Annotated in this window: 42 protein-coding genes (1 of these 42 running past the window's edge); 21 read left to right on the top strand and 21 right to left on the bottom strand. The window is 41.9% G+C overall.

What is annotated here, in order from left to right; translation table 11 throughout:
* The first annotated feature begins 131 nt into the window (after positions 1-131).
* The 4 genes from HW120_RS11570 to mgtA all read left to right on the top strand — a co-directional run bounded on the left by HW120_RS11570 (position 132) and on the right by mgtA (position 6,336).
* Positions 132-2,516 carry an outer membrane beta-barrel family protein gene (locus HW120_RS11570; protein WP_177734262.1) on the top strand — a complete coding sequence of 795 codons (2,385 nt, stop codon included), beginning with the start codon at positions 132-134 and terminating at the stop codon, positions 2,514-2,516.
* Between the two features lie 191 nt (positions 2,517-2,707).
* Positions 2,708-2,929: a hypothetical protein gene (locus HW120_RS11565; RefSeq protein WP_177734261.1), complete on the top strand. Its 222-nt coding sequence runs from the start codon at positions 2,708-2,710 to the stop codon at positions 2,927-2,929.
* Positions 2,913-3,629 carry an MgtC/SapB family protein gene (locus HW120_RS11560; RefSeq protein WP_177734260.1) on the top strand — a complete coding sequence of 239 codons (717 nt, stop codon included), beginning with the start codon at positions 2,913-2,915 and terminating at the stop codon, positions 3,627-3,629. Before HW120_RS11565 ends, HW120_RS11560 begins: the two co-directional genes overlap by 17 nt.
* 19 nt (positions 3,630-3,648) lie before the next feature.
* Positions 3,649-6,336 (top strand): magnesium-translocating P-type ATPase, encoded by a 2,688-nt coding sequence (gene mgtA / locus HW120_RS11555; RefSeq protein WP_177734259.1) that lies wholly within the window; start codon positions 3,649-3,651, stop codon positions 6,334-6,336.
* Between the two features lie 101 nt (positions 6,337-6,437).
* Here mgtA and HW120_RS11550 read toward each other — a convergent pair whose 3' ends face one another.
* Together HW120_RS11550 and HW120_RS11545 are read right to left on the bottom strand one after the other, a co-directional pair.
* Positions 6,438-7,370: a DUF4421 family protein gene (locus HW120_RS11550; protein WP_177734258.1), complete on the bottom strand. Its 933-nt coding sequence runs from the start codon at positions 7,368-7,370 to the stop codon at positions 6,438-6,440.
* 53 nt (positions 7,371-7,423) lie between these two features.
* Positions 7,424-7,765 (bottom strand): winged helix-turn-helix transcriptional regulator, encoded by a 342-nt coding sequence (locus tag HW120_RS11545; RefSeq protein WP_177734257.1) that lies wholly within the window; start codon positions 7,763-7,765, stop codon positions 7,424-7,426.
* A 210-nt stretch (positions 7,766-7,975) separates the two neighbouring features.
* On the opposite strand from HW120_RS11545, the gene HW120_RS11540 reads away from it, so the two are divergent.
* The 4 genes from HW120_RS11540 (at position 7,976) to HW120_RS11525 (ending at position 11,367) form a co-directional block, all read left to right on the top strand.
* Entirely contained in the window at positions 7,976-8,614 is a 639-nt protein-coding gene (locus HW120_RS11540; protein ID WP_177734256.1) for a peroxiredoxin-like family protein, read from the top strand.
* Positions 8,611-9,405, top strand: a complete 795-nt coding sequence (locus tag HW120_RS11535; protein WP_177734255.1) for a DNA alkylation repair protein — start codon at positions 8,611-8,613, stop codon at positions 9,403-9,405. Before HW120_RS11540 ends, HW120_RS11535 begins: the two co-directional genes overlap by 4 nt.
* A 45-nt stretch (positions 9,406-9,450) precedes the next feature.
* Positions 9,451-10,356: a LysR family transcriptional regulator gene (locus HW120_RS11530; protein ID WP_177734254.1), complete on the top strand. Its 906-nt coding sequence runs from the start codon at positions 9,451-9,453 to the stop codon at positions 10,354-10,356.
* A gap of 66 nt (positions 10,357-10,422) precedes the next feature.
* Positions 10,423-11,367 (top strand): YeiH family protein, encoded by a 945-nt coding sequence (locus HW120_RS11525; protein WP_177734253.1) that lies wholly within the window; start codon positions 10,423-10,425, stop codon positions 11,365-11,367.
* A gap of 47 nt (positions 11,368-11,414) precedes the next feature.
* On the opposite strand, the gene HW120_RS11520 is transcribed toward HW120_RS11525, so the two are convergent.
* A complete protein-coding gene (locus HW120_RS11520) occupies positions 11,415-11,759 on the bottom strand; it encodes a tRNA-binding protein (RefSeq protein ID WP_177734252.1) in 345 nt (114 codons plus the stop codon).
* Between the two features lie 93 nt (positions 11,760-11,852).
* On the opposite strand from HW120_RS11520, the gene HW120_RS11515 reads away from it, so the two are divergent.
* The 3 genes from HW120_RS11515 (at position 11,853) to HW120_RS11505 (ending at position 14,650) form a co-directional block, all read left to right on the top strand.
* The gene (locus HW120_RS11515; RefSeq protein ID WP_177734251.1) at positions 11,853-12,410 is read left to right on the top strand and encodes a thioredoxin family protein; all 558 of its coding nucleotides are present in this window, start codon (positions 11,853-11,855) and stop codon (positions 12,408-12,410) included.
* A 272-nt stretch (positions 12,411-12,682) separates the two neighbouring features.
* Entirely contained in the window at positions 12,683-14,251 is a 1,569-nt protein-coding gene (locus HW120_RS11510) for an FMN-binding glutamate synthase family protein (protein WP_177734250.1), read from the top strand.
* A gap of 12 nt (positions 14,252-14,263) precedes the next feature.
* On the top strand, positions 14,264-14,650 hold the full coding sequence (locus HW120_RS11505) for a GreA/GreB family elongation factor (protein ID WP_177734249.1): 387 nt from the start codon (positions 14,264-14,266) through the stop codon (positions 14,648-14,650).
* A gap of 47 nt (positions 14,651-14,697) precedes the next feature.
* Here HW120_RS11505 and HW120_RS11500 read toward each other — a convergent pair whose 3' ends face one another.
* The 6 genes from HW120_RS11500 to HW120_RS11475 form a co-directional block, all read right to left on the bottom strand.
* A complete protein-coding gene (locus HW120_RS11500) occupies positions 14,698-15,246 on the bottom strand; it encodes a hypothetical protein (RefSeq protein ID WP_177734248.1) in 549 nt (182 codons plus the stop codon).
* Between the two features lie 101 nt (positions 15,247-15,347).
* Complete coding sequence (locus HW120_RS11495; protein WP_177734247.1) at positions 15,348-16,367, bottom strand: MvdC/MvdD family ATP grasp protein; 1,020 nt, start codon at positions 16,365-16,367, stop codon at positions 15,348-15,350.
* Between the two features lie 93 nt (positions 16,368-16,460).
* The gene (locus HW120_RS11490; RefSeq protein ID WP_177734246.1) at positions 16,461-17,432 is read right to left on the bottom strand and encodes an MvdC/MvdD family ATP grasp protein; all 972 of its coding nucleotides are present in this window, start codon (positions 17,430-17,432) and stop codon (positions 16,461-16,463) included.
* A 56-nt stretch (positions 17,433-17,488) separates the two neighbouring features.
* Positions 17,489-17,767 (bottom strand): microviridin/marinostatin family tricyclic proteinase inhibitor, encoded by a 279-nt coding sequence (locus HW120_RS11485; protein ID WP_177734245.1) that lies wholly within the window; start codon positions 17,765-17,767, stop codon positions 17,489-17,491.
* 339 nt (positions 17,768-18,106) lie between these two features.
* Entirely contained in the window at positions 18,107-19,039 is a 933-nt protein-coding gene (locus tag HW120_RS11480) for a peptidylprolyl isomerase (protein ID WP_177734244.1), read from the bottom strand.
* Between the two features lie 75 nt (positions 19,040-19,114).
* Positions 19,115-20,272 carry an MFS transporter gene (locus HW120_RS11475; RefSeq protein ID WP_177734243.1) on the bottom strand — a complete coding sequence of 386 codons (1,158 nt, stop codon included), beginning with the start codon at positions 20,270-20,272 and terminating at the stop codon, positions 19,115-19,117.
* A 183-nt stretch (positions 20,273-20,455) separates the two neighbouring features.
* Between HW120_RS11475 and HW120_RS11470 the strand changes: the two genes are divergently transcribed.
* From HW120_RS11470 to HW120_RS11445, 6 genes are all read left to right on the top strand, one after another.
* Complete coding sequence (locus tag HW120_RS11470; RefSeq protein ID WP_177734242.1) at positions 20,456-21,256, top strand: class I SAM-dependent methyltransferase; 801 nt, start codon at positions 20,456-20,458, stop codon at positions 21,254-21,256.
* A gap of 4 nt (positions 21,257-21,260) precedes the next feature.
* Positions 21,261-21,707, top strand: coding sequence for a DUF1569 domain-containing protein (locus tag HW120_RS11465; RefSeq protein WP_177734241.1), 447 nt, complete (start codon positions 21,261-21,263; stop codon positions 21,705-21,707).
* Between the two features lie 7 nt (positions 21,708-21,714).
* Complete coding sequence (locus HW120_RS11460) at positions 21,715-22,449, top strand: hypothetical protein (RefSeq protein ID WP_177734240.1); 735 nt, start codon at positions 21,715-21,717, stop codon at positions 22,447-22,449.
* A 45-nt stretch (positions 22,450-22,494) separates the two neighbouring features.
* A complete protein-coding gene (gene trmD, locus HW120_RS11455; RefSeq protein WP_177734239.1) occupies positions 22,495-23,172 on the top strand; it encodes a tRNA (guanosine(37)-N1)-methyltransferase TrmD in 678 nt (225 codons plus the stop codon).
* Between the two features lie 169 nt (positions 23,173-23,341).
* Positions 23,342-23,692 (top strand): 50S ribosomal protein L19, encoded by a 351-nt coding sequence (rplS, locus tag HW120_RS11450; protein WP_177734238.1) that lies wholly within the window; start codon positions 23,342-23,344, stop codon positions 23,690-23,692.
* Between the two features lie 252 nt (positions 23,693-23,944).
* Positions 23,945-26,167 (top strand): NADP-dependent isocitrate dehydrogenase, encoded by a 2,223-nt coding sequence (locus HW120_RS11445; protein ID WP_177734237.1) that lies wholly within the window; start codon positions 23,945-23,947, stop codon positions 26,165-26,167.
* 136 nt (positions 26,168-26,303) lie between these two features.
* Here HW120_RS11445 and HW120_RS11440 read toward each other — a convergent pair whose 3' ends face one another.
* The 8 genes from HW120_RS11440 to HW120_RS11405 form a co-directional block, all read right to left on the bottom strand.
* Positions 26,304-32,243 (bottom strand): T9SS type B sorting domain-containing protein, encoded by a 5,940-nt coding sequence (locus HW120_RS11440; RefSeq protein WP_177734236.1) that lies wholly within the window; start codon positions 32,241-32,243, stop codon positions 26,304-26,306.
* Between the two features lie 182 nt (positions 32,244-32,425).
* Complete coding sequence (locus tag HW120_RS11435) at positions 32,426-34,294, bottom strand: OmpA family protein (RefSeq protein ID WP_177734235.1); 1,869 nt, start codon at positions 34,292-34,294, stop codon at positions 32,426-32,428.
* 15 nt (positions 34,295-34,309) lie between these two features.
* Entirely contained in the window at positions 34,310-35,245 is a 936-nt protein-coding gene (locus tag HW120_RS11430) for a PorP/SprF family type IX secretion system membrane protein (protein WP_177734234.1), read from the bottom strand.
* Positions 35,246-35,315: 70 nt separating this feature from the next.
* On the bottom strand, positions 35,316-43,067 hold the full coding sequence (locus HW120_RS11425; protein WP_177734233.1) for a choice-of-anchor J domain-containing protein: 7,752 nt from the start codon (positions 43,065-43,067) through the stop codon (positions 35,316-35,318).
* Positions 43,068-43,339: 272 nt separating this feature from the next.
* Positions 43,340-44,485 (bottom strand): tetratricopeptide repeat protein, encoded by a 1,146-nt coding sequence (locus HW120_RS11420; RefSeq protein ID WP_177734232.1) that lies wholly within the window; start codon positions 44,483-44,485, stop codon positions 43,340-43,342.
* A 7-nt stretch (positions 44,486-44,492) separates the two neighbouring features.
* Positions 44,493-46,049, bottom strand: a complete 1,557-nt coding sequence (locus tag HW120_RS11415; protein ID WP_218618718.1) for a helix-turn-helix domain-containing protein — start codon at positions 46,047-46,049, stop codon at positions 44,493-44,495.
* Positions 46,050-46,326: 277 nt separating this feature from the next.
* On the bottom strand, positions 46,327-47,019 hold the full coding sequence (locus HW120_RS11410; RefSeq protein ID WP_177734230.1) for a LytR/AlgR family response regulator transcription factor: 693 nt from the start codon (positions 47,017-47,019) through the stop codon (positions 46,327-46,329).
* Positions 46,995-47,999: a sensor histidine kinase gene (locus HW120_RS11405; RefSeq protein ID WP_177734229.1), complete on the bottom strand. Its 1,005-nt coding sequence runs from the start codon at positions 47,997-47,999 to the stop codon at positions 46,995-46,997. Before HW120_RS11405 ends, HW120_RS11410 begins: the two co-directional genes overlap by 25 nt.
* 178 nt (positions 48,000-48,177) lie before the next feature.
* Between HW120_RS11405 and HW120_RS11400 the strand changes: the two genes are divergently transcribed.
* The 4 genes from HW120_RS11400 to HW120_RS11385 all read left to right on the top strand — a co-directional run bounded on the left by HW120_RS11400 (position 48,178) and on the right by HW120_RS11385 (position 53,291).
* On the top strand, positions 48,178-50,547 hold the full coding sequence (locus HW120_RS11400; RefSeq protein ID WP_177734228.1) for a TonB-dependent receptor: 2,370 nt from the start codon (positions 48,178-48,180) through the stop codon (positions 50,545-50,547).
* Between the two features lie 34 nt (positions 50,548-50,581).
* The gene (locus HW120_RS11395) at positions 50,582-51,406 is read left to right on the top strand and encodes a DUF4249 domain-containing protein (RefSeq protein ID WP_177734227.1); all 825 of its coding nucleotides are present in this window, start codon (positions 50,582-50,584) and stop codon (positions 51,404-51,406) included.
* 81 nt (positions 51,407-51,487) lie between these two features.
* Positions 51,488-52,150 (top strand): thiamine diphosphokinase, encoded by a 663-nt coding sequence (locus HW120_RS11390; protein WP_177734226.1) that lies wholly within the window; start codon positions 51,488-51,490, stop codon positions 52,148-52,150.
* A 121-nt stretch (positions 52,151-52,271) separates the two neighbouring features.
* Positions 52,272-53,291, top strand: coding sequence for a M28 family metallopeptidase (locus tag HW120_RS11385; protein ID WP_177734224.1), 1,020 nt, complete (start codon positions 52,272-52,274; stop codon positions 53,289-53,291).
* Positions 53,292-53,320: 29 nt separating this feature from the next.
* Here the strand turns inward: HW120_RS11385 and HW120_RS11380 are convergent, their stop codons facing one another.
* From HW120_RS11380 to HW120_RS11365, 4 genes are all read right to left on the bottom strand, one after another.
* On the bottom strand, positions 53,321-53,533 hold the full coding sequence (locus HW120_RS11380; protein WP_177734222.1) for a heavy-metal-associated domain-containing protein: 213 nt from the start codon (positions 53,531-53,533) through the stop codon (positions 53,321-53,323).
* Positions 53,534-53,564: 31 nt separating this feature from the next.
* Positions 53,565-55,769, bottom strand: coding sequence for a heavy metal translocating P-type ATPase (locus HW120_RS11375; protein ID WP_177734220.1), 2,205 nt, complete (start codon positions 55,767-55,769; stop codon positions 53,565-53,567).
* Between the two features lie 83 nt (positions 55,770-55,852).
* Positions 55,853-56,419 carry a helix-turn-helix domain-containing protein gene (locus HW120_RS11370; protein WP_177734218.1) on the bottom strand — a complete coding sequence of 189 codons (567 nt, stop codon included), beginning with the start codon at positions 56,417-56,419 and terminating at the stop codon, positions 55,853-55,855.
* A gap of 61 nt (positions 56,420-56,480) precedes the next feature.
* On the bottom strand, positions 56,481-57,671 hold the 3' portion of the coding sequence (locus HW120_RS11365) for a cation:proton antiporter (protein ID WP_177734216.1). It continues 1,080 nt past the right edge of the window; only the last 1,191 of its 2,271 coding nucleotides appear in the window; its start codon lies off the right edge, out of view — the gene reads right to left on this strand; it ends in the stop codon at positions 56,481-56,483.

Here is a 57,671-nt window from a genome sequence, read left to right as displayed (position 1 = left end):
ACGCCTCATTTAAGAAAGTCGAACCAATTTTATCTTCAAAAAATGGTTCGACTTTTTTTATCGGTCGCACAGGAACTTTCGCTACCGCAATTTTGCTTCAAATAATTAAAACCAACGCAAAAATTGAGATCATGAAAAAAGTAAACCTGTTTCTGTTATTACTATTTCCATTATGTTGTATGGCACAATCATTACAGTTAAAAGGAAAAGTAACCGATGCCGCAGCACCGTTAGCATGGGCAAATGTTGTTATCACCAGTCCCGAAGGAAAAATAATTACCGGTATGACCACCCTGGAAGACGGCTCGTTTGAAATGGAACTGAATAAAGGCACCTACAACCTTAAAATTAGCTTTTTAGGCTATAACGACTGGCAGAAAGAGATCACGATGGATACCCCTGTCGATTTGGGTACTATCGTTGTTAGCGAAAGTGCCAATACCCTGCAACAGGTCGTGATTAAAACCAACAAGAAAATGGTGGAACAAAAAATTGACCGCCTGGTATATACTGTAGATAACAATGCCGCCGCCGCTGGTGGTGATGCCATTAATGCCATGAGTACCGCTCCGGGTCTTGTGGTGCAAAACAATGCCATCAGTATGCTGGGCAAAGGTGCTTCCCGTGTGATGATCGACGGAAGAATTGTAGCTCTGTCCGGAGAGGAGCTAATCAGCTTCCTGAAATCAATATCGGCCAGCGACATTAAGAATATCGAAATCATTACCAATCCGCCGGCTAAATATGAAGCTGCAGGCGATGGCGGCCTGATTAACATCATCCTTAAAAAAGGTGCCTCAGATTCCTGGAAAAACAGCACTACGCTTACCTATGACCAGAATACTTACGGCTCCACTACGCTGCGCAATAATTTCCTGTACAACAAAGACAAATTAAAATTCACTGTAAGCGGTACCGGAAAATCAGGAAATACCCAGTCCAGACAGGATTTGGACACTTACTATCCCGGTGGATTATGGGAATTAAAATACAAAGGCAAACAAAAAACGGATCATGCTTCCGGACGCATCACTGCCGATTATGCTCTATCCGACCGTACCAGCATAGGCGCTCAGTACCTGGGGAATTTCAATAGCCCGGACAGCAAGGATAAAGCTGTGATCAATATCTTTAATACCGGAAAAACACTGGATTCTTTATTAATCAATAACGGCCGCAACAACCAGCATTCAAACAGCCAGACATACAATGCCCACATCATCTCAAAATTGGATACGCTGGGTAGAAACATTGCCGTAGATGTGGATTATTTCACTTTTGATGCTAAAATTGACAACCGTTTTACTGCCGAAACCTTTTCACCGGATGCCGCCTTCCTGAACGTTAACCAGGCCGCCAGGAATATTTCCAGCCAGAACATCAATAACTTTACTATAAAAGCCGATATGGAACATCCTTTGGCTTTTGCCAGCCTTTCTTATGGTGCCAAGGTAAGTTTCAGCAACAGTAAAGGTGCTATTCAATACTATAACACTATCAGCGGTAGCCCGGAACTGGATCCGAACCGTTCGAATACCTTTGAATACCGCGAACGCAATCAGGCCGTTTATATTAACGGAACTAAAAAAATAAACGACAAATTCAATGTACAATTAGGATTACGTCTTGAAAACACCCAAACGGAAGGATATTCCCAAACGTTAAACCAAAACAATACCAACAACTATTTCAAATTGTTCCCGACCGTTTATCTTTCTTATACCGAAAATGACAATCATAGTTTTCTTTTTAACTACGGAAAACGTATTAACAGACCTGGTTTCCGCGATTTGAACCCGTTCCGTGCTTACCTGAACAGCAACAGCTATTCCGAAGGAAATCCTTTTTTACAGCCTTCCTACAATGATAACTTCGATCTTACCTATACCTACAAAGGAAAATTGCGTACCAATGCCTTCTTTAATGTGATTACCAATGGTTATGGCGTGGTGTTCAGTTCCAATGCAGCAACAAACACTCAGATCATCAGTCGGGAAAACTACTTTAAAGAATACTATTACGGTATCGGGGAAAACTACACGGCAACGATCGCACCGTGGTGGCAAAGTCAGAACTTAATCTATCTATTGGGTTCCAAAACAGTATTTGCAACAAACATCCAGGCGGTTCCTATGAATAAAATGCAGGTGTATCTGGCCACAAACAATACTTTCTCCCTGAACAAGCAAACCAAATTACAGCTGGACTATCTGTATTGCTCTCCTTACAAAAGAGGATTGTATGAATACGGAACCGTTTCCGGGTTAAACCTGGCGGTAAAAAGAAGCTTCCTAAACGATAATATGCAGGTTGCCGTACTCTTCAATGATATCTTTAATACAACCTATTTAAAAGATTATACTTCAGTTGTAAATGGCATCAAACAAGTTTATAACGAAAACAACAGCAGCCGGTTTGTAAGAGTATCACTGACGTATAACTTCGGAAACAATAAAGTGAAAGTAGACCAGCGAAATTTCGGGAACGAAGAAGAGAAAAAAAGAACCGAAAACTAAACCTTCTCCCCGCTCTAATGATTTTCTAATATTTTTCTAAAACATCTCTAACAGCCCAATCCAATGGGCTGTTTTACTTTTGCATAGTTAATAAAACAAATTATGGACGATTATCCCAATTTAAGTACTAACGTTTCGCTGTAAAGAACATGACCGGTATTGTTCTTCAGGGAACAAAATCTTTATCAGTCATGAAATTTATATTTTTATTCGTAAAGCGTATAAAAAACAAGACGTTTTACAACAACAAGAAAACTCCTGTCACATCCGAATATTACGATATTCACCTCGGTATCGGGACTATGCCCTTTATCGCTATTGGTTCCGAAGAACAGACCATAAAGTCCGGTACGATTCCGAAACCGCAACAGTATCAACCGTCTAATCCTGCTGCCTATGCTTTCGGTAACTGAATTTGCAGTGCGGTTAACACTCGCCTTCGTTTTAGGAGCCGCTATAGGCATTGAGCGGCAATGGCGGCAAAAAAGTGCCGGATTGCGCACCAATACCCTCGTATCCATTGGAGCAGCCGCCTTTATACTGCTGTCGGTTTCGATTACCGGCCATTCCGGCGATCCCAGCAGAGTAGCCGCACAGATCGTATCCGGAATCGGTTTTCTGGGTGCCGGCGTGATCATGAAGGACGGCTTGAACGTACAGGGTTTAAATACAGCCGCTACTTTGTGGTGTGCTGCTGCTGTAGGCGCTTTGGTCGGAATAGGGTTATTCCCCCAGGCAATACTCACCACAGTTACCGTAATCATTACCCATTTGTTATTGCGTACTGTAGGCACAAAGCTTAGTGTATTGACATTTATTCCTAAAAATACCTCCCTGCCTGCCGACTATAAAATTATCATTAACTGTAAAAACAATGTGGAAAACCACATCCGGGTATTGTTAATACAGCAATTGGGGAACAATGAAAAAATAGTGCTCCGCTCCCTTGCCAGCAGCGATAATGAAAATCAGACCTCAACTTTAATCGTTGCAGAAATCACGGCAGCCGGCATACAGGATTATATCATGGAACAGATAGTAAGTCGGCTCACCATTGAACAGGAAGTAACCAAAGTGAGCTGGGAATTTACAGGACAACAAGCTGAAATATAAAAAGCAAAACCTTATCAAAATGTTGACAACAAAAATAAAAAACGGGAACAAAGCTTTTTCAAACTTTGAAGAAAGTGCCGCTACCCGGCTTAATGCTATTGCAAAAGCCGACGGTAATCTTATATATGCCTTACTGGAAACCAACGAAGCCGGATTGAGCCAGCAAACGGCGGAAGAAAAATTAAAAAAATTCGGTCCTAACGAAATCCAGCACGAAAAAGCGCCTTCCTGGTACAAACAGCTGTTCATGGCTTTTGTAAACCCGTTTATAGCCGTATTAATCGCTCTGGTGGTTATCTCTGCCGTAATGGATATTATTTTAGCCGCACCGGGCGAACAGGACTATAAAACGGTAATCGTTGTGAGTGTAATGATCATTCTCAGTTCCCTGCTGCGGTTCTGGCAGGAATACAGCAGCAACCAGGCTGCCGAAGCCTTAAAAAACATGGTCACCACAACAGCAACCGTATTGCGTAAAACCATCGGCAAACAGGAAATTTCGTTTAAAGATCTGGTACCGGGTGATATTCTCTATTTGAGTGCCGGCGACATGATCCCTGCCGATATCCGGATAATACAATCCAAAGATTTGTTTGTGAGCCAGGCAATACTCACCGGAGAATCCCTGCCTTTGGAAAAAAGAGAAGCTCCGGTAACGAATCCAACGGCAAAACCACCTTTGGAACTGGAAAACATCTGCTTTATGGGAACCAATGTGGTAAGCGGAACCGCAACGGCTATTGTGGTTGCCACGGGAAACCTGACCTATCTGGGGGCAATTGGCAAAGCCATTAGCGGCAAACGTTCGGAAACCAGTTTTGATAAAGGCGTCAATAAAGTCAGCTGGCTGCTAATTCGCTATATGCTGGTTATGGTACCTCTGGTTTTTATCGTTAACGGACTGACCAAAGGCGACTGGTTTGATGCCCTGCTGTTTGCTATTGCCATCGCAGTGGGATTAACCCCGGAAATGCTGCCAATGATCGTTACCGCCAACCTGGCCAAAGGGGCAAAAAACATGAGTAAGCGGAAAGTAATCGTAAAACGCCTGAATGCCATACAGAACATTGGCGCAATGGACATACTGTGTACCGATAAAACAGGTACGCTCACTATGGATAAGATCATTTTAGAACGGCATCTGAACGTTTTGGGCAATGAAGATGATGAGGTCCTCAAATGGGCATACTTTAACAGCTTCCACCAGACCGGCTTGAAAAACCTTTTGGATGTAGCCGTTTTAGAACATGTGGAACTGCACGATTACCTGAAAGTGGAAGAAGATTACAAAAAAGTAGATGAAATTCCTTTTGACTTTCAGCGCCGCCGCATGAGTGTTATCCTGGAACAGAAAAACGGCAAACACCTGCTGATCTGTAAAGGTGCCGTTGAGGAAATGCTCGATTTGTGTTCCCATTCTTTTTATCCCGGTGAAAATGCCCGCATACACATCGAAAAAGATGCCATTGTTCCGATTGATGCCGGCATGCGCGAAACGGTCTTAAATACCTCAAGAAAGCTGAACGAAGATGGTTTACGGGTATTGCTGGTGGCGATAAAAGAATACGATAACCGTTCGGCTAACTACAGCGTAGCCGATGAAAGCAAAATGGTCTTAACCGGTTTTATAGGCTTTTTGGATCCGGCAAAACCTTCTGCCAAACCGGCCATTGAAAGTTTACAGAAACTGGGCGTACAGGTAAAAGTACTAACCGGTGACAACGATATCGTGACCCGGAAAATCTGCCGCGATGTAGGCATTCCGTTCCATCACGTTCTATTGGGAAATGAAATTGAGAAAATGACCGATGATGAACTTTCTTCAAAACTGGAAGAAACCAGTGTTTTTGCAAAGCTGAATCCGGTTCAGAAATCCCGTATCGTGCAACTGTTCCAGGCACAGCAGCATACGGTTGGCTTTATGGGCGACGGTATCAACGATGCTCCGGCACTGCGAAATGCCGACGTAGGGATTTCGGTGGATACCGCTGTGGATATTGCTAAAGAAAGTGCCGATATTATCCTTTTGGAAAAAGACCTGATGGTATTGCGAAAAGGGGTTATTTACGGCCGCCGGACATTCGGGAACATTATCAAATACATCAAGATGACTGCCAGCAGTAACTTCGGAAACATGTTCAGCATGCTCGGTGCGAGTATCCTGCTGCCGTTTTTGCCCATGCTGCCCATCCATTTACTGATCCAGAACCTGTTATACGATATTTCACAAATATCCATTCCCTGGGACAGAATGGACGAAGATTTCCTGGAAAAACCGCAAAAATGGGATGCTGCCGGAATCAGTCGTTTTATGCTGTGTATCGGTCCGATAAGTTCCATCTTTGATTATGCCACATTTGCCGTACTGTTTTTTGTATTCAAAGCGAATGCTCCCGAACATCAGAGCCTGTTCCAGACCGGCTGGTTTGTAGAAGGATTGTTATCGCAAACATTAATCGTACACATGATCCGCACGCGAAAAATACCGTTTGTACAAAGCTGGGCAACGGCTCCGGTTGTCGCCCTAACTTCTTTCGTAATGCTGGTCGGTCTGGCAATACCGTTTACTCCTTTTGCCAAAACGGTAAACCTGCAGGCTTTACCACTTGCTTATTTTCCATGGCTGATAGGCATACTAACCGGCTATTGCCTGCTGACCCAATTGGTAAAGACACAGTTTCTCAAAAAGTTCGGACAATGGTTGTAGGATACTGTAATCTGCCGGTATTATTTTGGTTTCATTGCCCAAAATAATACCGGCAGATTCGTTCTGTTTAACCGATCCTATACATCCGGCTTTTGAAACATTTAAAATCTTGGTATTTTTTTAAGTATCCGCGAATTACTGTCAAAACGTTTGATAAAAGTAAACTGGAAATTTCCGGAATTAAGGCTGATGTGGTTATCATCCTTATAACTCACATAAAGCTTGTTAAGCAAAAAGGATGCGTTAAGCGACCAGCTGTCGGCATTATAACCGAATGCGGATCTGAAAAAGACACTCGGATTCCAGATTAACGTATCGTTTATATTTTTAAACCCTACCGTCAAACCGGGAGTTACAGAGCCCGTCAGAAAAAAATGACGGTTAATAACCCATGTATAGGCATAGCCGATACTGGGTCCAACCTGGTAAAGGTCTTTATAGAATGCTAAAGAGGTTTCGGCGCGAACCCGTGTATAATAAATACCACCGCCCAGTAACAAACTTCCTGCCGACTTTAACTGCCGTTCCGTCTGGTCAAATGCCGATCGATAGGAAAACTTATTACCATTGAAAACATATTGTCCGAACAGCCCTACTTTGGTTAACTGCATGTCGGGATACATCCCGATGATGTTTTCCTTATTCGTATCTTCCAGATAGAACCCTTTATAATCCTGTCCGAAGAAATCCAGTACTATTTTCTTCCCGTAATAATGATATTGTAAATCCAGCGAACGGGTTTTTCCCTTTTCCGGATCGGCCAGGAAATTAAAGCCGTGGCTAAAACTGAATGACGAACCGCCCCAGCTAAAGCCTGCACCAATATCAAAAGGATTATTAGGCATGTATTCATCCGTTTTATCGTTACCTGTTTCATGGGACAGCGAAGTGTATTTTCTGGCAATAAAAACCCTTCCGGAATATTCCTGGCTGAACGTACCGATATAGGTACTATCGGTCTGGGCAATGGCATTTTGCTCAAACGCCAATAAAATTAAAAAAAAGAGTATGTGTAATCGTCTGTTTGGCGACATCTGTAGGGCCTGGATTAAAATATACTGAAAGTAACGGGGAATATGCTTTTATATTATATTTTCTCCCGGTTTGCCACCAGTGTTTTCCCCCAATCGTTCAGGCTCCACAGTACTTTTACCAATTCGTCGCCCAAAGCCGTTAAAGTATATTCAACCCTTGGCGGCAATTCGTTAAATGATTCCTTCCGGATCAACCCGCATTCTTCCATTTCCTTCAGCTGCTGGTTTAAAACCCTTCGGTCCACAACGGCAATACCCCTCAGAAATTCACTGGGACGTTTCATTCCTTCATTCATTTGCCATAAAATCGGGATTTTCCATTTGCCGCTAATGGTATTGACAGCTTCTTCCAACGGGCATATTTTATTTTCGGTAATGCGGATTTTTGTTTTCATAACAATCGGTATCGGAGAATCACAAAAATACAAACAGGAATTACCGAAACAAAATGTAGCGGAAACATCCCGTGAAAAATATGCCGTTATTTTTTTACAGCTACTACGCTGATACTCTTAAAAGTTGACTTTTTCCACCCTATGGGGTAAAAAAGTGCGGTATTGTGAGTTTCACTGAAACAGCTGATTTTTACACAAAAAACAAATCTTATGGAACATTTACAGGAGCAAATCGAAGCCCTCAACAAGCAATTGGCCATTCAGCTGCCGCCGGAAGTAATCGCCGCATTTAATGAAGCCATTGCCGGTTTAAAATCCCGGAATATTACCCAAAATGCTCTTAAAACCGGAGCGTCTTTTCCCGATGGAGCCCTGCTCGATTATAAAGGAGAAACTGTTTGGCTAAGCGGGCTGCAGCAACGCAAAAAACTGATTATTGCCTTTTTCAGAGGTTCCTGGTGTCCTTACTGCAACCTGGAATTAAAAGCATTACAGGACGCCTATCCGCTTATACTGGAAAAAGAAGCCGAACTGATTGCCGTTTCACCCCAAATGCCTGTTTATAATGCGGCACTGCTGGAAGAGCATCCATTCGGTTTTAAGATTTTTACCGATAAAGACAACGACCTTGCCAAACAATCCGGCATTGCCTTTACACTACCCGATTTTGTTATTCCGTATTATGAAAGCCTCGGAATTAAATTGCAGGATTTCAACAATACCGCTGCTGCTGTTTTGCCTATTCCTGCTATATTTGTGATAAACGAAGATAACAGCATTGCCTACCGTTTTATCGATGCTGATTATCGGAACCGTATCGTTATTTCAGAACTAATAGCCGCGTTATGACAACAAGAAAAGGAGCCCGGACCATTGCCGCAATACCGCCATCAATTTTAGACCAGCTCAACAAGGGCGAAATTGAATCGGCCAACCTTAACGAATGGCTGGCCATCAACCAGAAGCAGCTGTTGGAAACCGTTTTAACACAGTACAACCGGAAGACCTATTTACAGGATATCCTGACGGACATTTCAAATTTAAAAAAGCAAACGGTCACAACCATCAATGAGGCTATTGGTGTAGGGCTGTTAACGCAAAGCTATATCCATAATGATACGGCACTTTTTGATCTGCTGTCGCAACATCCGTCGGACACTGTGCGCTGCTGGGCAGTATTCTTTGTCGGTAAAGACGAGGCTACAGTAGCGGAAAAACTGGAACGGATGAAAGTCTTTGCCTCCGACCGTCATTTTGGGGTACGGGAACTCAGCTGGCTGGCGATACGTCCGGACATTACTGACAATCTGGAAACAACCATCACACTGCTAACGCCCTGGACCCGGTCTGAAAACGAATATATCCGGCGTTTTGCCAGTGAGTCCATCAGGCCGAGAGGCGTGTGGTGCAAACATATCGAAGCGTTAAAGGAAACTCCGGAATTAGCCTTACCCATATTGGAACCTTTAAAAGCCGATACTTCCAAATATGTGCGCGACAGTGTTGGTAACTGGCTTAACGATGCTTCCAAAACAAGACCGGAATTTGTGGTCAGCCTCTGTAAAAAATGGGAAAAGGAAAACAATTCTAAAGAAACAGCCTATATCCTGAAAAAAGCAAGGCGAAGTATTCTGAAATAAAAAACTATAAGTCGTATCTTTGAATAGTTACTCCAAATTGAAGTCATGTCGGATACCCGCTTAAAAATCTTTCATACAGTCGCCAGGCATCTGAGCTTTACAAAAGCTTCCGAAGAGTTATGCATTACCCAGCCTGCCGTTACCAAAAACATCAAAGAGCTGGAATCTGAATTTGACATCCGTTTGTTTGAAAGAAAAGGCAATAAGATCGAATTAACCGAAGCCGGGCAGCTGCTTTTCAATCACTCGGAAGATATTTTTGAAATTTACAAAAGGATCCATTTCGATTTAAGTCTTTTAAAAGAACGCCATTCCGGTGAACTGCAGCTGGGCGCCAGTACCACGCTAAGCCAGTATATCCTTCCTCCCGTTCTGGCTAATTTTTACAGACATTTTCCGGATATCCGGATTTCGCTTATCAATGCCAATACCGAAAAAATTGAAAAAGCCGTTATCCAGAAAAAAGTAGCTTTGGGAATTGTGGAAGGAAAATCAAAAAATGTAGCCTTAAAATACACGCCTTTTTTAAAGGATGAAATTGTAGCCGTTGTGCACACTTCTCAAAAACTGGCTGACAAAGACAACCTCAGCATGGCGGAATTTTTAAAAACACCGCTGGTATTAAGAGAAGCCGGTTCCGGCAGTCTTGATATTATTTTACACGAACTGGGCAAGCATTCCGTTCACCTGAAAGACCTGAATGTTATTATGCATTTGGGCAGTACCGAAAGTATAAAATCCTTTCTGGCAAATTCCAATTGTATTGCCTTTGTGTCCATTACGGCCGTTAGCAAAGAAATTGTCAACGGCGAATTTAAAGTTATTGACATTGAAGACCTCGACATCAAGCGCATTTTTTATTTCGCTCATTTACAAGGAAAAACGGAGCGCATCCCGGAAATCTTTATGCGGTTTACCCAAAACAGTATAACCGGAAGTTATAGCTTATAACTATTTATCATTGGTCTGGTGCTGTATATATTCCGAATTTTGTGCTTACAAACAACAAAACAAATCATGGAATCAACCAGCCCAGAAAACAAAATCAAAATACTGTTTTTCAGCATTTTTATCATTTTATGTCTTTTCCCTTTCTTTTCACCGCCAATAGCTTTATTGTCGGGTTTCCTGCTCACTTTGTTCCTGGGCAATCCTTTTCAGAAATTCAGCCACAGTGCCACCAGGATATTATTGCAGTTTTCGGTGGTGGGTCTGGGTTTCGGAATGAACATTACCGAAGCGGTCAAAACCGGAAAGGAAGGTTTTCTCTTCACCATAGTATCCATCACTACAACATTGATCGTCGGATTGCTTGTCGGGAAGCTGTTTGCGATTAACCGGAAAACCAGTTTTTTAATTTCCTCCGGAACCGCTATTTGCGGCGGAAGCGCCATTGCTGCCCTGAGTCCGGTTGTTAAAGCCGGAGAAGAAGAAATATCCGTTTCTCTGGCAACGATCTTTATCCTTAATTCAATAGCATTATTCGTCTTTCCGCTGTTGGGACATGTCTTTCATTTAAGTCAGCCGCAATTTGGGATGTGGTGTGCCATTGCCATTCACGATACCAGTTCTGTGGTTGGAGCCGCCCAGCGGTTTGGCGACGAAGCCTTACAGATAGCCACTACTGTAAAACTGCAACGTGCCTTATGGATCATACCGGTTTCGGTTGTAACAGCACTGGTTTTTAAAAATAAGGAAAGTAAGGTAGCCGTTCCGTATTTTATCTTCCTGTTTATTGCGGCCATGCTTTTCAACAGCTATTTTCCCGCTTTCCAGCCAATAAACGAAGTCATTGTCATGCTGGCAAAAAAAGGACTGACAATAACCCTGTTCCTGATCGGAGCCGGATTAACAAAAGAATCACTGAAAAAAGCCGGTATAAAACCTTTGGCTCAGGGTGTCCTGTTATGGCTTTTTATATCCGTAGTATCGCTTGTGGTTATTGTGAATACCATTGCTTAGTGAAGACTATAAAAAATTAAAGGGAGCCTAAACTACTCCCTTTTATATTACGCTATTCTGGAACCGTTTTCAACTTTAAAATCCGGAGCCAGTAAAATAACATCTCCCTCTTCGGGAACCGCGCCTAAAACGAGGCACTCGCTCATGAATTTTCCAATTTGTTTTTTAGGGAAATTAACCACAGCTACAATTTGTCTTCCTATTAAAACGTCTTTTGTATATCGTTTGGTAATTTGTGCAGACGATTTGCGGATACCTATTACTGCTCCGAAATCGATCGTTAACTGAAAGGCCGGTTTTCGGGCTTCCGGAAAATCATTGACTTCCAGTATGGTACCCACTCTCATTTCTACTTTTTCAAAATCACCCCAGCTTATTGTTTCTTGTTCCATAATTAATTTTAAACTATTCGTTTTCCAAAATTAGCAAATCATTTTACATTTATTTATCTTTAACTCTTTTAATAATTATACTACATTTTACAAATGGCACGTACTCCGTCAAACATGTTACCGCTTGGAACCATAGCACCTGAATTTTATTTAAAAGATACCAATTCGGCAGCGGCTTATTATTCCTTCTCCGATTTAAAAGGAGAAAAGGGCACCGTAGTCATGTTTATCTGTAACCACTGCCCTTTTGTACATCATGTTATCGACGAAGTTGTCCGCATTGCTAATGACTATCGCGTTCAGGGTATCGGTTTTATTGCCATATCCAGTAATGATGTGGTGAATTATCCGCAGGATGCTCCGGAGCTGATGACGGAATTTGCTTTTGAGAATAAGTTTGAGTTTCCATACCTGTATGATGAGAACCAGCTTGCTGCCAGAAATTATGATGCTGCCTGTACGCCGGATTTTTATCTATTTGACAACCTGGACAGATTGGTGTACCGCGGACAGCTGGACGACAGCAGACCGGCCAACGGAATTCCGCTAAGTGGCAGCGATTTAAGAGGCGCAATAGACGGTGTTATTTACAACCGGGTTATCAATCCGGAACAAAAACCCAGTTTGGGCTGCAATATTAAATGGAAATGATGCTTATCTAAAAAAATTAGCTACCTTTGCGCTGTGTAAATATACCAGCTATGTTGAGCAATCAGACTTTAACGGTAATCAGGCCACTGTTTTCTGCAAGGAAACGCAGTGTGGCTGTCCTATTTTCACACAACAAAGCCTTCATTAATTAGACCCCGTATATAACAGTTTTTTCTTTTTTATATATACGCGGGTACATTCCTTTCAAACTTTATACAGTAAATTAATTTAATTCGATAGAAAGATCTGTCGGACGCTTTTGCTTATTTATCATGACATCTAAAAAGTTTTTTGCAACGTTGGTTGCACGCCAAATTATCTGGTTCGTCACTATTTTGTTACTTTTAACAGGATTGTATCTTGTTCAATTCCACAATATCGCCTGGGAAGTCCTTTTAATTCCTATTGCTATTCTTGCGGTTATTGCAGTTGATACCTTTCAGTCCAAGCATTCTATTCGCCGTAACTACCCGCTGGTAGGACGGATGCGTTATCTTTTTGAATCCGTTCGCCCGGAATTCAGACAGTATTTCTTTGAAGGAGAACTGGACGGAAAACCATTTAACCGCAGGCAGCGTTCCATTGTGTACCAGCGTGCTAAAAACGAAAAGCAAACCATTTCTTTTGGAATGCAGGATGATCCGAACCGCATTGGCTATGAGTGGGCAGCCCATTCGATATATCCCAAAAAAGCAAACGAAAAAGATTTCAGGGTTACCATTGGTAATACCCAGTGCCTGCAACCGTATAGTGCCAGCATTTTAAACATCAGCGCCATGAGTTACGGGGCATTGAGCAAAACTGCCGTTACCTCGTTGAACAAAGGAGCCAAAATGGGGAATTTTGCCCATAATACCGGCGAAGGTGGTATCAGTGATTACCATTTACAGGGTGGTGATCTGATCTGGCAGATCGGAACCGGATATTTCGGCTGCCGTAATCTGGATGGCAGTTTTTCAAATGAATTGTTTGCCGAAAGAGCTACCTATCCGGAAGTTAAAATGGTGGAATTAAAACTGTCACAAGGGGCAAAACCGGGACATGGCGGTTTACTGCCGGCTGAGAAAAACACTCCAGAAATTGCAAAGATCAGAAGTATCGAACCGTACACTACGGTACACTCGCCATCGGCACATACCGCTTTTAGCAATGCTATTGAACTGATGTATTTTATAAACCAGCTGCGTCAGCTTTCCAATGGGAAACCGGTAGGATTCAAGATCTGTATCGGACGTCAGGATGAGTTTATCAATATCGTGGAAGCCATGATGGAAACCCGCATTTTCCCTGACTTTATTACCGTTGACGGAGCAGAAGGCGGAACCGGGGCAGCACCTTTGGAGTTTATCGATTATATGGGTATGGCCCTTTCTGATGCTTTGGTGTTTGTGAGTTCCACTCTAAAAACCTACGGTATTCGCGAACAGGTTAAAATTCTGGCAGCCGGGAAAATCATTTCGGCATTCGACCTTGCAAAAGCGTTTGCTTTGGGTGCCGATGCCTGTTATAGCGCCCGCGGAATGATGTTCTCATTAGGCTGTATTCAGGCATTGCAATGCGACAGCGGTAAATGTCCGGTAGGGATTGCCACGCAGGATAAAGCGTTATACAAGGGAATTGATATTACCGACAAGAGCGTACGTGTTGCCAATTTCCATAAAAATACCATGAAAGCCCTGAGTGAATTTATCGGTGCCTGCGGATTTGAAAAACCGAAAGAGATTACGCCAGCCGTATTTTTCAGAAGAACGGAAGGCAGTGCCAACCGCAGTTTTGCAGACCTTTATTTTAAAGGAAAGCTGCAGGATCACAACAGCAAAAAAGAAATGTCAAATTTTTAAAAGATAAAAGTTATGAAACCAATACCCGTTTTATCATTGACCGACTATCAACTACTTCGTGAGTTGACAAAAAATAGCGGCGACAATAAAAGTGCAAAAGAAATCATGCAGCTGTCAAATGAATTGGATCGTGCTATCGTGAACAAAGATGATATTGTAGCCGATAATATTGTCAGAATCAACTCTTTTGTAGAAATTGAAGACACTAAGGCAAAACAACGCATGAAAATTCAGATTGTACTGCCGCAATTATCAAACATTAAGGAAGGGAAAGTTTCTGTAATCGCTCCGTTAAGTATCGCACTGATAGGATTTAAAGAGAATGACGAAGTAGATTGGGAAATGCCTGCCGGAATAAAATCACTGCGCATCATATCGGTAACCAATCCTGTCGTTTAATGCTTCTTTACAAAACACCTTCTTTTGGGAACGGTGTTTTTTTTATGCTACTCCCGTTCTAAAATAATTTCCACCGGCCGGTTCGTTCTGGGTCCGAATTGCTGCGCCTGACGTTCGTTTTGTGCCGAACATAAAACATACATATTGAAGCTGTTTAGCTGCAAAGACTGTGTTTTAAAACGTCCGCCGTTAGCTTCCCCGTCTGTATCCTCTACTTTAATAAAAAAATTATCCGCCGGAAACGTGTTCGCTACAGACAACAGGTAATTGTCTTTTGCAAAGGGAAAAAACCATCTTGTTTTCTGATCCTTTACTTCTTCGGTTACCCGGTTGCCGTTTTCGTCAATTTTATAGTTGGATGAAAAAACCAATGGCTTGTTGCTGTTTGTCCAGCTATAGATATTGTTGACATTGATGATTTCCTTTCCGGATTCGTCAGCAATAGTGATCTTTAAATTTTTAATGTTTTCTTTTTTCCCGTTTTCATGCACATTCAGCACCAGGTAAGACGTAAAATCATATCCGCAATGCTGGGCAGGCAATTGGGCTTTCGCCGTAAAAAAGGTAAACAGAAGAAGAAAACTTAAATAACGCATGTTCATAAATTATGGGCGTAAAAATACGAAAGCAAATGATAATTCAATAAAAAAAGCCCTCATTTTGAGGGCTTTTCTTTTTATCTGTATGAGAGCTGTAATTAAGCTAAACTTTCTTCAAAAACCGGTGTGTATCTGCGTTTGGCTTTGCCTAAAAGCACTTTCGCGATCTGGTCTGAAATCTGGTTGTCCGGCAACAATCGGTCTAACCAGAAAAATTCTCCTGCCGAGTTTATTTCCAGGAAATAATATTCATCATCCGGAGTTACAATAATATCAATGGCGCCATAATTCACATCATACATGTCCATCATCTGTAATAATTTCACTCTCAGATCGGCCGGTAATTCATACGGTTTCCAGTCTTCCAGCAATTCAATACCTTCCCTTCTCCAGTCCAGTTTGGCATTATCCATTTTTTGAGAATCGATTTCAAAAGCATAAATTTCCTCACCAACTATCGTGATACGCAATTCTACTTTCTTATCTAATTTTTCCTGAAACTGCATCGGGCAATATTGCAGCGTCTCGATATTATCCAGGTCTTCTTCTTTTATTAAGTTGGTAAAAACAACATTTTCAACACCGTTTCTTTCAATGGCAAAAGAACTCTGCATTTTTGTGATAACGCCTCCCGGATGGTCTTTTACAAAACGTTTTGCTTCTTCCGGGCTATTGGTAATACAGCTTTCCGGAACTTTCATCCCCAGATAGGCTGCGATTTTCATTTGCTCTTCCTTACTGTCCAGACGTCTGTATTTGCTGTATTTCCCTAACTGGAAACAGTTCATGCTTTCCAGCATTCCGAAAAAAGTAGCGCGGATTTCGCCATAAACACTGCCCAGATATTCTCTTTCCAGAACAGTATCCAAACGGCCACCCAAATTATGGCTGCGTCGGTACCATAACGATGCAATATCATGAATGGATACCCGTTCTCCTTCATAATCAAGATATGTTTTCCACTCGCCGTTTTCATAGCAGGTGCTCAAACCGTATTTCAGAGGATATTCGTCTACATTAAAACGAATCGGCTCACCGCCGTGTTCTCTAATTTTTCTTGAAACAATATCAATACATTCATTATCCAGAGTATGCGTAATAATCAATACTTTTTCCATAAATATTTTTTTATGTTATGCCTCGTTTGCCAATAAGGTTCACTATATAACAGTTATTAATAATTTCCTGATTTAAAAAAGCAATTCTATAAACTATATTCTTGCTATGAGTTTTTCAGCGATGGTTTCTCCGATCGGATATCCCAGATCACGCTGAATCATCCCCCATTCTCCTTGTGGGTTAACTTCTAAAAAAACATAATCGCCATCTTTCCGGCGGATTATATCGATTGCTCCAAAATACAGACCGATGTTTTTCATCATCGTATCCAGAGCGGTACAAACGGTATCCGGCAGCACATAAGGCTCCCAGGACGGCTTGATATCATTGGCCGCGCGCCAATCGGTTTTACCGGCTTCCGATGCTTCAGCATTAATTTTTCCGGTATAAAAAGTACCGTCAATATAAATGACCCGCAATTCATACAGCTTCGCAATATTGCGCTGAAAAATCATCGGACAATAGGGCAAAGTGTCTAATCGTTCCAGATCGGATTCCTGAATGAGCGTTGTTGGAAAAAAAGGAGTGTTTCCTTTCATACTGCGCGATAACGAGCCATGTAATTTGGCTATCATATTCCCCTGACAAACCGAATAAAAGAAATCTTTTACTTTATCCGGGTCATTGGTAAAAAGACTTTCCGGAATGATTAATCCTGCCTCACGGGCAAAGGATAATTGTTCCAGTTTGTTCTCTCCTATTCTGTGATCGAGTTCCATCGGGTTCATCCAGGGAACATCTTTGAGTGATGCAAAGAACAGGTTACGCATTGTGGTATATTCCTGAAAATAAATATTTTTAAACGAATCATCCAGATCATCGGGAAGTGCAATCCTCCATAACTTCCTGTAATAAACCGCTTCAATATCTTTTACTGTAAAAGAATGGTCTCCCTGCTGTATGCTCACTGAAACTTCCTGTGAATCACAGGAATAATCAAATTGCAGCTGATGGGAAAATTCATCAGAATTTAACCTGAAAACTTCTTTACCTAATTCTTTTAATCGCTTAATTACTATGTCAATAGTATAAAAATCATTACTGTGGCTTATACATAATATCATCTAAAAACAGAAAAAGCAATGACTTGTCAAACAAGCCATTGCTATTAAACTTATAATTACAACTCTGTAAACGGTCCTCCAGGCTCAAGGATTGGCCCTCCGGTTTCATCGTTATCAGATGGATATTTCATAGTTTGTAATAAATCGTATCTTGGTACAGTTACCGGTCCAGGTCCGTCTTCGTTGTCAGATGGGTATTTTAATGTTTGTAAAGTATCAGTAGCTTTTAAAGTTATGATATCTCCACCTTGAACAGAATTCTTCTCTTCGTTTGTCAATTGGTTCTCTAAGAAATTAGCAAAGAAAGGCTTTTTAAGGTCTTTATTGTTTTTCATAATTATTAAATTTTTAAAGTTAATTGAATTGTCTGATCTTATTTGCAAATAATTGACATTCCAAAATACTATTTTTTTACGCTTTTCAGCAAAAAAAATAATTTTATATGAAAAATAAAATCAAGTTACTGGTTTAAAGAATTTTACAACTCTTAACAAAAGTTTTAATTTAATAAATAAATGTTAAATTTAACACTTTTTTACTATGCATACACAGCAAAAAAATGTTAAATAAGTATAAAATGAAAAATACAGGCATTAAAAAACACACAAAATGTATAAAAACGGCATAAAAAAAACTGCCATATAAGGCAGTTTTTACTATAAATGTAATAAGGACTATTTTACATCCATTAATTCTACATCAAAAATCAACGTAGCATCCGGCGGAATAACACCACCTGCACCACGGGAACCGTATCCTAAATAGGACGGAATTACAAAACGGGCTTTATCGCCTACCTGTAATAAAGCAATACCTTCATCCCATCCTTCAATAACCTGTCCTCTTCCTAATGGAAACTCAATAGGCTGTTTTCTTTTGTATGAACTGTCGAAGATCGCTCCGTTCTCTAATGAACCGGAATAGTGTACAGAAACGATTTTACCTTTTTCTGCTTTTTTCCCGCTTCCTTTCTGAATCATTTTATAACGCAGTCCGCTTTCTGTTTTTTCAAAACCGGCTGCTAATTTTTCCAAAGCCTCTTCAGCCTGACGTTTTTGCTCTGCTAAACGTTTTTCTCTTGAACCTTCAAAAGTACGGAACGCTTCAATGGCATTCCATTTCTGAGCTTCTTCCCCTACTCTGATGATTTCCAGGCTATCGATAAGATCACCCTGAGCAACAGCATCAACAATATCCTGTCCTTCGATTACGTGACCGAAAACGGTGTGTTTATTATCCAGCCAAGGTGTTTCAACGTGTGTGATAAAAAACTGAGAACCGTTTGTTCCGGGTCCTGCATTTGCCATCGATAAAACTCCCGGTACATCGTGTTTCAATTCCGGATGAAATTCATCATCAAACTGGTATCCCGGTCCGCCAACACCGCTTCCAAGAGGACAACCTCCCTGAATCATAAAGTCGGCAATAACTCTATGGAATTTTAAACCGTCATAGTATGGTTTTCCCTGTGGTTTTACATCATTTTCTAAATTCCCTTCCGCTAAACCAACAAAGTTCCCAACAGTTCCAGGGGTTTTATCATGCGTTAACTTTACCAAAATAGCTCCTTTGGTAGTATTAAATTTTGCGTAAATTCCGTCTTGCATTTTTTATACTTTTTTAAATAATGAGCAACAAATATAATGTTATTTTATAAATTTATAATTTAAGGCTTCCCGCTTTTATTTGCGTTTGTAAGTCAGTGCATAAATTATGATGGCTGCCACAGACAGCATCGCACCTCCAATTGAGAAAGCATGCCATTTGCCGTAATTCCACAGCCACAAACCAAATGCCGATCCTAAAGCTGTTCCTAAGAAACTGAACGACATATAAACCGTATTCATCCTGTTCCGGGCTTCCGGAAGCAACGAATAAACCCTGGTCTGGTTCGAGATATGTACCGATTGCAGACCTACATCAATAAAAACAATTCCGATTAATATCCCGATTAAACTCCCGGAAGAAAAATAGAATATGATAAAACTGATCAGCAGCAGCAAACAGCCATAACCAATCACGACCCGCGGATTACCCTTATCGCCTAATTTCCCGACAAGCGGTGCCGCCAAAGCTCCGGAAGCCCCCACAATTCCGAAAAGGCCTATCGTCGCACTGTTATAATGAAACGGTTCCCCGGATAACAACAAAACCATAGTGGTCCAGAAAGCGCCAAACTGGGCAAAGCTTAACGCATTGATCAGGGTTGCTTCCCGCAATAAAGGCTGTTCCTTGATCAGCGAAAATAAAGATCCTAAAAGTTCTCCGTAAGTTCCTTTAAAATTCGGTCTGTTTACCGGGAATTTCTTTTGTATCACAATCACGATTAGCAAACATAAAACGGCAGCAATCCAGAACATTCCTCTCCAGCCGAGCCAGGCACCGATAAAGCCGCTGACCGTTCGTGAAATTAAAATGCCGACCAACAAACCGCTCATGACCGTACCGATCACCTTACCTCTTTGTTCCGGCGAAGCCAGGCTTGCCGATAACGGTAAAATCAACTGGGGTACGATGGACGAGGCTCCGATTAAAAAACTGGCGATCTGAAGCATCTTAAAGTTTGTGGCGGTAGCCGCAATGATCAAAGCTGCCACTGCAGCAAGCGTTGTGATTTGTATTTGTTTTTTACGTTCCAGCTTATCGCCCAGCGGAACCATAAAAAACATACCGATTGCATAACCGGCCTGTGTTAGATATGTAATGGTTCCAGCCTGGTCTTCGGGTATAGAAAATTCTTTAGCAATAAGAATTATCAGGGGCTGGCAGTAGTACAGATTGGCAACAATCAAACCTGTACAGATGGCCATAAAGCCAACATCTGTTCGGGATAAATTCATGCCGCAAAATTAATTCTATATCTCTTAATTAAATCTTAAATTACCGGAAAAATTTCTTCCGGCATCACCGGATTTTAATACAAACTGTATCTTTGTGAAAACCGTTTTTTAGCATGAAACCAACTATATTCAAACGGATTTGTAATTTTAAGCAATCAAAAAACAACTATTAAAAACCGAATCATGGATATTCCTGAAGATTACCTTGAAACTAATAAAGCGACCTGGAATGATAAAGTGGATTATCATATCGCTTCCGATTTTTATCAAATGGATGCTTTTTTAAACGGTGAATCCACGTTAAACGATATCGAACTGGCGTTATTGGGACCGGTTTCCGGCAAAAAGATCCTGCATCTGCAATGTCATTTCGGGCAGGATACCATTTCTTTAGCCCGCATGGGCGCAAAGGTTACCGGAATTGACCTATCCGATAAAGCAATTGCAAAAGCAACGGAATATGCACAGCAAATGAATATCGATGCGACCTTTATCTGTAGTGACGTTTATGATTTACCGAATCATCTGGACGGGCAGTTTGACATTGTTTTTACCAGCTACGGCACTATTGGCTGGTTACCGGACCTGAACAAATGGGCAAAGGTTGTCAACCATTTTCTAAAACCGGGCGGGAAGTTTGTATTTGTGGAGTTCCACCCTGTGGTATGGATGTTTGACAGCAATTTCACAGAAATACAATATGATTATTTCAATACCGAAACCATTATCGAATCGGCCACCGGTACCTATGCCGATAAAAAGGCTCCGATTAAAAATGAATCCGTGAGCTGGAATCACCCGTTAACAGAGGTTATGAGTGCTTTAATACAACATAATCTGGAAATTAATATCTTTGAAGAGTATAATTATTCGCCTTATCCGTGTTTTAACGAAGTGGAAGCATTTGCCCCGAATAAATTCCGCATCAAACATTTAGGCAATAAATTACCCATGACATATTCAATAGTAGCGACAAAAAAATAAACCTATGAAGAGCCTTTATAATCCTGCTTCCAATCAGGACATCATCGACCGCATCAATCAATTGTCACCACATTCTCTTTCTCATTGGGGAAAAATGACCGTAAGTCAAATGATGGAACATTGCCAGGCGCCCATAAAAGTGGCTTTTGGAGAACTAACGCTTAAGCAGAACCTGATCGGGCTGTTGTTCGGAAGAATAGCCAAAAAGAAATTGGTAGAAGACAAACCGTTTGATCCCAATATCCCGACAGCCAAAGAATTTATTATCACTCACGAACCGGATTTCGATGCAGCAAAAACAGCATTAATAGACCGGGTTAGCCGTTTCCAGCAGGGACCCAGCGTTATCAAAAACCTGAAACACCCGTTTTTTGGCCCGATGACACCGGAAGAATGGGATATTTCCCAATGGAAGCACCTGGATCACCATTTAAGACAATTTGGCGTTTAATCCAAAAATGATGATTTCTCTAAATAAAATAGGATTACTCGTAACCGGATTGCTCTTTTTATCCTGCGAAACAAAAAAGCAGGACATTGCGTTGTCCGGTACCTTTGTTAATGTTTCTTATTTAGAGAAATCAAACCAGACACTCCTTACCGATATTCCGTTTTATGCGGTTGAAATGACCTTTTTAAAAGACAGCGTTTTATTTTCCAATGGTTTCGAAACCGGAAAAATAGCGTTTCATAAAAAAGGCAGTCTGTACACGCTTCACAATGCCTATCAGCATGACGGCACTTTACAGGACATGCAGCTCGAAGCTACTTCCGACAGTACTTTTATTGTAAAAGACAGTACCTATACAAATACCAAAGGGAATACTGTTTTCTCAAAATCGGCCGCTTCATTTGAAAGCCGGTTAGCCCAAACCATGATTGCCGGAACGTATGAATTTATCTTTCCGGAAACCTTAAAAACAAAAAAGGTACATTTCACCGATAAGGAAATTACCGGCTTTCCCGGTTACAGCCGCTATGAATTGTGTTATTCCGGTGACTGTATGCAAATGATTACCGATAAGATCAATGCAATTTACCTTTCCGATGCCAATACAACAACCCTGTTTGGCTGGAAATACGGACCGGACAATACTATCGAACTGTATAATGTGACCGCTCCCGTTCCGGATATAAAGGGCGATCAGAAGGTTACAACCCGGGCTTATCTGCTTAAAAAAGTGCAGAAATAAATTGATTTCTATTTTTTAAGCTATTTTTGCCAAAATTTTCACTCTATGCGCATTGATATCATTACCCTGTTACCCGAACTGATCCGAAGTCCGTTTGAAGCTTCTATTTTAAAAAGAGCTGTCGATAAAGGCCTTGTAGAAGTTCATTTTCACAACCTTCGCGATTACAGTACCAACAAACACAAAAATGTGGACGATTATCAGTTTGGCGGCGGTGCAGGAATGGTTATGAGTATTGAGCCGATCGATGCCTGTATCAGTAAGCTAAAAAGCGAGCGCGAATATGACGAAGTGGTTTATATGACTCCGGATGGCGAAACCTTAAATCAAAAGATGGCCAATTCCATGTCCCTGTTAAAAAACATCATCATTTTATGCGGCCATTATAAAGGAGTGGACCAGCGCGTAAGAGATCATTTTATTACCAAAGAGATCTCCATTGGCGATTATGTCCTTTCCGGAGGCGAATTAGGAGCCGCCGTTCTGGCCGACAGTATCATCCGTTTGATTCCGGGAGTACTGAGCAATGAAACATCGGCTTTAACCGACAGTTTTCAGGATAACCTGCTCTCTCCTCCTATCTATACACGTCCGGCGGAATACAAAGGATGGAAGGTGCCGGATATTTTATTGAGCGGTAATTTTCCGGAAATTGAAAAATGGCGGGAAAACCAGGCTTACGAACATACCAAAACAAGACGTCCCGATTTACTTAACGACTAATAATCAACAAAATAGGCACTCTTAGAAATATTTCAAGAAAAGTAAGTTTTTTAGCTATAAAAGACTTGTCTGTTTCGTTAAAATCATTATCTTTGCGCCCATATTTGGACTAACCTCTGACGATAACCGTGAATGTTGCTCTGATTCAAAACAATTAACATTATCTATCATGTCAAATTTATTAAAATTTGTTCAAGACGAATTCGTAGCGAAAAAAGATTTCCCTGAATTCAACGCAGGTGATACTATCACTGTTTATTACGAAATTAAAGAGGGTGAAAAAACCAGAACTCAGTTCTTCAAAGGAGTTGTTATCCAAAAAAGAGGTGCTGGTGTAACGGAAACTTTCACAATCCGTAAAATGTCAGGTGCTGTAGGTGTTGAGCGTATCTTCCCTTTAAACATGCCTGCTTTACAAAAAATTGAATTGAACCAAAGAGGTAAAGTTCGTAGAGCTCGTATCTTCTACTTCAGAGAACTTACTGGTAAAAAAGCAAAAATCAAAGAAAGAAGAAGATAATCTGCTTTCCGATTTTCATAGAACAAGTCCCGATATATTCGGGACTTTTTTTTTGATAAAATCTTACCTTTTAAATTATCATTTTAGCATTTTTCAAACGCCAAATTAATAAAATACTAATTCGAGCGTTAACCCGCTTATTTCGACCGCTTTTTCTTTTCATTTTCTTATCTTTGCTACGCTTTTTTTAAAGGCAAAAAAGAGAACAAACACTACTATATTATTTTCGATACGATTTTAAAAATTCAAACGATGACACAAAAATCAAAGATTATTTACACCATTACAGATGAGGCGCCAATGCTGGCTACACATTCATTATTGCCAATTGTAAAAGCATTCACGGCTCCGTCTGGTATTGAAATAGAAACAAGAGACATTTCTCTTGCAGGAAGAATACTGGCTAACTTCCCGGAATTCCTGAAAGAAGAACAACGTATTAATGATGACCTGGCAGAATTGGGACAACTGGCAACAACTCCTGAAGCAAACATCATCAAATTACCAAATATTTCTGCTTCTGTTCCACAGTTAAAAGCAGCTATCAAAGAATTACAGGCACATGGTTATGCTGTTCCCGATTTTCCGGAAGAGCCTAAAAACGATGCTGAAAAAGAAATTAAAGCAAAATATGCTAAAGTATTGGGTTCTGCCGTAAACCCGGTTTTACGTGAAGGAAATTCCGATCGTAGAGCACCAAAAGCGGTTAAGAATTATGCAAAAGCCAATCCGCATTCAATGGGACCATGGTCGGCAGATTCCAAAACCCATGTAGCCAGTATGGAGCAGGGTGATTTCTACGGAAGTGAAACATCGGTAACGGTAAATGAAGCTACAGACGTTAAAATCGAATTCGTTGCTGCCGATGGTACTGCTACGGTATTAAAAGCAAGTACGCCTTTAAAAGCCGGTGAAATCATCGACAGTTCGGTAATGAGTCTAAAAGCTTTAAAAAGCTATGTGGCTAAAGAAATTGAAGATGCCAGAGCTAAAAATGTATTGCTTTCGATTCACCTGAAAGCTACAATGATGAAAATTTCCGATCCGATTATCTTCGGAGCGATCGTAGAAGTTTATTTTAAAGAGGTATTCGAAAAATATGCTGCTTTATTTGAAACTTTAAATATTGATACCCGTAACGGTTTGGGTGATGTTTATGCAAAAATTGCCGGACATCCGCAACAGGCTGAAGTGGAAGCGGCTATTCAGGAAACGTATAAAAAAGGACCTGCATTGGCAATGGTTAATTCCGATAAAGGAATCACGAACCTGCACGTACCTTCAGATGTGATCGTGGATGCTTCGATGCCTGCTATGATCCGTACTTCCGGACAAATGTGGAATGCCGAAGGAAAACAGGAAGATACCAAAGCATTAATCCCGGACAGATGCTATTCCGGACTTTACACGGCTACTATTGATTTCTGTAAAAAGAACGGTGCTTTCGACCCTAAAACAATGGGAAGTGTACCAAATGTTGGTTTGATGGCTCAAAAAGCAGAAGAATACGGATCGCACGATAAAACGTTCCAGGCTACTGCTACCGGTGTTATTCGTGTAGTCGATACTAATGGTACCGTATTATTACAGCAAAATGTGGAAGCTGGTGATATTTTCAGAATGTGTCAAACAAAAGATGCACCTATCCAGGACTGGGTTAAACTTGCCGTAAACAGAGCAAAAGCAACCAATACACCAACGGTATTCTGGTTAGATGAAAACAGAGCTCACGACAGAGAATTAATCAAAAAAGTAACTGCTTATTTAAAAGATTATGATACAACCGGATTGGATATCAGAATCCTTTCTCCGGTGGATGCTACGATTTTCTCATTAGAAAGAATCAAAGCCGGATTGGATACTATTTCGGTAACCGGAAACGTATTGCGTGATTATTTAACCGACTTATTCCCTATTTTAGAATTAGGTACTTCTGCCAAAATGTTATCGATCGTTCCTTTAATGAACGGCGGTGGTTTATTTGAAACAGGAGCCGGAGGTTCTGCACCGAAACACGTAGAACAATTCCTTGAAGAAGGTTACCTACGTTGGGATTCTCTTGGAGAGTTCCTGGCATTAGCGGTATCTTTAGAGCATTTAGGAAATGTATTCAACAAAAACAAAGCTTTGGTTCTTTCGGAAACATTAGATCAGGCTACTGAAAAATTCCTTGCGAATGATAAATCTCCTGCCCGTAAAGTAGGACAGATTGACAACAGAGGTTCTCACTTCTATCTGGCATTATACTGGGCTGAAGCTTTAGCGGCACAAACTAAAGATGCAGAATTACAGGCACAGTTTGCTCCTATTGCAAAAGAACTTTTTGAAAATGAAGCACAAATTAACGGTGAGTTAATCGGTGCTCAGGGGAAAGCTCAGAATATCGGAGGTTATTACCACCCAGCGCAGACATTAACAGACGAGGCAATGCGTCCAAGTACGACTTTAAATACAATTTTAAATAAAATTGCTTAATTAGTTTCGTCATTATAAAAACAAAAAGGCAACCGTATGGTTGCCTTTTTTTATGATGATACCTTTTGCTTACAAACATAAAAAACCCGCTCAAAAGAGCGGGTTTTTTACATTATTTATCACAATCTAAAGCTAATTATCGTTTTAACGAGAAGTGCGCCTTAAATTCTTTTAATTGTCCTTGTTCGGTATAGGTCACTGTAAACCAGTAATCCGTAGATGGTAACGGCTGACCGTTTAACGTTCCATCCCAACCCGTAACTTTTGATGGTTTGATCTGTTTTAATAATTTTCCGTATCGGTCAAATATATAAATTTTTGCGCTTGCATCATTCTCTAAATCGCCAATATTCCAAGTGTCATGGTAATTATCACCATTTGGAGTAAAGTAATGCGGATAGTTGATCGCCGTTACAGGGATCGTTACACTCGCACAACCTTTATTGTCATATACCGTTACCGTATGGGAACCATGGGTTACGTTCTCAAATACAGGGCTCGTTTGAATATCGCCTTCATCCAATTGGTAAACATATTCTCCGATTCCGATCGCTTCAACCGTAATGGTCTGGTTATCGGTAAACGCATTCGATACATAAGCTGTAACTGCTGCCGGTTCCGATTGGGTTACCGTTACCGATACCGGTAGGTTCTGACATCCTGTAGCAATGTTTGTAGCTACCACTGAGTAAGTCGCCGGGTGGTTCACTTCTAATGTCGGTCCGGTTTCTCCTGCAATTAGCGTTGTGCCATCAAACCATTCAAAACTGTAAGTCGCTGCATCCAGGCCACTGTTGATGATATGGGTGCTTAGTACTGTTCCGGTTTCCTGGTCAATACATACAAATCCGCCGTTTGGTGTTGGTTCCGGTAGCGGGTTAACAACCAGGATCACATCTACATTTGCAGGACAGCCGGAAACGGTTGTCGTATGGGTAACCTGAGCGATTATCGTTTGCTGGTAAGCAATCGTATTGGTGAAAATAACATGTCCGTTATCCGCCGGGTTTGTACTGGCTGGAATCGGGTTGTTATTGATCAGATCCTGGGCATTGGCATAATAATGAATCACATAATCCGGATTGGTCTGACCGTTCATGATCTGAGCATCCAATAAGTCTGTAAGGTCAAAGGTATGGAAGCCATCGTTCGTGCCGTCTTCATCACAAACTGTTGTATCTGCAGGATCCGGAGCCGTGGCGGTCGCTTCCTCTTCTACTAACAGTTCAAAGAAGGCTGTGTTCACACATCCTGTTGCATTGTTCACAATACGAACACCGATAACTTTCGCCGGAATTACATTCGTATACGGGTAATTCGATGGCGTAGTGATAATAGCGGTATTGTTCTGGGCATCGGCATGGCTTTCATGGTAAGTTACCGTAAAGTCGGCCGGGTTCTGACCTGCCAAGGCTTGCGGGTCTTTGGTGGTTAGATCAAAGATGCCACTGCCGCTGGTACCTGGCTGACACAGGTAATACGTAGTCATCGGACCAACTGCCGGTAATGGGTTTACCACGATTGGTTGTTCTACTACTAAAGAGCATCTGTCTGCCGCACTTGCCGGAGCCGTAGTTACGCGGATCCATACGCTTTGAAGCGCGTTTCCGTTAGCATCCTGGTTAGACCAGTTGGTTGGTGTAGCAATTGGGTTTACTCCTGCTTCTGCATCGGCCTGACTCGCATGGTAGGTCAATACATAAGTAGGGTCTCCGTTTTGGATATAGGTTGCATTAACTGTCACATCTACAGTGGTGATACCATCGTTTGGATAAGCATCATCACAGGTTACTATTGGCTGCGGATCGAATTTCGGTTCCGGTAACGGAGTTACACGGATCGTCATACGAATATAGCTCGTACAGCCTTCGTTGCTGGTCACGCCAATCACGATCGATTGGGCTGTAGCAGTGTTCGTATAAGCTGTAGGAGTGGTAATTAAAGTACCCGCAGCTGGTGGAATAACCGTACTGGCATAGTAAGCAAAGGTATAACCTGTTGCTCCGCCTGTGATCTGGTTTTCTCTGATGGTTAAGTCAAATTCTGTACGTTGGTCATTTGGTAAGGCTTCATCACATTTGGTGATCTGATCCGGCTGGGTTAACAGTAACGGACTGTTCACATGTAATTTGAAACGGGTAATGTTATGACAGCCTGTTACCAGGTTGTTGATACGTACCCAGATGTCCTGACCGTCTGTTCCCATAAAGTTAGCATCACTAACGATAAACGGTGTTCCTGCCTCGGCAAATGCCTGAGATACAAAGTAACGTACTTCGTAGTCTGTTGCAGGACCGGTTTGTGCCGTTAACAGGATCGGGGTTTGTACCGTCAGGTCAAAATAGGTCTGGTTGTCATGAGGGTTATTGTCTTCATCACATTTGGTTAAGTCAATCAACGTTGGGATCTCCGGTGCGGAGTTTACCTGAAGGTTGAACGAGTAAACGCTCTTACAACCGGTAACCGTGTTGGTGGCCAATACCCATAGGGTTTGGGTGAACGGGTTAATGTTGTCGTAAGGGTTCGTTGTAATAGGGTCTAAGCCGTTTTCTGCATTGGTCTGGGTTTCGTAGAAGCTTACCGCTACGTTTGGCTCTCCGTTTAACATGTTCGGAATTAAAGCCGTCAGGTCAAAGCTGCTAAAGCCGTTGCTGTTGGTATCACATACCATCACGGCTGCTGTTGGCATGACTAAAACCGGAAGCGGTTCTACTCTAAGGTCCATAGCTGTTACGCTAAAGCAATGCGTGGTGGTGTTTTCTACACGTACAAAAATGGTTTGTACTGTAGGTACCTGATTGGTATACAACAATGGCAATTCGGTACCGGCTACTCCTGCCTGAGCATCTGCCTGGCTGAAATAGAACGTTACATTTAATCCTGTTGTGGTTCCGATGATTTCCGGAATCTTAGTCGATAAATCGAATTCTTCATATAACGGCAGTCCGGTATAGTCACATAAGGAGTAAGCCGGTACTGGCATTGGCACAACCGGTAATGGGTTAACCATTAGTTTGAATGCAACAACATCAAAACAGCCGGTTGTGTTATGCGTGACACGAACATAAATAACCTGTGGATTCGTAATGTTGGTATAGCTGAATATGTTGTTGATTATATTGATTCCTGCCTGTGCATCATTCAGGTTCACATGATAGCTAAGCGTATGGTTGGCCGGATTTAATGTTCCTAAAATTTCGGATGCCTTAACGGTAAGGTCAAAAGCCGCAAAACCATCGGCTGTATTGTCATCACAAATCACTAACGGTGTTGGTGTCACGGCTTCCGGTGTTTCATGTACGATCAACTGTAGTTGTACTGTATTAGTACAGCTGGTTAAGGTATAACTAACGTTTACATAAAGCGTTTGTGTCCACGGATTGATATTGGTATAAGGGCTTGGAAGAGCATTCAGTCCCAATTGCGCATCTTCCGGTGTTTCGTGGAAGGTCACCGAAACGCCGGGCGGAATAGTTCCTCCGGCTATTACTGCTGCAACACCGTTTAAATCGAACGGACCGAATCCGTCATTATTGGGATCGCAATATTCCAGAGGCTGCGGGGTTACTGCAAGCAGTCCCTGAGTGATATTCAGTTCCAAAGAGGTGGTTGCAAAACATCCGGTTACCGGATTTTTAACACGAACAAATATGGTCACCGGTCCGCTGGTATACGGTATCGGTAACGGATTCAGTCCGGTATTAGCATCTCCCTGGGTTAAATGATAACTCACCTGCAAACCGGCAACACCACCCGTTACAAGCGGATTGTTTAACGCCAGGTCAAATGCGGCCGTAGTAGTTGTTCCGTTACTACAGGCATTCATTGGATTTAATGGCGTAATGACCGGTGACGGATTTACAATTAACTGGAAAGAGCCCACGCTTATACATCCGGTTGTATTTCTCAACTGATACCAGATGGTCTGCGGGTTCCCCGTATTGGGAAACGCTGTTGCCGGAACAATCGGAGCCGTTCCGGACTGGGCATCTGCCTGGCTGATATAATACGACACCGAAACGCCGGTCTGGCCGTTGATTAACTGGGTGTTTTTAACCGTCAGATCAAATATTTCAAAACCATCGCCCGGTACACTTGTTTCGCATACTTCATAGTTTGTCACATCCGGATTGAGTGCCGGACGTGCGATTACCTTTAACAATAAGGTTGTAAAGGAAGCACACTGATTGGCTCCGCCGCTAACCACCCTGATATACAAGGTTTGAGTCACCGGGTTAATGTTGGTATATAAAGGTCCTTTTGGGTTGGTTCCTGCATTGGCATCGGCCTGCGTTTCATGAAAAGTTACCGTATAGGCCGGATTGCCGCCGGTAATTTCATTGATCCTGGTTGTCAGGTCAAAAACTGCAAACGCATTAGTACTGTTGTTGCTGCACACTTCAAAAGCTGCCGGCGTATTGATAACCGGTGCCTGAATAACGTTTACCGTATGGGCAGCTGTTAACGGCTGACTACAGGACGGTGTACCGGCAGAAGCAACCGCAACCAGAGTGTATGTACTTGAATTCGTTAAGACTGGTGTTGTTACTGTAGCTGTTCCCGTTCCGTTTAACGTTATAAACTCATTTGGGTTAGCATCAACAGTATAGGTAACGGTTGCGCCTGGCGTTCCGCTAAAAGTAATCGTTGCCGTGGTACCGGAACAAACCGAAGCTGTTCCTGTTATTGCAGCTGTAGGCAGCGACGTGGTTGTAATGGTCACAGATCCCGTTTGAGGCTGGCTGCAAGCCGGTGTTCCGGTTGTCGCAGCACTAACCAGGTTGTAGGTTCCTGCCGTTCCGCCGGTAAGCGTGGCGGTTCCCGCAGCATCCAGTACAATTTGCTGGTTTGCCCCTCCGTTAAAAGTATAAGTAACCGTAGCGTTAGGTGTTCCGTTAAAGGTAATTGTTGCAGCGTCGCCCGAACATATAGTGGCTGTTCCGGATATCGTTGCTACCGGCAGCGGACTAACGGTTACGGTTACAGAAGCGTTCAATGCCTGCGAGCAGAGCATCGTTCCGTTATTATCGATGATCTTAACATAACTTAAGGTATAAGTTGTGTCGGCTGTTAGTGTCTGTGTCAAGGTAAATGTTCCGGCAGCATTTAAAACTGCTGTCTGAACTGCACCGCCGTTAATCGTATATTCAATAGTTCCATCCGGAGTTCCGGTAAAAGTAACCGTTGCATTTTCACCGGCACATATAGCCGTTGGCGCAACACTTAAATTAGCCGTAGGAACCGGATAAACAATCAGTTTAAAATCCGTGATACTGTAGCATCCGGAAGTAGTATTCGTTACTCTCGCATAAATTGTCTGGGGATTAACCGTATTGGCTATAATATTAGGCAATGGTGCAATACCATCGTTTGCGTTGGCAAGCGTTGTATGAAAAGTTATTGTGTTATTGGCAAGATCCGGATTGATCTGGCTTCTTACACTATTCAGGTCAAAAAGACCGATATTCGGGGTTGCACTGCACACTTTTAAATCGGCAATAGTATTGGCAACCGGCGGCGGTGCAAAAGCGCCTCCGTTCAGAGTTGCCGTTCCGGTCCATTCCAGATCAAATCCGCCATCGCCTTCCGGCCGGTCAATTGCAATATAATAGGATTGTCCCGGCGTTACATTTAACCAGCGGACATAACCGTTACCATTAGCACCCGGGCCTGTTTGCGTTAGGGTTGTTGCCCCGTTCATTCCCGTATGATTATTGGTCATTCCTGCCAGTTGCGGATTGGTGGTTGCACAGCGTATCGGGCTACCCAGACTCGAACAGGTTCTGTTTGGTCCGTAAACCCAGAAATCGTAATCCACAACAATATTGGTATCATTGGGGATAATGTTAAAACCCAATGTTCCCGCCTGAACCACATTGATTTTTAACCAAATCGAATTGTGTTCCGCTCCCCCACAACCGGAAACTTCCTGAACCGCTCCAATACCGCTGGCATTGGAACTAAAAGTACCATTACCGCAAACCGTAATGGCATTGACGCAATCGTTAGGCTGGTTTTGAGCAATCGCCACATTTGAGAAAATTACGGCTAACAATGCTAATAGAAATTTCTTCATTTATCAGTTTTTTATTGATGAACAATAGCCAACCCCGACTGTATGCATCAAGGTTAGCTATTGTTTTTTTATTGAAACCGATCTAATATCTCTTATGAAAATCGCGAACTATCTGTTGTTAACTTCCAAAAAACCATGAGACTGTTTTGTATTCCCAACTTTCAATAAGAGATGATTCAGATCTATTTTTTAATGATTACAAATTCAGAACGTCTGTTTTGAGAGTGTTCTTCTTCTGTACAGTTCGTACAATTGATTTTAAGCTCCGAACTTCCATATCCTTTTCCGGAAATACGGTCTTTTTCAATGCCTTTTGAGATCAGGTATTGTACGGTTGCCTGTGCTCTTTGTTCGGACAATTTCAGGTTGTAAGCGGCACTACCTTTGGAATCGGTATGTGATTTTACCATGATTACCATTGCCGGATGATCTTTCATCACCTTAACCAGTTTGTTCAGCTCATTCGCCCCCTGCTCTGTAATATTGCTTTTGTTGAAATCGAAATATACCGGATTCAGCAATACTTCCTTATCGGTAATGATCACTTCTACCGGTACTAATGGTGTTTCGACCATCATTTCACCCGATTTTATTTTCTGAACCGGGAAGGTTCCGGCTTCAAAATTAGGAGCTGTTGCCTGGAACACATAAGCCGTTTCACAGTCCACATTATAACTTACTTTTCCTTCGGCATTGGTTTGTTTGGTTGCTATGATATTTCCTTTAGCATCCAGTATAGCCACCGAAGCATTGGTTAACAGTGCTCCTGTTTTTTTATTGGTCACCAAAGCAATCGCTTCTGCCGAACAAACCGGTGTAGCCATATAAATAGCATCCGAACCGTCGCGGTTAGAAGAAAAGTAACCGATGTTCAGGGTTTTGTTAAAGCTAAAAGAGAAATCATCTTTTTCACTGTTTACCGGTTTTCCAACATTTTGGGCTGTTTCGGAAGTTCCTAAATCAATTTTAAAGACATCCAATCCGCCAAATCCCTGTTTTCCGGAAGAAGCAAAATATAAGATATTATCGTCCGTGATAAACGGAAAGTTCTCTTTTCCGGGTGTATTTACCGCAGCGCCCAGGTTTTGCGGCTTGCCATATCCTGTTGGTTCTACCGCTACTTTCCAGATATCCGATTCTCCTAAACCACCCGGCATATTGGAAGCAAAATACAAGGTCTTACCGTCTTTGCTCAAACTCGGATTGGTTATCGAATAGGCCGTACTGTTTATCGGAAGGGCTTCAATCTGTCCCCATTTTCCATCTGTTTTTGTGGCTTTATACAAACCCTGCTGCCCTACTTTGGTATTGCTGTTCTTACTTCTTTCATATTGTCCGGCACTATGACCGTCGCGGGCAAAAAACATGGTTTTGCCATCATTGCTAATGGTAACCGGACCATCGTGGAAAGGAGTATTCAGCTCATCAACCGGTTTGGGTTCTGTAAACGTTCCGTCTTCATTTCGGGTTGCCTGAAAAATATCCAGGTACGGCTGATTCGCCCATTTATCCGTTTTCTTAGCGGTATTTCGGGTACTGGTAAAATAAAGTGTTTTGTCATTGGTGAGTACCGCTCCAAAATCGCTTTGTCCTTTACTGTTTATGTTCGTAGCCGCCACATCAAACATTTTTGTACGGTTGGTCAGGCTGGGAATATAATTGGGATTTGCTTTGTGTTCTTTTGCTCTGACATCATTTGGCATCAAACGGGCAAAAGCATCCATTTGCTTATTGGCATCCTGGTATTTCCCCAATGCTTTCAGCGTTTGCGCATAACGGTAATAGGTTTCTGCCGCAGCTTTGCCTTCCGTTGCTTTGGCATACCATTTGGCCGCTTCGCTCATGTTGAATACATTGTAGTAACTGTCTGCCAGCTGAGTATAGACATATTCATTAGCATTTTTACTTTCCGCTAATTTCAAATATTCCTCAATAGCCCCCACATACTGGTAGCTTTCAAAAAGCTGGTCTGCCTTTTCTGTCGCTTTGTTTTGTCCGTAACCTGCTGTTAGCAGTAGCATTAAGCCTAATGTTATATACTGTTTTTTCATTTTATATCCTTTGGTTTAGAAATATCTTGGTGAAAGTGATACTTTTTTCGGGAAGTTCAAATCAAATAACAACATAAATTCATGTGAAGCCGGCGTTGTTACCTTTAAGTCTGAAACAATATGGTCATAAGCGTATCCGATTTTGATGTTGGGTGTAATGGCATAATTCACCATTCCGCCAAAGGAATCATCCAGTCGGTACGTTGCTCCCAGTTCGAACTTATCAAAAAATAAAACATTTGCTGACAAATCTAATGAGGTTGGTGCCTGAAATGCCGACTTTACCATAAAAGAGGGCTTAAATTTCATATTATCGGTCAGGTTAAACACATATCCCCCTGTTAAGAAATAGTGTTGTGTTTCGCTTCCGAAATTGTATTCCTGTCCGTTTTGGGTAACATCCAGATGTGTTTTTTTCAACATGCTGGGTACCGAAAAGGCCAGGTAATAGTGCTGCGTATAGTAAAAGACCCCGGTACCCACATTAAAATAGGTATTGCTGGTATCTTCCCGGAAGGCAACATCACCCGGCTGCGGTACAAATCCGTTACCGATTTCCGAGAACAATCCGATTTTCTGGAATGTCGCCCCGGCTTTAAGTCCAAGTGCCAAACGGTGTTCGCCACCTAAATTTAACGTATAGGAGAAATCGGCATAGACATTATTTTCTTCCACCGGACCAATTTTATCGGAAACGGCAGATAACCCTAATCCAACATTTTTTCCAACCGGACTGTGCAGGGATAAGGTCGCTGTTTTAGGAGCTCCCTGTATGTCAACCCACTGCTGTCTGTATAATAATCCTCCGGATAAACTCTCTTTGGATCCTGCATAAGCCGGATTCATGACATTCATATTATACATATATTGTGTATAATGCGGATCTTGCTGTGCTTTGACCTCTAAAGCAACCATAACTATTAGCAAAGCTGCAAAATATAGTTTTTTCATATTCGGCTATTTATTACTTTTAAAAATACAGTCTGCCTGAAAACAAACAGACTGCATTTTAATTTATTGATTAGTGTTCTCTGTTTATATATACCCAACCGGTTACAGTTGTTCCGTTTTCTTTATGAATCGCATAGAAATACGTTCCGTCAGGTAACTCGTTTCCATTGCCGGACACACCATTCCATTGGTTGGTATAGTTTCCTTTGAAAGAATACACTTCTGTACCATAACGGTTGAAAATGGAAAGTTCTCTCACTCCTAATCCTGTCAGATCAAAGGCATCGTTCGCTCCGTCATTGTTTGGAGAAATACCTTTAGGGATCATTTTACAAGGATTATTGGTTACCGTAAATGGTGCCGAACCGCTACAGTTTCCGGAAAGTACCGTAACACTAAAGTTCAATGGTAAACCAGCTGTCGGGTTTTGTGCCAGATACTGATCCACATTAAATGTTTCGGCATTGGTACCTACCGTAATGTTATTCTGATCTTTCCAGATATAACTCACCGTATCAGGGTTGTAAGAACCGTTTACCGGAACTGCTTTCAATACTAACGTTTCCGATTCGCAGGCACTTTCAACTGCTACTGCAACAGACTGGGAAATAGTGATCGTGAAAATATCCGATCCACCCGTATTACACGTTGCCGCATCCTGCTGTACCAAATAGGTAATGGTATAGGTTCCCGGTGTGCTTCCTGCAATATTGATTTCTCCTGTAGTACCATTGATCGTCAAACCTGTTCCGGCACTGAAAGTACCTCCCTGTGTAAATCCTGATGCTGTCACAGGGAAAGCATTCGGACTGCCGGCACAATAAGTATTGTCATACGTAAAGGCCGTTACCGGGTTTACTCCTGTGGTTAACACTATCGTTGCCGTATAGCTGTCGCCGCCAATACAGTTTGTCTGATCAGCAGTTACAACATATTGCACCTGGTGTGTTCCGGCAGTAGCCGTTGCTAAATCAATAGCTCCTGTAGCTGCATTAACCGTTACCGTCGCCGAGCTGAATACTCCGCCGGTTGTAAAGCCTGCCGGTAATACCGGTAAAGGATTTACCGTTGCATTTACACAGGTTGTTGCATAACTGAACGTTACATTTGGTGCTGTTAACGGTGTCACGGTGATCACAACCGAATCTGATACCGCCTGGCTGCACGTTAATGCTCCGGAAGCCGTTACATTTACAATAGTATAGGTACCTGCATTTCCGGTTACAATAGTCGCGTTTCCGGCAGCATCCAATACAATCGTTTGGTTCGCACCACCATTTACGTTGTAGGTTACTACAGCATTTGGTGTACCGGTAAACATGATCGTTGTTGTGTTTCCGGAGCAAATGGTAGCCGTTCCGGAAATCGTAGCGGTTGGTAATGCAGCTACTGTAATCACAGCCGAACCGGTTACCGCTGCTGTACAGGACGAAGCCGCAGAAGTAGCCCCTACCAATTCAAAAGTAGTGGTTGCCGTAATCGCAGCCGTGTTCAATACAGCCGTTCCGGTTGCATCTAAAACAACTGTTTGCTGTGCACCGCCATTTATCGTATAGGTTACTGTGGCATTTGGCGTACCGGTAATCGTGATTGCAGCCGTATCACCGGAGCAGATCGTTGTACTGCCCGATATTGTTGCGGTTGGCAATGCCAATACGTTCACTGTTGCCGAAGCGGTCAGGTTTTGCATACAGGCATTGGTACCGGTTTCGGTAACACTTACCAAAGTGTACACACTGTTCACCGTTAAGGCAGGAGTTGTAACGGTAGCAATACCATTGGTATCTAACGTTACCGTTTGGTTCGCACCATCGTCCACAGCATATGTAATAACCGCATTTGGTGTACCGTTAAAAGTAACGGTAGCCGTCGTTCCGGAACAAACCGGAGCCGGAGCAGTTATTGTGGTAACAGGTAAAGCATTTACCTGAACAACAATTTCTGTTCTTGGTCCTACACATCCGTTAGTATCGGTAAGGCTCACATAGTAAGAAGTATTTCCTACAGCTGTTGTAACCGGTACCGGAGCAACCGGGTTTCCTGTTCCGCCCACAGCATCCGTATACCATAATAACGTATGGTTTGCCGGTGGTGTAGCGGTTAAAGCTGTTGCCGTCGCATTCTGGCAATAAACAACCGGAGTGGTTACTACCGGTGCATCGCTGATTCCTTCATAGGTAATCGCGATCGATTTTTCACAATAACGCGTTTTCCAATAGAATGTATAAACACCCGGTGTTGTAAATCCGGAAATCACTGTTGTTTTGTTATTTGGTGTGGCAATAACCGTAGTAGCCGGATTATTCGCAGCGGCTATCCATTGCCCTACTCCTTCTGCTTCAACAGTAGTGGTATTCTGACTACAGTTTAAAGTGTGAGCCGCTGTTTTAATAGCCACATTCGCTTTAAAATTAGCCTCATCTAAAAGGTTTCCGATTATATTTTCTTTGGATCTGAAAATAAAACGGGTAACGTTCTGACCTGCCGGAACTGTGTATGATCCGGTATTCAGGTGCCAGATTGGCCCCGGTGAAGCCGATTCCAGCACTAACGTGAATGGTCCTGCCGGCGGTCCTGCAAATAATTGTAGTGAACTACCGTTGCTGGATCTGGCTGCATGTGCAAAACTATAATCCATCTGGGTAATTTCGGATGTATCAAATTCTTTATATATTCCTTTGATGTTCGGGTCGTTAGGATTCCAGTCTTCTATAGGATCACTCAATATCTGGATACACTGTCCTCCGGAATAAGGTCCTAAATTAATCGCATTTAATGCTTCTGTAAAGAAAATAGCACTCCAGGTATCTAAATTAACCCTCCATCCCGGTACAACATATTGCGTACCGATGGTCGTAACTCCGGTAACCGTTTGCATAGGCGGGAATTCAAAACCATGGTTCACCGCATTTATATCACATAAATCCACCGGTGTTTTAACACACACATTGAATTTTCGGGTACTTGGAACGGTACTGTTCAGGGTAAGGCGTACTTTATAGGTTTCTCCAACAACTAATTCGGACATGTACATCGCCACAATTACGTTGTTATTGCTGCACGCTTTTTCTTCCAGTACACCGTTTGTGCCTACTTTATAAAGCGTCATCGTCATGTTCGGATACGGCTCATCTCCGGATGACTGGTAGAAGTTACCGGTAAATCCGTTTGCTTCGATAATATGAACTTTTGATGTGGCATCAAATTCAAACCAGATATCACCACCATTGATACCGCCACAGCTCATTGGCGTTGCCGATGCCGTAGCCCCGTTAAAGGTTACATCACTGGTTGAGGTATTACATTCTTCATTCGGGTTAACCGGGATTCTGATTGCCGTTGACGGTTCATCATTTCTGATGAATACTTTTGGTCCGGACCAGTAGCTTTTGTTCGTTGCACTACAGATAGCACGCACAAAATATTCGAATGTTGTTGCGGTCTGCGAGTTGAAATCTGCCGGTTGCGGTACATAAGAAGTCGTGTTAACAATAGTTCCCGATTGCGGCAACGTTCCGTTACCAACCGGTTGTATAAATACTTCCCATTGTGTTTCTGTTCCGCCTGCTGTCCAGGAAAACTCTGATTGCGCATTTACCTGTAAGTTTGTCGGCTGCGGACAGGTAACAGGTCCGCAAATGGAAAGTCCGGTGTATAAGGTTGTTCTTGGTGTTCCAAGTCCCATCGGGCTTGCCCAAACCACCGTTCCGGAAGCATCTTTAACCTGAACCTGTGCATTAGGATATTGTCCCGGTGCGGTTCCGATAGAGTCCCAGAATAAAGAGTATTCCACTCCGCTACACAACAGCAGCGTATATTCTGCCGGTGGTGGCACCGTATTAAAAGGTCCTGTAGGGAATTCCAGCGTTTGCACCAACATTCCGTTTTGCATTACATTGATTCCACCACCCACTCCAAAGGAATTACCACTGGATAAAACAATAGTATATTCACACAGGTTTTCGAAACTACATTTGGTCGTGAACTCAAACGGTCCAACCCATTCGCTTTGCTGTGAACCACTACAAAGTGCTCTCACATAGTACTGGTATTTTAATGCCGGTGTTAAATTGGTAATTGTATACGGGTTTGTTCCTGCCGTATGCAGGTATTGCGGTAAAGTGTTCCCCACCGGAGCCGGAGTGCCATAAGGCTGTACCGATATTTCCCACGGAGCTGTAGTTCCGTTTGCATCCCATGAAATTTGCGCTTCCGTATCGGTTACGTTTTGCGCCACTAAATTGGATGGCTGCGGACAAGCCGGAATATCTTCAATTACCACATTGTCGATAAACAATAACTGCCCTCTGTAAGGACCGGTACTTTGATAAAACGGTACATGGAACGCAATATTAATATTCCCGGTAATTCCTGCCGGAAGGTTAATTATTTTTTCCTTGTATTCCACATTGTTGATCAATACAGGATCTGTAGCAGAATCGTATAAAATAGTCGTAAACTGATCCAGTGCGATACCGTTAGTCGATAAATGTACTTTTAAATCTTCGGTAAAGAAGCTGTCGTTTACACGGTAGTAATAACGTAATCTTTGATTGGCTGCCACGTTAATCGTTGGCGAGATCAGCCAGTCTTCATTCTGACCGTTGCTTCCGGTAAACATACCGGCCATCTGGTCTCCTTCATACGGATTAACCGTTACATTCATGTTCCATTTGTTAGAATCGTTGTTGTTGTTCACGATTCTCCAGCAATCTTCTGTTTGAGAATTACTGTTGAACGTTTCTGTAAATGGCGCATTAATAGGGTTACATAAAGTTCTGAAAGTAAATGGCCCTATCCAGTCACTGTAAACACCGCTTCCGCAGGAAGCTCTCACGTAATATTCATAGATCGTATTCGGCAATAGGGTATTTGGTGTATACGTACTGCTGCTCACCGGTGTAACGGTCGCATTGGTTGTACCGGCGATCTGGATTTTCACTTCCCAGGCAGATTCGGCATAACCCGGAACCCATGATAAGGCAGCAGAATCCTCTGTAATATCAGCCGCTGTTAAGTTAGACGGATTCGGACATGCCGGAGCATCTTCAATTACTACATCATCAAGATTTAATGTAGAAGCTGTAGCCGGTGAACTTAATTCCGGCGGTACGCGGAAAGCGATATATACCGGTCCGTTAGCCGTGAAATACAGGGATTTTTCCTGATATACCGTATTGGTAAATTCCATTAAAGGCGAGATAACGGTAAAGCTTGACGGGTTCGTATCGGTAGTAGAAATCAATACTTCGATACCGTGTCTTGGATTTATCGTGAATGGCGTAGCCAAAGCTCTGTATTTAAACGAAAGTTTTTTGTTTCCGGACACATTAATTGCCGGAGTAATCAACCAGTCATTAAAAGAGCTTGGTCCCATAAAACCTCTTTGTATTCTTGCTTCTGTTGTGCCTATAGTCCATTGCGCGCCATCATTGTTGGCATTATTGGTAGACCAGCAGAATTTTTTAGTGGTAGGATCCGTATCGTTAAAACTTTCCGAGAACGGTGTCGGGAAAGTGATACAGGCTGTTGTAAAATCGAACGGCCCGATCCAGTTACTGGTTTGTGTAGCCGAACAGTAGGCTCTCACATAATATTCATAATGCGTAGCCGGATTTAACAAGGTTGCCAGATAAGGATTGGAGTTTACAAGCACTCCTGAACCTGTAGGAACTCCCGCTCCGTATGGCTGAACCGATACCTGCCACTGTGTTTCGGTATCTCCGTTTGTCCAGGACAATAACGCCTGGTTTTCCGTGATATTCTGAGCGGTAGGGCTCAACGGATCCGGACATGCCGGTTTGTCTTCAATAAAAACATCATCAATAGAAATTCTTGTTGCCGTATGGCCGGTTGCCGGGCTAACAACAAAAGCAATATTGACCGGTCCTGTAATCGAAGTCGGAATATTGATGATCTTTTCCTGCCAGGTTGTATTGGTAATCTGCGTATCCGGTGCCAGTTCAATCGTAAAGTTCTGTGCCCCTATTCCCGTTGTGGAAATACGAATAGCATAACTGGATACCCCGCCAACAACCTGATGTTTGTAACGCAGTCTTTTTGGCACTCCGCTCAGATTTACCTGAGGCGATGCAAACATATCGTTGTTATAGTTCTGGTATGTACTGGTCTGCATCGTGGCATAACCGCCCAGATAAGACCATGTCTGTCCGTCGCCGTTAACGTCAACTGCCGTCCAGCAAGGTGTAGGCACGGTAGCCGATGCTCCTGTGAACTGCGTGGAATATGGTGTTGAAAATACCGGACACTGGGTTGTAAATTTATAAGGCAATCCCCAGCTTCCCGGAATATTATTACAAACCGATCTTACATATAAATCATACGAAGTACCCGGAGCCAATCCGGTATTGATCACATTGTTAAGATTTGTCGTTGTTAGCGTACCGGCTCCTGCAGGAGCGCCCGATCCGGTTGGTACTGCTTTGTATTCCCAGGCAGTGGCAAAACCACCAACGTTATCCCAGGAAAACGATACACTGTTTTGTAGCAAATCCTTGTAGGTATAGTTTGCCGGCGGCGCACAATTACCACCTTCCACTTTTAGTGTAAAACAGATACTTGCCGTAGCCAGTAAATTAGACGATACCACAATCACATACGTGTGGCCTGCCTGTACAAATAAGTTCTGGATTCGCTTTGGAACGTTTGCCGCTGAGGTGCTAACACCGGCAATACAGGAAACACCAACATTGGCACAGCTGTCGTAAACAAAAACTCCTGTTGAGTTATTGTAACATCCTGTTCCACCCAGCGTGGTCTGTGTTATCGTGATCAGCCCGTTTGCTGTGGGTGTATAGGTTAAGAACGCTTTGGCACCTGCCAGGTAATTCCCGGTTACTGCCGGGGATAAACATCCTGTTCCCTGGTTCGGATAGGTTACTGCCGCGTTTTCATACAAGTTCAGATTGGTCGATAGCGTAAACGGCTGTGTTGTCACATCCGGAATAACGATTGGCGTTGAACAGGATAATCCTAAAATCGATGTTTTAAAAGGAAATGGTCCTGCCCATTCACTCGTAGGGACGGAACCACCGCATAGAGTTTTGATATATACATCATAAAACGTATTGGCAGCCAGTGAACCGGCCGGATAGGAATTGGCAACAACCGTTCCGTTTGCTGCCGGAGCAGTTCCCTGCGGTACTACCTGAACTTCAAAAGAAGTAGCCGACGGATGTGTCCATGATAAATTCGCACTGTTAGCCGTAATGTTGCTAACGGTAAAATTAGGCTGTGTTACTTTTAAACAAGATTCCACAACCCTAACATTGTCTACAAACCAGGAATCGCCCGAAGGAGCAGCGCCTGTTTGGGTATTAACGGCAACAAATGCAACATAAAAATTAAGATTCGACGGCAGATCGGCCGGAATCGGAACCACCTTTTCCTCATAAGCAGTTGGTGAACCCGAATTCAGTTCGGCTTCCGTCCAGGATTTTAATACCACGGTAAATCCGTTGATATCCGGCTGTGTGGCAGTAGAAAGCCTTAGCTGGTAAATCGTACCGTTGTTAGTGGCACTCCCCTGTTTGGTAAAAAACCGGATTTCTCCGTTTGGTATGGGCGTTACCGATGGCGTAACTAAAAAGTATTCTGCTGTATTACCCGCTCCGATGTTCACGGAAGCCGGATTAATATAAGCAGCATTACCTCCCAGGTAACCATCATTAGAAATGTCCCAAAGAAGTGTCGGGCCCGGCGTTTGGAATTTTTTCCAGGTAGCCGGAATTCCTCCTTCAAAATTTTCAGTGCTCAGCTGACTGTAACCTGAAACAGAAAATAAAAAAAGAAGAAAAGTCAAAATCTTCCCTTTTATTTTTTTGTGCAATAAGCATTCATGAAATCCTGATAAGAAATCAAGAAAGCCAATCCACAAAAAACCTAAAGTAGTTAATTGTAATTTTTTTTGCATTTTCATTACTTGTTAGTTAATAGTTTTGCAATAAAAATAATTACACTAATGCTACTATAATAGGATAAGGCTTTGTGGTTTACTGAATTTTTAAAGCTGAAAAACAACTTTAAATCCCTAAAAAACAATTACTTAAATAAAAAATTAACTTTTTATTTACATTAGCTTAAAGGTTTTTCATTTTGTAAGCTTTTGATTACATTATTAAGTCTATCGATACTTGTTTTGGATTTTTTCGCAGCAATAATGAAGCCAATTACAGCCAGAACTGCAATAACAAAAAGGCAAATAAAACCGTAGATAAATTTGGGAATAGCATTTTTAAGCTTAATTTTTTCCTCTTTCTCAATCTCATTTAACGAATCGCTTATAGACTTTCTTTCTCTTTCTTTGACCTTGGTTTGCACCTGCAGATATTTTGAGCGGTAGTTTTTATAGGTACTCCATTCGTTAACGGCGAGATAGTTTTCAGACAAACCTTTGTATATTTCCTGATTCAGCACCAGGTCTTCCACATTGCCCGAAATTTTGAGTGCCTGTTCCAGTGTTGCAATCGCTTCCTGATATTTGCCTTCCAGTGTATACACCTGTGCCAGTCCTTTTAAAGCAAATCCCTGAAGGCTGTAGGCATCTACCTGTTTTGCCAAAGCACTCGATTCTTCAAAGCTCTTTATTGCTGCTTCGTTATCGGACATGAGTATATAGCAATTGCCTTTGTTGTATTTGGCAATACTGATTTTACTGGCACCGCCCATCTGGTCAGTGCCTTGCAGGATCTCGTGAATACCTTTGTCAAAAAAGGTTATCGCGATATCACAGTTTAGTTTTTCTTTATAGATAAACCCTCTCACGATATAATTGATCCCGAGATTGATCCTGACCGAATCGCGCACCGGATATTCGAAGCTTAACTGTTCTGCCTGATCCAGATACTGGATGGCTTTATCGTAAATTTTTAGCTGGTGGTACTGGATTCCGGCTTTGTTGATAATCAGAATCTTAAGCAGCTTGTCGCTGGATTGCGGCAACAGCTGGTTCGCTTTGATTACATATTCCAAAGACTTTTCATAATCCCGCTTGGAGGAATAAGCATCGGAAATGAGCTTATAACCGCGTATTTTGGTATTGATATCATTCCCGGCTTTGCTCACAACCTCTTTTCCGGCTGCGATTGCCTTATCCGGATTGCCGTATATTTCCAGGCTGCTTGCCCGGATCAGGCTGTCAAAGTTTTTACCCGACTGGGCAGATAAACCTACACCAATCAAAAGAAAGAATACGGCGAGTAAAGTACTGTTTCGTTTCATAGCGGTACTATTGTGAATTACTAACTTCCATTTCGCTTTTTAAAAGCTCAATAAACGTTATCGGTGCAATTCCGGTTATCGATTTAAATACGGTAGCAAAGCTGCTATGGGACGAAAAGCCACTGTTTTCGGCCAGGTAACTGATCTTATAGTTTCTGAAATTGGGGTCGGATTTTAGTTTTTCCACGATATAGTTGATCCGCAGTTTGTTGATATACGTATTGAAATTTACATCATAGTGCTTGTTGATTATTTCCGATAGGTATTTTGTATTGGTTTCAAACTGTCCTGCCAGTACGGCCAGCGACATATCGTTATTGGTAAACTTCGTTGAACTTTCAAAGCGCTTTAGCTTGTTTAGCAAAGCCTGTTCCGTTTCCAGCGGAATATTGCTCTTTTTACTGACTTCTTTAACCTCTTTCTTTTCGGTAAAGCGGATAATCAGGTTATTACGGGTAATTTCCAGGTAGTTGATAATCTCTTTCAGTCTTTTCTTTTTCCACTGAAATTTAAACCAGAACAAACCGCAAACGAGTATGACCACAAATGTCAGTCCTAACGCAATATAGAATACCGTGCTATACCATTGTTTTTTAACCTTATAAATGTTTTCATAATCCTGTGTGATCAGGTTATAAGCCGTATTTACCGATTCCTGTTCTATCGTTTCCACTTCGGCATTGGCTTTCAGAAAATTGGTATTGTAAAACTTATAATTCGTTTTATCATTCAGCGCCAGGTAATTAATCGCTATCTGTTTGTTGATGCTTTCCGTTAAGTATACATTTTCAAACGGCTGGGCTTTCTGCCCGGCACTCAAAAGGGCTTTAAGGGCTTTCTGGTGGTCTTTCTGATGAAAATAAACAGAGGCAATTCCGCTTAAAGCGTATACTTCGGCATAATCGTTTTTGATGCTTGTCTTCTTTAATAAATCCAGTACCTTCTCAAAGTAAAAACGGCCTTTTTCGTAATCATTTAAGCCGCAGTATGCTCTTCCTTTGGTGATCATAAACCACAGGTACATCGTTGGAAATTCCCGTATGGTATTTTCAAAAGAAACGCCCTGCTTTTCAATAAACTGTGCTGCTTCTTCATATTTTTCCCGATCCAGGTACATCAGGGATTTATCCAGCGTCAGTAAGGATTTTGCATAGGCTTTATCGTTCCGGTCACTGATCTTTAAAGCCTGTTTTTCGGCTACATCAAAATATTTTTTGGATTGGTCGTCAAAATATAACGCTCTTAAAATTATCGATTTGGTTACCGGAACCTCAATCATATCCCTGTTATCCAGGTCAAAAGGATTCCTGTCTGCTTCAAACAAATAGGTCAGCGCATTGTTATAGTCACCTTTCACCTCATAAATCCTTGCCAGTAAGAAGTTGACTTTAGCCTTTTCTTTACTGGACGTTACACGCTTGAGCAGGTGCAGTCCCACTTTCAAAGCCTCGTTGGGTTTTGAATAGATCAACTCTTCCGATTCTCTAAACAAAAGTTCCTGTTTAGACATAGTTTGTGCTACAATAGAATGGTATGGTAATCCTAATGTAAAAATGAGTAGCATTACATAATAAAATTGAACATTGCTATACTTCATTTGCTCTTTTCCCTTATTATACATGAGTTACAAATGTACCGATTATGTGAACAATGGCAATAGGCTTTGACGGTTAAAACAATATAACGCAGATATTGTTTTTTTAAAACTTAATGGTAAAATATCACAAAAATGTAACACAAAAAACAGGCAGAAAAGGATGTTTTTAAGCAGTGTAAACCTATTCTTAATAAAAAAAACAGCCATACGGCTGTTTGCTGAAAGGAAACCGGACAACAATGTACTAAGCATTGTCAATCAAAATCTGGTATTTTCTCCCTATGGGTACTATTCTGTCATCGGTTAAGGTCAGGTTGTGTTTGGTATTGCCGTGCATGTGGCTTCTGTTTACAATGTGTGAACGGTGTACCTGGATAAAATTCTCATCCAGATTTTCTTTGATTTCGATCAGACTACCGTAAACCACCACCGGAATCACACCGGACTGAAGGTATATTTTGAGGTAATTGCCCACACTTTCAATACAGACAATATCGTCTAAAAGCACGTCCATCATTTCTCCGTTTACCTTTAGCTGTATGTTGCTTTTAATGGTGTTTTTACTGTTCCGGGCTTCACAAAACAATTTGGCTTTTGCTACTGCTTTCATAAAAAGCGACAGCGAAATCGGTTTTAGCAGATAATCCACAGCATCATGCTGGTACGATTTCAGGGCAAAATCGGAATAGGCAGTGGTAACAATCGTAACCGGCCGCTGCGGCATTGTTTCCATCAGCTCGATACCACTCACCAAAGGCATGTTGATATCCAAAAAGATGATATCGTACTCCTGCTTCCTGATGAAATTCATTGCCTCATTCCCATTATAGGCACTATCACAATATTCCAGTTCCTTACAATGCGAAATATGCGACCTGATGACCTTGTGAGCTGGCTTTTCGTCATCAACAACTAAGCATTTATATTTAACTTCCATAATTGTAATTCTAATTTAAAAATTCCGCTAATATCCTTATCAATAGTAATTTTATGCTTCACGAACGATACGATCAGCCTCCTTCTCAGGTTTTCCAGTCCGAGGCCGGTACTCTCTAAAAACGAACCTTCTTTCAAACAATTGTTCTCAATGGTAAAAATAAGGTGGTCGTCCTTAAAGCTCCAGTTTATGTCCACATAAGGGCTTTCGCATTCCAGTGAAAACTTAACCGCATTTTCAATCAGCGTCATGAAAACCAGCGGCAGGATATAAAAATCCTCATAGCTTCCTTGCCACTCCTGTGTTACTTTTAAATTGTGGCTTTTATACTGGTGATAACCAATGTATTTGTTTACAAAATCAATTTCTTCCGTCAGGGAAACATATTCTTTTTTGGTAGCTTCAATCTGGTAGCGCAGCAAGCCGGAAAGCTTTAATATCTTATCGGCAACCGTTTCCGGTTCGGCCAGTGCGTCGCCATACAGGTTGTTCATTGCATTGAGTAAAAAGTGCGGGTTGAGCTGCTGCTTTAAAAAAGTGAGCTCTGCCTGTGAGTTTAAAAGCTTTTTCTGTGTCCTGAAAACATTTTGTATGACCCATAAATGGATAAAATAAATACCGGAACCGATAAAAACCATAAAAAGTGTTCCCAATATCTCATTAAAAAGAGAGGTAAACTCCCCCATATACCGCATAAAAGTTACCTGAACAATAATGTAAAAGCACCAGAAAGCAAGGAAAAACCTAAAAAAAGTAAAATATTTCTTCTCCAAAAGAAATTTTCTTACAAGAATTACGTTACTAAAGAGCACAGCCGAATAAATGGCTGATAATATTACGATTAGTTCGACCAGAATTCTTTCTGAAGTCTTTTCCGGTTTCTTTTCGACGTATTCGTTAAAGAAAAAAAGGAAAAAAAGCAGTAGGTAAAAAGTGGTATTTCGAACCCAGAAGTTCTCATAAGTAAGGCGTGGTCTCATGGGGGCAAATTTAAAGTAATCAAAATGCTTTCAGCAAATTAGAGGTTGTTTTTTATACCAACGCCATTTGTATAATAAATCAATATTTTAAATAAATTTTAACTTAATTTTTCCTTCACAGAATATCTTTGCAAAAGTTTTAATCATCAACACTATCAAAAAACGAAAGTTACAAAAAATGAACATTAAAATTATTATCAGCCTACTGCTACTCTCCACGAGTTATCTGTTTTCTCAGGAGAAAGTGACCTTAAGCGGTACCATTTCGGATACCAGGAACAACGAAACACTTATTGGTGTTACTATCTACATCAAAAGCCTGCAAACCGGTACAACTACAAACGAATATGGATTTTATTCCATTACCGTTCCCAAAGGAACCTACAACGTTCAGATTAATTACATCGGCTACCAGAGTATCGAACAGACAATAGATCTGAATCAGAACACCCGGAAAAACTTTTCACTGGGCGAAAATTCACAGGATCTGCAGGAAGTCGTGATTACCGAAAACAAGAAGAAAGTCGATATCCGGCGTCCGGAAATGAGTGTGAACAAACTCACGATCAAGGAGATCAAAAAAATGCCGGTTGTTTTAGGGGAAACAGACGTATTGAAGTCCATACTAACCCTGCCCGGTGTAACCAATGCCGGTGAAGGGGCGTCCGGATTTAACGTTCGTGGCGGTGCTGCCGATCAGAACCTGATTTTACTGGATGAAGCTACCATTTACAATTCTTCCCACCTTTTCGGATTCTTTTCCGTTTTTAACTCCGATGCGATAAAGGATTTAAAGCTGTATAAAGGCGGTATTCCGGCGCGTTTCGGAGGCCGCTTGTCTTCCGTACTGGACATTTACCAGAAAGAAGGAAACAGTAAGGAGTTTCACATGAATGGCGGAATCGGTCTGATTTCGAGCCGTTTACTTGCCGAAGGCCCTATTTCTAAAGACAAAGGTTCTTTTCTTGTTGCCGGAAGAAGCTCGTATGCGCATTTGTTCCTGAAATTAACCGACAACAAAAACTCGGCTTACTTTTATGATCTGAATACCAAACTGAGCTACAAATTAAACGACAACAACAACCTTTACCTGTCCGGCTATTTTGGCCGTGATGTGTTCAGCCTGAACGACAGCTTTGAAAACACCTACGGTAATACCGTTGTGAACTTAAGATGGAACCACCTGTTTTCAAACAAGTTATTCTCCAATATGTCCCTGATTTACAGTGACTATTATTATGGTTTAACACTTGATTTTGCAGGCTTTAACTGGGATTCCGGTATTAAGAACTACAATTTCAAATATGATCTGAAACACTACGTTTCCGATAAAATGCAGTTAAGCTACGGATTGAATACCATTTATTATGACTTTAATCCGGGAACCATTAAACCGAATAAACCGAATTCCGGTATCAATGCGGATCAATTGGATAAAAAATATGCTTTTGAGCCTTCCTTATATATCGATGCCGAACAAAAAGTAACCGAAAACCTTTCCATTAATTATGGTTTGCGTTACTCCATGTTTTACAGATTGGGAGCACAGACCATTAACAAATATCAAAACGACCAGGCTGTAGTTTTTAACAACGATATTAAAATCTATGAAAAAGCTACGCCTATCGGAACAGAATATTACGGAAGCAATAAAACCATTGCCAGCTTTAACAATCTTGAACCGCGTTTATCGGTTGCCTATGCTTTAAACGACGATCAGTCGGTAAAAGCGAGTTACAACCGTATGAGCCAGTACCTGCACCTGATTTCCAATACGGCTTCGCCAACACCACTGGATGTCTGGGCACCAAGTGATAATTTCCTGAAACCGCAAATTCTGGATCAGTTTGCTGTGGGGTACTTTAAAAATTTCAGTGACGACAAATATTCCCTGGAATTAGAAACGTTCTATAAGAAAATCAAAAACCGTGTGGACTACATTGACGGTGCCGACTTAATTGCGAATAATGCCATTGAGCAGGTTATCTTACCCGGACGTGCCCGTGCTTACGGTTTAGAAGTTCTGCTTCGCAAAAATACCGGAAAATTAACCGGATGGGTTTCCTATACCCTATCCCGATCGGAACAGCAGACACCGGGAAGAACACCGGACGAATTGGGGATCAACAACAGTGACTGGTACCGTACCGGTTATGACAAAACCCATAATTTATCGGTAACGGGAAGTTATGCCTATAATGAAAAATGGACTTTTGGAGGAATCTTTGCGTTACAATCCGGACAGCCGGTAACCTACCCGAACGGTCAGTACCAATATCAGGGAATTTCCGTGCCAAGCTATGGCGGAAGAAACGACAACAGTCTGCCGTTGTATCACCACCTGGATGTTTCGGCTACCTATGTACCAAAACCGGATAAGAAAAAAGGCTGGCAGGGAGAATGGGTTTTCAGTATTTACAACCTTTACAGCCGTAAAAATGCCGCTTCCATTTCCTTCCGTCAAAATGAAGATACCGGACGAAATGAAGCCTTACGACTATCCATTTTTGGAATGGTGCCATCCGTAACGTACAACTTTAAATTCTAAATTGATTATTAAGACATTATAAAAGAATCAGATCATGAAAACAATATTCAAATATTTATCGGTACTTTTTATCTGCGCACTGAGCAGCAGCTGTGAAGATGTCGTGGATGTAAAACTGGATACGGCACCGCCGCGCCTGGTGGTAGATGCAGCCATTAACTGGATTAAAGGTACTCCGGGTGACGTTCAGAAAATCACGCTGACCACTACTACCGATTATTACAGCAATACCATCCCGAAAGTATCCGGGGCTACGGTTTATATTACCAACAGTGCCAATACCGTTTTTGATTTTATCGAAACCGTGAGCGGTACCGGGGAATACATCTGTAACAACTTCCAGCCGGTTATTAACGAAACCTATACGCTGACCATTGTTTCACAGGGCGTGACCTATAAAGCCACCGAAAAGCTAAAAGGCGTATCCGACATTTTATATGTGGAACAGAATAACAATGGCGGTTTTACCGGGAAAGATATCGAGCTGAAAACATTTTACGATGATCCGGCAAATGAAGACAACTATTATTTATTCCGTTATATACGCAACAGCACTTTGGCAAAATTTGATGTTTCCGACGACCGTTTCGTTCAGGGAAACAGAACTTTCGACCTGTACATACATGAAGATATGGTAGCGAATGACAATGTTAATATCCGCCTGATGGGTATTTCAAAACAGTATTTCAACTATATGAGCATTTTAATCAGTGTTGCCAACGGCGGTGGCGGCGGTCCGTTTCAGACACCACCGGCAACCGTTCGCGGAAACGTGATCAACCAGAACAACCTGACTAATTATCCGCTAGGCTATTTCAGCCTCTCGGAAGTATCCGAACTGGATTATACGGTAGAATAAACCTGAAAAGACAACTTTTAAAAGTTGTCTTTTTTGTTTTAAAATCATTCCTTACTTTTGAACGAATCCAAAAGAAAGAAAATGTCTTCACACCATATTGTCCGCGATGATCAGGAACCCGCTTTAATAATTGCCAACGGAGCACCCTGTGATGCAGAATTACTGGGACAGCTATTAGAATGGTCGCCTTTGGTAATTGTTCTGGATTCGGCTATGGAGCGCGTGGCAAAGCTGGGTATTAAGGTGGATGTATTGCTGGGAGATTTTGACCGTGATTTTGATACCGAATACTATAAGCAGACCCAATATCCCATCGAGATTGTCCACACGCCGGATCAGGAAAAAACCGATCTGGAAAAGGCTTTCGATTACCTTATCGAACGAAAAATTCCTGCCGTAAACGTCGTTTGGGCAACCGGCAAAAGAGCCGATCACACGATTACGAATATTACCAATATCGTTCAGTACCGCAATCGGTTAAAAATTGTAATCCTCGATGACCATTCAAAGATATTCCTGTTACCTAATAAATTTGAAAAATGGTACCCGGCCGATACGATTATTTCCCTTATTCCTATCGGCAATGTAAACGGTATCCATTCCAAAAACCTTTTTTATCCATTGCAGGGCGATAGCCTGACCATTGGTTACCGCACCGGAAGCAGCAATCATGTGGTGCTGGACGGCATCGTAACGATTGAGCATCAGGAAGGTGACCTGCTGCTAATGGAATGTTTTGACTAAATTGTTTTTCGAAAATACCGTTTTTTAACATCCTTTTTAAAAAAGTAGAAAAAAACGCGGAAAATAATGAAACAAAAAGTTATTTTAGACTACTCATATTTAAAACCACAATCATAACAGCATGAAAAAAATAATTCTTTGCAGTTTGGCACTGTCCTTATTTATGGGAAGTTGTTCTTCCCAAAAAGGATCTTCTAAAGATTATGTTTCCAAATACATTGGCACAATCAATAAAGAAGAATTAAAAAAGCACCTGTATATCGTTGCTTCCGATGAAATGGAAGGAAGAAATACGGGAGAACCGGGACAGAAGAAAGCCGGAGAATATATTATTTCGGAATATAAAAAAATGGGAATCTCCTATCCCAAAGGAGCCGATAGTTTTTACCAGAAAGTACCCTCAGAATTTATGGTTCGTGCTTTCAGTCCGAAGCTGAACGATTCCGAAAACATCTGGGCGTACATTGAAGGTTCGGAAAAACCGGATGAGGTATTGGTCATTTCGGCACATTATGACCATGTGGGCATGAAAAACGGTGAGATCTATAACGGTGCAGACGATGACGGTTCCGGAACTGTTGCGCTGTTAGAAATCGCTCAGGCGTTTATGGATGCTAAAAAAGCCGGACACGGACCAAAACGTTCGATACTGTTTTTACACGTAACCGGTGAAGAACACGGTTTACACGGTTCAAGATATTATTCCGAACATCCTTTGTTCCCTTTAAAAAATACTATTGCCGATATCAATATCGACATGATCGGCCGACGTGATCCGGCACATAAAGACAATGGTAATTATGTGTACGTTATCGGATCGGATCGTTTGAGTACCGATTTGCACAATATCAACGAAGAAGCCAATAAAAAATATGTCAACCTTTTATTAGACTATAAATACAACGACCGCAACGATCCGGAGAAAATCTACTATCGTTCCGATCACTATAACTTTGCAAAACACGGAATTCCGGCGATTTTCTTCTTTAACGGAGTGCATGAAGATTACCACCAGCCGGGCGATACACCGGATAAAATCGAATATGATTTACTGGAAAAAAGAGCCAGACTGGCTTTTGCCACCGCCTGGGAACTGGCAAACCGTCCAAACCGTCCGGTTGTAGACAAAAACGGAGAATAATAAAAAAAGCCTCAATACTGAGGCTTTTTTTATTCGGTATATTTTTCAATGTTAAATCCGGCACTTTTCACCTGTTCCATCAGCGTGCTTTCCGGAACATCGCTGGTAACGGTTAATATTTTCTTAGGATTTTCCGTTTCCACTTTCCAGTTGTTCTCGCCTACTAACGGATCTAATACCGGGGTTACTTTCTGAACACATCCGGAACAGTTGATATTGGTTTTGAATTTCATCGTTTCCATTTTGATATTTGTTTTATGATTAATCTTGTTTTTACTTTTTAAATTTCAGCAGTAAGCTGTTGCTCACCACACTCACGGAGCTCATAGCCATAGCAGCTCCGGCAATCATCGGATTCAGTAAAAATCCGTTTATCGGGTATAATATTCCGGCGGCAATCGGAATACCGATAATGTTGTAAATAAATGCCCAGAATAAATTTTGTTTGATCGTTTTCACGGTTTGTTTTGACAGCTGGATCGCAACCGGTATCTTTTTTAAATCGGACGCAATAATCGTCATGTGGGCTACGTCCATCGCAATATCGGAACCTTTACCCATGGCAATACTCACATTTGCCTGTGCCAAAGCCGCACTGTCGTTAATACCATCACCAACCATCGCGACCACTTTTCCCTGTTCCTGCAGCTGTTTCACATAGGCCGATTTATCCTGCGGCAATACACCTGCTTTAAACTGTTTAATGTTTAGCTGTCCGGCAACCGCAGCTGCTGTAGCTTCATTATCGCCTGTGAGCATGATTACTTCAATACCGTTATCCTGTAATTCCTGTATGGCCTGTACCGAAGTTGGTTTGATCGCATCCTGAACGGCAATAACCGCCAGTACTTTTTCAAGCGAACCGAAGAATAAAACCGTAGCGGCTTTTGCATAATAACCGGCGGCAAACTGTTTTAATTCTTCCGAAATCACAATCCCTTTCTGCTCCATTAATCTCTGGTTACCGATAAAGTAAATTTCGTGGTCCACATTAGCGCGGACTCCAAATCCGGTAATGCTTTCAAATTCGTTTATCGCAACGGTATTCAGCCCTTCAAACGCATCCACAACAGCCTGTGCTAACGGATGTTCCGACTGTGCTTCGATTGTTTTTAAAATAGCAGCTTTCGAACTGTCGCCTGCCAGCCACTGTATCCCGGTTACTTTTGGTTTCCCTTCGGTGATTGTCCCGGTTTTATCCAGGATGATCGTATCTACTTTTTGTGCCAGCTCTAAACTTTCCGCATCTTTAATTAAGATTCCCTGTTCGGCTCCTTTTCCTACACCAACCATAATCGCCGTTGGCGTAGCCAGACCTAATGCACACGGACAGGCAATAACCAGTACGGTAACCATTGCCATTAATCCCTGTGTAAAGCCGTTTTCGCCACCCAGAACTATCCAGACAATCAGAGTTACTACGGCAATTCCCAATACTATCGGTACAAATATCCCGGCAATTTTATCGACCAGTTTCTGAACCGGAGCTTTACTGCCCTGTGCATTCTGAACCATTTTGATAATGTGTGCCAGCAGCGTTTCACCGCCCACTTTTTCGGCTCTGAACTGCAGGCTTCCTTTCTGGTTGAGTGTTCCCGCAAATACCCTGGCACCTTTTTCTTTTTCCACCGGAACCGGCTCACCCGAAATCATGCTTTCATCCACAAAGGAACTACCGGAAACCACTTCCCCGTCAACCGCAATTTTATCGCCCGGTTTTACCAGTATCAAATCGCCAAATACAATGGATTCTATCGGTGCTTCCATATAGTCACCGTTGTCTTTAACCAGTGTAACCGTTTTGGGCTGCAATCCCATTAGTTTTTTTATGGCCGAAGCCGTATTGCCTTTTGCCTTTTCTTCCAGTAGTTTCCCTAAAAGGATAAACGTAATCACCACTGTTGCCGCTTCAAAATACACATGGGCATGGACGCCTCTGCTGTGCCAGAAATCGGCAAAAAGAGTATTAAAAACACTGAACAGATAGGCAATTCCGGTGCTTAACGCCACCAACGTATCCATATTAGCCGATTTGTGCTGTAGCTGTTTCCAGGCATTGCTGAAAAAATCTTTTCCATACCAAAACAAAACCGGAGTGGCAAAAAACCACATGATCAGATTGCCGTATGGCATATCCATAAAAAACATACCGATAATAAATACCGGCAGGGTCAGGATTGAAGCGCCAATTGTTTTGTTTTTTAGCTTTTCGTAATGATTTTTATTTTGTGCTGCTATAACTTCATTCACGTTCACATCTTCTTCGATGATCATATCGTAACCAATGGACTGAATGGCATTTTTGAATTCTTCCAGAGAAGCTTCTCCCGGATTATAGGCAACTTTTGCTGAGGCATTCGCATAATTAACGGCCGCATCGACAACACCTTTCTGGTGTTTCAGCATGCTTTCTACGCTCACTGCGCAAGAAGCACAGGTCATTCCGGTTACCGGAAAATTTTTGATAGTGGCTTCCATAATAGTATCTCGTTTTGATAGTACAAAGTTCGATCATAACGCTATGGAAAGTGTTGTGGAATTTTACAATAGAGTTGTAAGATTTACACTTTATCTAAAGGGATTCTTTTTTCAGAACGGATGTTTTTGAAGTGGGAAGGTGTTAGCCCGGTTACTTTTTTAAACTGATTGCTCAGGTAGGCTACGCTGCTGTAACCCAGTAAATCGGCGATTTGTTTTAAGGAAAGTTCATCGTAAACGATCAGTTCCTTTACTTTTTCTATTTTCTGGTTGATCAGGTATTTTTCAATGGTAATGCCTTCCATTTCAGAAAACAGGCTGCTCAGGTAGTTGTAGTCGTATTGCACTTTGTCCGACAGGAATTCGGAAAGGGTGAGTTTTGTTTTTTCCTGATCGTAGTGAATAAAGTTGATGATTGCCCCTTTCACTTTTTCAATGAGCTGTTTGCGTTTATCGTCAATGATTTCAAACCCGATGGCTTCCAGTTCATCAGAAAACTGCTTTAATTTTTGTTCGGCAGGCATATCGTCAGCAAGCGTCACTTCGCCCATAATAACGGTTTGGTACGGAAGATCGATTTTATCTAAAATTTGCGTAACGGCTAAAACGCAACGCTGGCAAACCATATTCTTGACTGCAATTTTCATCATACTGTAAATTTACTGTCAAAAATACAATTTGCCAACGGTATTTTAAATTCTTAACTAAGTTTTAAGGCTTCAGAATTAAAAGTGACGGCGTATTGTTCAGCCATGTACTTCTGGATTCAACCAGTTTTTTCCAGCTGTCCACACTGATAATCATCAGATCCTGCTCCTGCAGGAAATCTTTTTCTATTTTACGTTCGTTCAGTAATTTAATATGATTTGGTGCCTGTTGCTCGATCGCGCGAATGCCTTCTTTAATGGTCGCATTGTTTTTGATATTCCCCACTACATCCAGTACGGTAACCTGCGATTCTACATTGGCAATCAGTTTCTGAGCATAATCAATTAAAAAGGCATCCGAATTATCAAAAAGCGTTACAAAAACGCGGTCTGCTTTTTCAAAGTTCTTATCGACCAATACACCAACCGGAACATCCGTTTTGGCCAGGATTTGTTCCGTACGTTCGTCAAAAGGCGAATTTTCGAATAGTTTTTCCTTTCCGGTGAATTTATTCAACAGGTTTTCAGGATTGATGATACGGGTTGTAAATCCTAAAATTTTCCCCAGTAAGGTTCCTTCAAAGATGGATTGTCCCAGCGCGATCAGAACCAGGTCAAATTCTCCTTTATTGGATACTTCAATCACATCCGAATCGATATCTGTTGATGTTTTAAACAGGGTGGTTACCTTTTGTTTCAGTTCTTTCGATTCCGCTAAAATCGGCTTAAAGCATTGTTCCTCGAATTCTTCCACATTAAACGGGTTCACTTCGTTGCTAAGCGGAATGTGCATGGCGGTAACCATCGCATTTTTCTTCATCTTCTTTACAAAAGTATTGGCTAAACGCAGCAAGCCTCTTCCCTCTTCGGGTGTGTCAAACGAAACCAGTACTTTGTATTTGCTGATCTGGCTGATCTCGGACGGAATGATATCGTTTTTCGTTTTGAAAATAAAGTTGATCAGGTCCAGCGCCGGTCCGGTCATTAAGGTTGTTCCCAAAGCCATGATAACCATCATCGCAAAGATTTCGGGTTTTAAAACGCCTAAATCATAACCGATGTTTAACACCACCAGTTCCATCAGTCCGCGGGTATTCATTAAGGCCCCAATGGTTAAACTGTCGCGCCAGTTCTGCCCGACAAATCTAGCCGTGAGCGCACTTCCCACAAATTTACCCACTACGGCAACCAGGACAATCAATCCGCATACTTTCCATAAATACGGATCATCCAGTAAGCCTATCTGCGTGCGCAA

Origin of the sequence: Flavobacterium inviolabile (assembly GCF_013389455.1) — a bacterium.
Lineage (GTDB): Bacteria > Bacteroidota > Bacteroidia > Flavobacteriales > Flavobacteriaceae > Flavobacterium > Flavobacterium inviolabile.
Note: the sequence above shows the minus strand (reverse complement) of the source record. Positions and strands in the feature narration are given on the sequence as shown.

Excerpts from the sequence above, each read along its gene's own strand:
- HW120_RS11570 (WP_177734262.1), top strand. The coding sequence starts at position 132 with ATGAAAAAAGTAAACCTGTTTCTGTTATTACTATTTCCATTATGTTGT.
- HW120_RS11390 (WP_177734226.1), top strand. The coding sequence starts at position 51,488 with ATGTCTTCACACCATATTGTCCGCGATGATCAGGAACCCGCTTTAATA.
- HW120_RS11490 (WP_177734246.1), bottom strand. The coding sequence starts at position 17,432 with ATGATATTATGTATAAGCCACAGTAATGATTTTTATACTATTGACATA.
- HW120_RS11500 (WP_177734248.1), bottom strand. The coding sequence starts at position 15,246 with ATGCGTTATTTAAGTTTTCTTCTTCTGTTTACCTTTTTTACGGCGAAA.
- HW120_RS11525 (WP_177734253.1), top strand. The coding sequence starts at position 10,423 with ATGGAATCAACCAGCCCAGAAAACAAAATCAAAATACTGTTTTTCAGC.
- HW120_RS11520 (WP_177734252.1), bottom strand. The coding sequence starts at position 11,759 with ATGGAACAAGAAACAATAAGCTGGGGTGATTTTGAAAAAGTAGAAATG.
- mgtA (WP_177734259.1), top strand. The coding sequence starts at position 3,649 with ATGTTGACAACAAAAATAAAAAACGGGAACAAAGCTTTTTCAAACTTT.
- HW120_RS11550 (WP_177734258.1), bottom strand. The coding sequence starts at position 7,370 with ATGTCGCCAAACAGACGATTACACATACTCTTTTTTTTAATTTTATTG.
- HW120_RS11405 (WP_177734229.1), bottom strand. The coding sequence starts at position 47,999 with ATGAGACCACGCCTTACTTATGAGAACTTCTGGGTTCGAAATACCACT.
- HW120_RS11540 (WP_177734256.1), top strand. The coding sequence starts at position 7,976 with ATGGAACATTTACAGGAGCAAATCGAAGCCCTCAACAAGCAATTGGCC.
- HW120_RS11460 (WP_177734240.1), top strand. The coding sequence starts at position 21,715 with ATGATGATTTCTCTAAATAAAATAGGATTACTCGTAACCGGATTGCTC.
- HW120_RS11545 (WP_177734257.1), bottom strand. The coding sequence starts at position 7,765 with ATGAAAACAAAAATCCGCATTACCGAAAATAAAATATGCCCGTTGGAA.
- HW120_RS11410 (WP_177734230.1), bottom strand. The coding sequence starts at position 47,019 with ATGGAAGTTAAATATAAATGCTTAGTTGTTGATGACGAAAAGCCAGCT.
- HW120_RS11430 (WP_177734234.1), bottom strand. The coding sequence starts at position 35,245 with ATGAAAAAACTATATTTTGCAGCTTTGCTAATAGTTATGGTTGCTTTA.
- HW120_RS11510 (WP_177734250.1), top strand. The coding sequence starts at position 12,683 with ATGACATCTAAAAAGTTTTTTGCAACGTTGGTTGCACGCCAAATTATC.
- HW120_RS11470 (WP_177734242.1), top strand. The coding sequence starts at position 20,456 with ATGGATATTCCTGAAGATTACCTTGAAACTAATAAAGCGACCTGGAAT.
- HW120_RS11495 (WP_177734247.1), bottom strand. The coding sequence starts at position 16,367 with ATGGAAAAAGTATTGATTATTACGCATACTCTGGATAATGAATGTATT.
- HW120_RS11535 (WP_177734255.1), top strand. The coding sequence starts at position 8,611 with ATGACAACAAGAAAAGGAGCCCGGACCATTGCCGCAATACCGCCATCA.
- HW120_RS11465 (WP_177734241.1), top strand. The coding sequence starts at position 21,261 with ATGAAGAGCCTTTATAATCCTGCTTCCAATCAGGACATCATCGACCGC.
- HW120_RS11380 (WP_177734222.1), bottom strand. The coding sequence starts at position 53,533 with ATGGAAACGATGAAATTCAAAACCAATATCAACTGTTCCGGATGTGTT.
- HW120_RS11565 (WP_177734261.1), top strand. The coding sequence starts at position 2,708 with ATGAAATTTATATTTTTATTCGTAAAGCGTATAAAAAACAAGACGTTT.
- rplS (WP_177734238.1), top strand. The coding sequence starts at position 23,342 with ATGTCAAATTTATTAAAATTTGTTCAAGACGAATTCGTAGCGAAAAAA.
- HW120_RS11415 (WP_218618718.1), bottom strand. The coding sequence starts at position 46,049 with ATGCTACTCATTTTTACATTAGGATTACCATACCATTCTATTGTAGCA.
- HW120_RS11400 (WP_177734228.1), top strand. The coding sequence starts at position 48,178 with ATGAACATTAAAATTATTATCAGCCTACTGCTACTCTCCACGAGTTAT.
- trmD (WP_177734239.1), top strand. The coding sequence starts at position 22,495 with ATGCGCATTGATATCATTACCCTGTTACCCGAACTGATCCGAAGTCCG.
- HW120_RS11505 (WP_177734249.1), top strand. The coding sequence starts at position 14,264 with ATGAAACCAATACCCGTTTTATCATTGACCGACTATCAACTACTTCGT.
- HW120_RS11485 (WP_177734245.1), bottom strand. The coding sequence starts at position 17,767 with ATGAAAAACAATAAAGACCTTAAAAAGCCTTTCTTTGCTAATTTCTTA.
- HW120_RS11420 (WP_177734232.1), bottom strand. The coding sequence starts at position 44,485 with ATGAAACGAAACAGTACTTTACTCGCCGTATTCTTTCTTTTGATTGGT.
- HW120_RS11375 (WP_177734220.1), bottom strand. The coding sequence starts at position 55,769 with ATGGAAGCCACTATCAAAAATTTTCCGGTAACCGGAATGACCTGTGCT.
- HW120_RS11445 (WP_177734237.1), top strand. The coding sequence starts at position 23,945 with ATGACACAAAAATCAAAGATTATTTACACCATTACAGATGAGGCGCCA.
- HW120_RS11440 (WP_177734236.1), bottom strand. The coding sequence starts at position 32,243 with ATGAAGAAATTTCTATTAGCATTGTTAGCCGTAATTTTCTCAAATGTG.
- HW120_RS11560 (WP_177734260.1), top strand. The coding sequence starts at position 2,913 with ATGCTTTCGGTAACTGAATTTGCAGTGCGGTTAACACTCGCCTTCGTT.
- HW120_RS11530 (WP_177734254.1), top strand. The coding sequence starts at position 9,451 with ATGTCGGATACCCGCTTAAAAATCTTTCATACAGTCGCCAGGCATCTG.
- HW120_RS11385 (WP_177734224.1), top strand. The coding sequence starts at position 52,272 with ATGAAAAAAATAATTCTTTGCAGTTTGGCACTGTCCTTATTTATGGGA.
- HW120_RS11370 (WP_177734218.1), bottom strand. The coding sequence starts at position 56,419 with ATGATGAAAATTGCAGTCAAGAATATGGTTTGCCAGCGTTGCGTTTTA.
- HW120_RS11435 (WP_177734235.1), bottom strand. The coding sequence starts at position 34,294 with ATGAAAAAACAGTATATAACATTAGGCTTAATGCTACTGCTAACAGCA.
- HW120_RS11475 (WP_177734243.1), bottom strand. The coding sequence starts at position 20,272 with ATGAATTTATCCCGAACAGATGTTGGCTTTATGGCCATCTGTACAGGT.
- HW120_RS11515 (WP_177734251.1), top strand. The coding sequence starts at position 11,853 with ATGGCACGTACTCCGTCAAACATGTTACCGCTTGGAACCATAGCACCT.
- HW120_RS11480 (WP_177734244.1), bottom strand. The coding sequence starts at position 19,039 with ATGCAAGACGGAATTTACGCAAAATTTAATACTACCAAAGGAGCTATT.
- HW120_RS11395 (WP_177734227.1), top strand. The coding sequence starts at position 50,582 with ATGAAAACAATATTCAAATATTTATCGGTACTTTTTATCTGCGCACTG.